This is a genomic window from Cupriavidus sp. 05T41, assembly GCF_056396525.1.
In genome coordinates, this window is sequence record NZ_JBFTLQ010000038.1 from 39,469 (window position 1) to 97,139 (window position 57,671).

A 57,671-nucleotide genomic window follows, 5' to 3' on the forward strand; every position below is an offset into this window, starting at 1 on the left:
GCGCCGCCGCGCTCATACGCTGGCGCGCCGGCGCGGCGGCCAGTATGCTGCCTACGCTACCCACGTCATCCGCACACAATGAGAACAAAAGCCGAAGTCGTCGTGCTGGCAGCCGATCTTGCCGGCACCACCGTGTTTGCGCTGGAAGGCGCCATCAGCGGCATGCGGCACGGGCTGGACCTGCTCGGCGTGGTGGTGGTCTCGCTGGTGACGGCAGTGGGCGGCGGCATCCTCCGCGACCTGCTGATCGGCGCGGCCCCGCCCAACGCGATCCGGGACTGGCGCTATCCCGCGCTCGCCATGCTGACCGGCGCCGCGGCCTTCGTCTTCCACTCGGCCGCGCAGGATTTTGCCGGCCTGCTGCCTGTCCTGCTCGACGCGGCAGGCCTGTCGCTGTTTGCCGTGGCGGGCGCCGAGAAGGCCCGGCTCTATGGCGTGCGCCCCTTCGCCGCGACACTGATTGGCGCGGTCACYGGCGTGGGCGGCGGCGTGGTGCGCGACATGCTGCTGGCACAGGTACCCACCGTGCTGCACGCGGACATCTACGCCACCGCGGCCTGGCTTGGCGCGGCGGTGGCGATCGGCGCGCGCGCGCTGCGGCTGCCGCCCGTRGCGGCCGCCGTGGCCGGCKGCGGGGCCTGCTTCACGCTGCGCCTGCTGGCGGTGTGKAACGACTGGCACCTGCCCACGGTGGCGGCCTGGTAGCGCAGCCCGGGGCGGCCCGGGGCGCTCAGTCGCGGCTCACGCCGCGCGATACCACGCGACGCCGTCCTCGCCCGCCTGCATGACCGCCTCGCCCCGGTGCAGCAGGTAGTTCAGGTGCGCGATGCTCTCCCCGGTCGCCATGCCCAGCAGCCCCGGCTCCGCGCCGATCGGCCGCGAGAATAGCTGGCCGAATACGTCCACCGCCCGCTTGGGCTCTCCCAGCGCCTGGCGCAGCCGGTCCAGCGCCGCGTGCTGGCTGCGCTCCAGATGGTCGATGCGGGCGTGCAGGCCGCGGAACGGCTCGTTGTGGGCCGGCAGCACCAGCACATCGTCCGGCACCTCGCGCCGCAGCTTGGCGAGCGAGGCCAGCCAGTCGCCCATCGGGTCGGCATCCGGCTCGGTGGGAAAGACCGAGACGTTGGACGAGATGCGCGGCAGGATCTGGTCACCGCTGATCAGGACCTTCAAGGCCTCGCTGTAGAAGCAGGCATGCTCGGGCGAATGGCCGTTGCCCACCACCACCCGCCACGCGTGCTMGCCGATCTGCAGCGTCTCGCCATCGCGCAGGCGGCGGTAGCTGTCCGGCAGCGCATGGACGAACTTGCCGAAGCCGCCGAAGCGCGCACGGTAGCCCTCGATGGCGTTGTCGTCCCAGCCGGCGCGGCGGTAGAAGCGCACGCCGTCCTCCGGCGCCTCGCGCCCGGTGTCCGCCKCCAGCACGCGGCAGTTCAGGTATTCCAGGCGCGTCATCCACAGCCGGCAGGCGAACTTGCGGRTGAGCCAGCCGGCCATGCCGATATGGTCGGGGTGCATATGGGTGACGAACAGCCGGGTCAGCCCTTCGGCCAGCGCGCCGTCCTTCGCGAACAGATCGCGCCAGCCGGCGGCGGTCTCGCTGGTCTGCAGCCCGGCGTCGAACGCCGCCCAGCCGCTGCCGTCGCGCGCCGCCCACAGGTTGATATGGCTCAGCGCGAACGGCATCGGCATGCGGATCCACAGCAGGCCGGGCACGATCTCCTTCACGCTGCCGGGCGCCGGGGCGTCGCCACAGGGATATTCAAGGACCGGCTTGCCGTCCGCCGGGGCGGCGGCGGATGCGGAAGGGGAGGAATTCTCGTTGCTCATCTTGTCTCGTTCCTTTAGTGCCGCGGGCGTGCCTGCGGCGCACTGCCGCGCGGGTGGGTTGACCGATTCTACCGAGGTCTGGCGGTTCGCATTACCCCGATGCGGCCCGCGAGGCTGGCGTTGTGTGCGGTAGCCGCCTGGATCGAGGACCATGGCGCCGCGGCGGCAGGTGATGCATCTGCCGCACCGCGCGGCATGCCCATGACAGCAAGCGCGCCATGCCGGCCGGCGCGCCGGTCCCGGGCGCCGGGCAAATGCAGCAAAGGCGCGCGTTTGCGCCGGGATCGATAGCGCCTATATTCAAGGGCACCAGCCCCATTCCCCATTGCCTTGCCCCGATCGCAGCGCCGGTCCGCCAGGCCGGAGACATCATGGAACACGATGCATTCACCAGCGCCCTCGCCCGCGACGGCTTCCAGGAGGTCACGACGGTCACGCGCGAGCCCAACGGCTCCATGCCGGTCCACACGCATCCGTTCGAAGCCAGGGCACTGATCCTGGAGGGCGTGCTCTACCTGGCCATCGGGGGCGAGGAACGGGCCTACCGGGCAGGAGACACCTTCCAACTGCAGGCCAACGAGGCGCACGCCGAGCGCTACGGCCCGGATGGCGTGCGTTTCMTGATCGGCAGGAAGCCTGCACCCGGGCACCAGGCGGGCTGAGGGCGCGGAGGAACATCACTGCAGGGAAAACCGCATTTGCGCCGGCGCGCCGGCTCGTGCGAATATCGCGCGTTTTCCGCCACGCCCCAGACAGGCCCTGCCCATGAAACGCTCCTCCGTCCTCGCGCCCCTTCTCCTGCTATCGCTGGCGGCGGCCCCGCACGCCTTCGCCGACACGCTGAAGAAGCCCGCGCTCGATGCCCTGGTCGCGGCGCAGACCGGCAAGGCGCAGGCCAGCCTCGACGCCTTCCTCGACCAGGCGGTCAAGGCCGACCCGATGCTGGCGCGCAGCGTGGCGGCCTATCGCAAGCACCAGCCGCTGCGCGGCGACGACCTGACCAATATCGGCCGCCTGCTCGGCGTGTACAACCGCCTGCACAACCACGATGCCGTGCTCGGCGCCATCGAACGCATGGTGGCACTGCGTACCGTGCGCGACGACAAGATCCCCCAGCACGAGAACCCCGACATCATCGCCTTCGGCAAGCTGGTCGAAGACATGGCGAAGGACTTCGGCCTGCAGTTCCGCAACGTGGACAACCGCGTGTTCGAGGTGACGCTGCCGGGCCGCGGCAAGGAGACGTTCGGGCTGCTGACGCATGCCGACGTGGTGCCGGCGGTGGCAAGCGAATGKGTGCTCGACGACGGCACCAGGCTCGATCCGTTCAAGGTCACGCGCGTGGGCGACTACCTCTATGGCCGCGGCACCATCGACGACAAGGGCTCGATCGCCACCGTGCTGTACGCCATGAAGACCGTGAAGGACAGCGGCCTGAAGCTCGACCGCACCATCCGCCTGATGATCGAGACCACCGAGGAAACCGGCGGCGACGGCATGAAGTACTACCAGCAGCGCACCACGCTGCCCGCCTACAATATCGTGCTCGACAGCAAATACCCCGCCGTGGTGGCGGAGAAGGGTTCGGGCGCGCTGAAGGTGTTCTTTCCCGTGCAGCCCGCCGACGGCAAGACCACCGCCATCGTCGCCATGAGCGGCGCGGCGGCCGCCAATGCCGTGCCGCAGACCGCCAGCGCGCAGCTCAAGGGCGGCGACCTKACCGCCGCGCGGACCCGCCTCGAAGCGGCGCGCGCCCCCTTTATCGCAAAGTACGCGGCGCAAGGCAGGTTCAGCATCGACATCAGCCAGTCCGGCGACAGCCTCGAAGTCAAGGTCACCGGCAGCTCCGCGCATGGCTCGCGCCCCGAGGAAGGCGTCAACCCGCTGCCGCGCCTGGCGCTGTTCCTGCGCGAATCCGGCGTGCCGCTKGCCGACAACCACTACGCCCGCGCCGCCTGGTACCTGGAAGACCTGTATGGCCTGGACTACCTCGGCGAGAAGATGGGCGTGGCCTACAAGGACGATTTCATGGGCCCGCTGACCATCTCGCCCAACCTGGCGCGCGAAAAGGACGGGCAGCTCGAAGTCACCGCCAACGTACGCATGCCGCGCGGCAGCACGCCCGAGGCGCTGAGCGCGGCCGTGGCCGCGAAGATCAACGCCTGGGCCGCCGCCAGCCACACCACGCTGAGCATCAGCCATGACCAGGGCAACTGGATKGCGCGCGACCCCAAGGGCGCGTGGCTGTCCACGCTGCTCAACATCTTCGGCGACACCACCGGGCTGGAAGCGCGCCCCGTGCCCACGGCCGGCAGCACCACGGCCAAGCTGATGCCCAACGCGATCAACTTCGGCCCCGCCATGCCGGGCAAGAAATACACCGCCCACAACGCCAAGGAGTACAAGGAGGTGACCGACCTCGACCTGGACATGCAGATGTTCACCGAGATGCTGGTGCGCATCGGCGACCTGAAGGCCATGCAGTGAGCAGGGTCGTGAGCATGGCCMGGCGGCGCGCGGCGAGGCAGGTTAAAGTAGCGCCCATCATGAGATATCCGCTACTCGCCGCGMTGCTGGCAGCCGTGCCAGCACTCGGCAGCGCCGCCCCGCTCGACACCATGCTGGCGTGCGGCGACACCCCCCACAAGTTCGTCGCCACGCTGCAGCAGCAGCGCCTGATCGACGCCAGCCCCATGCGCGTGGAKGACAATTCGGTCAATGCCTTCTGGCCGACCAGCGACGCCGGCATGACGGTGCTTGGCCGCAGCGTGTTCGCGGTATTCGGCTACCAGCCGCGCGATTCGCTGTTCAAGGCCGGCAAGGGCACGCCGCTGGACAAGCMGCTCTACGGCGTGGCGGTGGTGKGCAATACGGACGCCATCGCCAAGGCATTGAGCGCGGCGGGCAGCAAGGCGCGCGCCGAGCATGCCGCACCGCTGATCACCGCCATCATCTGCGAAGGCGCCTGAGGGCCGTGCGGCCTCACTGCGCCCCGCGCGCCCTGGCGGCTGCGCCGCGGCGGAATTCGTCGGGCGTCACGCCCATCATCCGGCGGAACATCGAGATAAAGGCCGACGCGCTRCCGTAGCCCAGGTCCAKCGCGATGGCCTCGACCGTGCGGCCCGCCTCCAGCAACGACATTGCCTTGAGCACGCGCATGCGCTGGCGCCACTCGGCGAACGACATGCCCAGGTCGCGCCGGCAGCGCCGCGCCAGCGTGCGCTCCGTGGTATTGGCCGCGTGCGCCAGTTCGGGCAGCGCGCGGTTGTCGCCGGGGTCGGCCTCCAGCGCGCGCAGGCAGCGAACATGGCCGGATGGCGGCATGGATTGACTGGTTTTCACTATATCAAGAAAAACCGCCAGGCCCATAATCCAGCCTCACCTCACCAGAACACGGACGCGCGCATCTTGGACTCACGAAAACCGGTCGACGCACAGGCCATTGGCCTGATGCTGGTGCTGTGCCTGGTATGGGGCCTGCAGCAAGTGGCACTGAAGGCAGTGGCGCGTGATATCTCGCCCCTGCTCCAGATCGCCCTGCGCTCCGGCATTGCCGCGGTGCTGGTGGCGCTGCTGATGGCGCGGCGCGGCGAACGCCTGTTCCCGCGCGACGGCACCTGGGGCCCGGGCGCCGTGGTCGGCGGCCTGTTCGCGCTGGAATACCTGCTGGTCGGCGAAGGGCTGCGCCTGACCACTGCCTCGCACATGGTGGTCTTTCTCTACACGGCGCCCATCTTCGCCGCGCTCGGCCTGCACTGGAAGCTGCCGGCCGAGCGCCTGCGCGTGCCGCAGTGGGCCGGCATCGCGCTGGCCTTTGCCGGCATCGCCCTCGCCTTCATGGGCGGCAACGCGGGCGGTGATGCGAGCGGCGATGCGGCGAACATGCTGCTCGGCGACCTGCTCGGCCTGCTGGCCGGACTGGCCTGGGGCGCCACCACGGTGATGATCCGCTGCTCCAGCCTGGCCCGCGCGCCGGCCACGCAGACCCTGCTCTACCAGCTGGCCGGCGCCTTCCTGCTGTTGCTGCCGGCAGCCGCCGTCCTCGGCCAGGCCAGCTTCAATCCGACTGCGCTGGCCTGGGGCAGCCTGGCCTTCCAGGCGCTGGTGGTGTCCTTCGCCAGCTTCCTGACCTGGTTCTGGCTGCTGCGCAAGTATCTCGCCTCCAGGCTGGGCGTGTTCTCCTTCATGACGCCGCTGTTCGGCGTGGGCTTCGGCGCATGGCTGCTCGGCGAGACGCTCGAGCCGGACTTCCTGGCGGGCGCGCTGCTCGTGCTGGCGGGAATCGTGCTGGTGAGCGGCTACGAGCTGCTCGCGCAGGCGCTGGCCACGCGCGCGCGGCAGCGCGGCCGGGCCTGAAGCCGCCCGCGGCCCGGCGCCAGGCTCAGGCCCGCTCGATCACCACTTCCAGGTACTCGGATGGCAGTACCAGCGTGTGATCGCCCGAGCGGTTGCGATCGCGCATCAGCACGCGCAGGTCTTCGGCGAATGCCGCCTGCTGTGCTGCATCCAGCGCGCCGAATGCCTTGTGCATCGGACCGTAGTAGGTGCGGAACACCTCGATCCAGTGCGCGGGCGAGCGATAGCGGAAGACGAACTCGCGCTGCGTCACGCGGATCGCGCGCGCGCTCGCGCCGAACAGTTCCTGCAGCCGCGCCTCGGTCCCCCACAGCGCCGGCGACTTCACACCCGCCGCGGGCGCAATGTACTTGCCGATGGTCTTGAACACCTGCCCGATAAAGCTGCCGGGCGTCCAGTTGGCCAGGCCGATCTTGCCGCCGGGCTTGCACACGCGCGCCAGCTCGGCGGCGGCGCGCTCCTGATCCGGCGTGAACATCACGCCGAAGGTGGAAAGCACCGCGTCGAAGCTCGCCGCGGCGAAGGGCAKGTTCTCCGCATCGGCCTCCTGGAAGCGGACCTGGTGGCCTTCGGCCTGCGCGCGCGCACGCGCCGCGTCGAGCAGCGATACCACGTAGTCGGTGGAAGTCACCTCGCACCAGCGGCGCGCGGCCGCCAGCGTGGCATTGCCGTTGCCGGCGGCCACGTCGAGCACGGATGCGCCGGCGCGCAGGTCCAGCGCCTCGCACAGGTTCTCGCCGACGATCTGCAGCGTGGTGCCGACGACGGCGTAGTTGCCGGCGGACCAGGCAAGCTGCTGGCGGCCCTTGACGGCGGCGAGGTCGACCGGCKGCGCGGACACGACCGCGGGTGAGGACGATGAGGACGAGGGCGTGATGGGAAGAACGGCTGACATACCTGGTCTCCTGCAGAGTTTTCCGCGGGCAAAGTCAGCCCGGCGGCTGGTGATGACGCCGTTTGCCCGGCGCCGGGGCTGATCTTGCAATTCGGATACGCGGCTCGCGCTGATTCGAGCGACTCGCGCTACTCGCGCAACTCGATCGGCTCGCGCAGCTTGGGCAGGCCGTCCGCCGTGGGCAGCCGGCTCAACTGCCCCGCTGCGCAAAAACAGCGGCCCTGGTACGCGTTACCGTTACGCATGCTGCACCTCCTGGAAAGGTTTGCGCCGCGCGCCGCCGCGATGGTGTCATTTGCCGGGGCGCGGGGTGTAGTATCTTCACGATGCCGGACCGGATGAATGATCGAGCGTCCAGCTTTCTTGCGCGGGACGCCGGAACTTGCCGGCTCCCGGCCACTGACGGGAACGCAGCCTATGGATGCGGTATCCGACGTCCTCCGTGTGGTACGCCTCGGAGGCGCCGTCTTTCTCAACGCAGAGTTCACCGCGCCGTGGAGCGTGATCGGCCAGACCGATGCCTCCATCTGCGCAGAGTTCCTGCCCCAGTGCGAACGCGTGGTGTCGTACCACCTGGTCACCGAAGGCAACTGCTGGGCGCGGCTGGTCGACGACCCCTGCTCCGCGATGCACGTGCAGGCCGGCGAGTTGCTGGTGGTGCCGCAGGGCGAGGCCCACACCATGGGCAGCGCGCTGGACCTGCCGCCCGTGGCGTCCGCGTCATTGCTGTCCGGCCAGCTCGAAACCGTGCCCGGCGAAGTCCTGAAGCTCAGCCACGGCGGCGGCGGCGCCCGCACCCGCGTGGTGTGCGGCTTCCTTGCCTGCGACGACGCGCTGAGCAATCCCGTGCTGGCGGCGTTGCCGCGCATCTTCAAGATCGACATGCGCAACGACCCGCGCAGCGCGTGGCTCGAGTCCTCGGTGCAGTTCGCCGTCGCCGAAGCCGCGCAGTGGCGCGCGGGCAGCAGCATCGTGCTGGCGCGCCTGTCCGAGCTGCTGTTCGTGGAAGCGGTGCGCCGCTGCATCGACACCCTGCCCGCCGACCGCAAAGGCTGGCTGTCCGGCGTGCGCGACCGCTTCGTCGGCCGCGCGCTCGCGCTGTTGCATGCGCAGCCCGGCTATCCCTGGACCGTGGACGAACTCGCGCGTAAGGTTGGCCTGTCGCGCTCGGCGCTGGCGCAGCGCTTCACCGACCTGCTCGACCAGCCGCCCATGCAATACCTCGCGCACTGGCGCCTGCAGATCGCCGCCAAGGAACTGCTCGGCGGCGGCAGGCCGCTGGCCGCGGTGGCCGAGCAGGTTGGCTACGATTCGGAAGCGGCGTTCAACCGCGCGTTCAAGCGGGAGTTCGGCATGCCGCCGGCCAGCTGGAAGCGCAGCCGGGGCGGTGGCCTGCCGGATGGCGCCGTCATCAAGCGCCAGGCGGCGGCGCTGCCCGCCGGCGCCGGGAACCGGCCATAGGCAGCCGCAGGAAGCACCCAGGCTTTCGCCCAGGCCCGTCGCCAGCCAGTTGCCCATGCCCCGTCGCCCGCAGAGGTACGGGGCGGGCACGCACGTTGCGCTTGCTTCCCATGCGGCGGCGTGACCTTGCTCGCCGTGTATCCCACAGCCCACTCCACGCGCCCGCGATCGCCGGCTTTGTATGCCTGTGTATCTCCAGTCCAGCGCGATACGCACGCTCACCGTCGCGCCCCCAAGTCGCTACGGGCCGGATACATCGGTCGCCTTAAATGCTTCCTGTAGCGCGGCGGCGGCAGCAGCACCAGCAGCAGACCAGATGAACCTGCCACCGTTGMATCGCCGGCCGCGCCCGACCTCGGAACAGCAGCCCTGCCAACAGCCCTGGAGATTCATCATGAACGCCATCAACTTCGCCACCTTCGCAAAGCGCCTCGTCTCTATCGTCGCCCTTGCCGCCGCCGCCGGCGGTGTGCAGGCGGCGTCCGCCGCCGGTCTTTCCACGGACCACGGCTATGGCGTGCGGGTATCCGCCGCACGCACCGCAGAGCGCGACCCGTTTATCGACGGCGCCCGCAACGACGCGCGCGACCCCTTCACCGACGGCGCGCGCAACGGGGAACGCAACGCCTTCTACGACGGCGCGCGCAGCGATGACGCGCCGCAGGTGGTGGCCAGCATCTCGGTCTCCCGCGCTCGTGACCCGTACACCGACGGTGCCCGCATCAGCAACCGCGATGGCTATACCGAGGGCGAGCATGCCGCGGACGGCACCCTGATGGCCGCCTGAATCGTTAGCCGTTGTTCCTGGCACGAGGGGATACCTTCGATCGCCCCGAACATCTGAGCGAAAGCGTCGGCGGTCATCAGGTCGGAAGGGGTCGTTGCCGGATACGATGGTCGGCGGCATTGTGCAGCCAGAAGGCGCAACTCTTCTGCCAGGGTACGGCAGGTTCGATAAGCAGGACCAAAGGCGTCACACGACCCCGACAAGATTAGGCAGATGCCAAAAAAAACGCCCCGTGCAAGGCGATGCACGGGGCGTTTCTCAACTGCTTCGATCTGCCAAGCCTCAGACCGGGACGTCCTTGCCAGGGTCGGGCTTGCGGTTGTCGAACCACCGGTACAGCGTAGGCACCATCACCAGCGTCAGCAAGGTCGAGGTGATCAGCCCGCCGATCACCACCACCGCCAGCGGGCGCTGCACTTCCGACCCCGGCCCCGTGGAGAACAGGAACGGCACCAGCCCGAGCATGGCGATGGTGGCCGTCATCATGACCGGGCKGAAGCGCTGGGTCGCGCCCTGCACCACCGCCTCGGTCAGCGACAGGCCAGAATCGCGCAGCGTGCGGATGTACGACACCAGCACCACGCCGTTGAGCACCGCCATGCCCCATAGCGCGATAAAGCCCACCGAGGCCGGCACCGACAGGTACTCGCCGGTGACGAACAGGCCGATGATGCCGCCGATGGAGGCGAACGGCAGCACGGTGATGATCAGCGTGGCGAAGCGCAGTGAGTTGAACAACAGGAACAGCAGGAAGAAGATCGCGGCGATGGTGACCGGCACGATGATCTTCAGGTGGCCCATGGCGCGTTCCATGTTCTGGAACTGGCCGCCCCACTCGAGATAGTAGCCTTCCGGCAGCTTGACCTTGCTGTCCGCCGCCTGCTGCAACTCGGCGACAAAGCCGCCCAGGTCACGGTCCTTCACGTTGATCATCACCACCACGCGGCGCTTGGCCATCTCGCGGCTGATCTGCGCGGGGCCGTCGGTGACTTCGATCTTCGCCACGCTCTGCAGCGGCACCTGCACGCCGTYSGGCGYSGSCACCAGCAACTGTCGGATGGCCTGCACGTTGTCGCGGAAGTCCTCGGGCAGGCGCACCGCCGCGGCAAAGCGACGCTCGCCTTCGAAGATATCCGTGGCGCGCTTGCCGCCGATGGCGATCTCGATGATGTCGTGAATGTCGGATACGTTCAGGCCATAGCGCGCAATGGCCTGGCGGTCGATCTCGATCGACAGGTACTGCTGCCCCGAAATGCGCTCGATGCGGACGTCCTGCGAGCCCGGGATGCCGCCGGCCACGCGCGCGATCTCGCCTGCCAGGTCGCGCAGCTTGTCGAGGTCATCGCCGAACACCTTCACCGCCACGTCCGAGCGCACGCCGCTGACCATTTCGTCGACGCGGTCGGAGATCGGCTGCGCCATCACGATCTGCACGCCGGGAATGGCCTTGAGCTTCTCGCGGATGCCGTTGGCGATATCGTCCTGGGTCCAGCCGTCGGGCCACTCGTCGCGATCCTTCAGGCTGGCGATKGGCGTGGATTCGTTCTGGCCCTGCGGGTCGGCCGGGCTTTCGCCGCGGCCCACGCCGKACACCACCGACTTCACGCCCGGCACCGACAGCACCAGCTTGTTGGCCGCCATTTCCAGCTTGATCGACTCTTCCAGCGAGATGTTCGGCACGCGGTCCAGCGCCGGCACGATCGAGCCTTCCTTCATCTCCGGGATGAAGGAGGTGCCCAGCAGCGGCACGATGCCGATGGTCGCCACGAATGCCAGCACCGCGCCGATCACCGTCTTGCGGCTATTGGCCAGCGTCCAGTGCAGCATGCGCAGGTAGTGGCGCTTCATGAACGCGATCAGGCGCGTGTCATGCTCGGCGCCGCCCTTGAGCAGGTAGGACGACAGCACCGGCGACAGCGTCAACGACAGGAACAGCGAGATCGCCAGCGCAATCGAGATGGTGAACGCCAGCGGCGCGAACATCTTGCCTTCCATGCCGGTGAGCGTCATCAGCGGCAGGAACACCAGGATGATGATGCCCACGCCCACGATCACCGGCGTGGCCACTTCCTGCACCGCCTTGACCAGGATCTCGGTCTTGGTCAGGCCGGACTCCTTGTGGCCGAGCCGCTCGAAGGCGTTCTCCACCACCACCACCGAGCCGTCCACCATCAGGCCGATGGCGATGGCCAGCCCCCCGAGCGACATCAGGTTGGCCGACAGACCCACCTGGTTCATCACGATGAAGGTCAGCAGCGGCGTGAGCACCAGCGTGGCCAGCACGATCACCGACGAGCGCACATCCCCMAGGAACAGGAACAGCACGATCACCACCAGCACCACGCCTTCGAGCAGCACCTTGGTCACGGTCCACAGCGCGGAGTCCACCAGTTCGCTGCGGTCGTAGTACGGCACGATCTGCAGCTTGCCGGGCAGCATGCCGCGCTCGTTGATCTCGGCCACGCGCGCCTTGACGCGGCTCACCACTTCCTTGGCGTTGCCGCCGCGCATCATCATCACGATGCCGCCCACGGATTCGGTCTCGCCGTTCTTGACCAGCGCGCCCTGCCGCACTTCGTGGCCGATGGTCACGTCGGCCACGTCGCGCACGTAGACCGGCGTGCCCGCCACCTCCTTGAGCACGATGCTGCCGATATCGTCCACGCCGCGGGCCAGCCCCACGCCGCGGATCAGGTATTGCTCGGCATAGTGCGGCAGCACGCCGCCGCCGGAGTTGGCGTTGTTGCGTGCGAGAGACTGGTAGACCTGCTGCAGCGTGATCTGTTGATGCCGCATGCGGTCCGGGTTGACCAGCACCTGGTACTGCTTGACGAAGCCGCCCTGCGAGTTGATCTCGGCCACGCCGGGGATGGAGCGCAGCAGCGGACGCACCACCCAGTCCTGGGCGATGCGGCGCTCGGAGAGTTCCTCCGTGGTGAGCGCGCGGGCGCCGTCGTCGGCGCGGTCCAGCGTGTACTGGTAGACCTCGCCCAGGCCGGTGGAGACCGGCCCCAGCACCGGCGTCACCCCTTCGGGCATACGGCCGGCCACTTCGATCAGGCGTTCCATCACCAGCTGGCGCGCGAAGTACACATCCGTCGCATCCGTGAAGACCAGCGTGATCAGGGACAGGCCCGCCTTGTTGAGCGAGCGCATTTCCTCCAGTCCGGGCAGGCCGGTCATGGCCATTTCGATCGGCACGGTGACGAAGCGCTCCACTTCCTCCGGCGAACGGCCGGTGGCCTCGGTGGCGATCTGCACCTGCACGTTGGTCACGTCGGGGAAGGCATCAACCGACAATTTGGTCGCCGCGCGCAGGCCGAAGAAGAACAGCACCACCGCCAGCACGCACACCACCAGCCGCTGCTTGATGGCGGCTTCCACAAGGGATTTCATCATGGCTGCTTACCCCTGTTCCAGGCGCTTGCGCTCGTTGTCGAGATGGAAGGCGCCGTCGACCACGATGCGCTCGCCCGCCTTCACGCCGCTGAGCACCACACGCATGCCGTCGCTCTCCGCGCCCAGCTTGACCTTGGCCACGCGATACAGGCCGGCGGCCTGTTCMACGTAGACCTGCTCGTCGTTGCCATCGCGCACGATGGCCGATTCGGGGATTACCAGTTGCTCGCTGGGCGCGCTGTTGATCAGCATGCTGGCCAGCATGGCGGGCTTGAGGCGCCCTTCGCGGTTCTCCAGCTCGGTGCGCACCAGCACCGTGCGCGTCTGCGGGTTCACCGTGCGGCCCACGTAGATCAGCTTGCCGGTGATCTGCTTCTGGCCGGCGCCGTTGCCAAGCGACGGCACCTCGATGTTCACGCTCTGGCCTTCGGCCACCAGCGCGGCCTGCTGCTCGGGCACCTCCGCCACCACCCACACGCGCGACAGGTCTGCCACGGTATAGAGCGCATCGGCCGGCTGCACCACCTGGCCCTGCGCCACGTTGCGCTCCACCACCGTGCCGCTGATGCTGGAGAACACCGGCGAATAGGAGTCGATGCTGCCGCTCCTGGCCAGTTGCGCCACGGCCGCGGCCGACATGCCGAGCACGCGCAGCTGGTCGCGGTAGGCGCGCATCTCGGCCGAGGAAATCGCCAGCTCGCTCTCGCGCCGCTGCAGCTCGCCGCGCCCGATCACGTCGGCGGCGAACAGCTGGCGCGCGCGTTCGGCATTGCGGGCCTGCAGTTCGGTCTGCGCCTCGGCCTTGAGGAAGGCCATCTGCGCCGCACCCAGCTCGCTGCTGTGCAGGCGCGCCAGCACCTGGCCCGCCTTGACCTCCTGGCCAAGGATGCCGTAGAGGTCGGTCACGCGCCCGGTCACGCTGGCGCCGATGCGCGCCACGCGCTGTTCGTCGAAATCGATGCGGCCAGCCACGCGCAGCACCTCGCTGAAGGCACTGGTGGCAACCGGCGCCACCTTCAGGGTCTGTTGCAGGCTGGCTTCGGGCTTGACCACGCCCGGCGGCTGCCTGGGCGCCTCGGCGGCGGGTGCGGGATCGTCGGAGCAGCCGGCCAGGGAAAACAGCAGGGCTGCGGTTGCCGTCAGGGAAAGAAGGAAATGGGGACGCATGCTTAGTTGTTTTCCGTAGGTGCCGTGGGAGCAGGAGAAACCGCAGGAGCCGCGGGAGCCGCGGGAGCCATCGGCGCCGCGGGCTCGCCGGGCACGCTCGACAGCAGCTTCTCGATCTGGATGGTGGCGGTCTGCAGTTCGTACTGGGCCGCGATCAGGTCGCTGCGCGCGCCGCGCAGCACGCGCTGGGCATCGAGGTAATCGAGGATGCCGCGCTCGCCGAAGCGGTAGGCCGACTCGGCCACCGCCAGGGCGGACTCCGCCTGGCGCACGATGCCGCCTTCCAGCGCGCCGACCTGCGACTGCGTGATCTCGTACTGGCGGTAGGCGGTTTCCAGCTCTTGCATCAGCTCGAACTCGCGCAGCTCCAGCGCGGTGCGCGCCTGGATGGCGTGCGCCGTGGCCTCGCCCACGGGGCCCTTGCGGCGGTCCCACAGCGGGATGGTCAGGGTCAGGCCGACCTGGGTGACGGTGTTGTCGGGCTGCCGCTCGGCGCTGGCGCGCAGCGCCAGCTCGGGCAGGCGCAGCGACCGCTGGTAGTCCACCGCCAGGTTGGCGCGGTCCGCCTCGATACGGCGCTGGCCGAGCTCGGCGTTGGTGCCGTTGAGCGTGTCGCGCAACACCGGCAGGGCCGGCAGCGGCGCTTGCTGGCCCAGACTGCCGGCGAGCGAATAGTCCGCCGGCATGGCGCCGCCGACCTGCTGGCGCAGCGTTGCCTTGGCCTGGTTGACGCGCAGCTGGGCGCTCTGCAGCGTCTTCTGCGTGCTCAGCAGCTCGGTCTCGGCCTTGATCAGTTCGTAGCGCGGGGCCTCGCCCACCTCCACGCGCACGCGTGCGCGGTCATGGATCTGCCGCATCAGCGTMAGGTCGTCCCGTGCCGCGGCCTGCTCGGTCTCCCGGCGCAGCACCTCGAAATAGGCGGTCTTGACCCGTGCCGCCAGCTCGGCCTTGAACGCCTGGCGGCCTGCTTCGGTGGCCTCGAGGCTGCGCCCGGCAATGTCCGCGCGCAGTTTGCGCTGCTGCGGGTAGTCCAGCTTCTGGGTGACGGACACCGTCGGCGCGGCGCCGCCGGCGACGCCGGACGTGCGCGGCGACAGGCGTCCGTACAGCACTTCCACCTGTGGATTGGGGTAGGCGCGCGCGCTGGTCACCGCGGCGCTGGCGGCATCGACGCCGGCCTGGGCCGCCTCGACGCCCTTGTTGGTGGACTGCGACAAGGACAGCAGTTGCGGCAAGGTGAACGTCTGCGCCGCCAGGGCCGGCAAGGCTCCGAGCGACAGCAGCGCCACCATGGAATACATAGTGATCTGTTTGATCTGCATGACAAAKGGGGGCAGGCAAAACGGCTGCGCGCCCGCCACCCGCGCGCAGGCAGCACGCGCCGGTGGTCAGCCCGCGATCGCGAACGCGAGCGGGCCCGGGCGCCCAGGCAATGGGAATGCATACCGGGCGCGCCAGCAGCGCGCCAGGATTGCCAGGGCTGTCAGATCAGGGAAATCGGAGGCTTGAAGAACGCCGCCGGCAGCGGGGCCGTGGGCGCGGGGAACCGATGCGCGATCTCGCTGGGTGGCAGCGAAACGCGTACGTTGGGCAGCGCGAACAGCGCGCTGGATTCCTCGATCTCGTCGAGCAGGTCGAGCGGATCGAGCAGGTCGGCGGACCAGATCTCGCAGTAGCCCGGAGGATCCTCCTGCGCCACCGCATCAGGCTCCGACTCGGCTGTGAGGCCATCGTCGCCCGGCGCGATCACGCGGCCCAGGTCGGCGCTGTCTTCCAGTTCGTCGAGCGTCCGGGAAAGCGCTGCATCCTGAAGTTCCATCCGTACCGCCTCGGGCTGCGCGCCAACCGCGCGCACGTTCGCMGTTGCCCCGAAGGACAACAGAGACAGGCACAGGACGGTGAGCAGGAGCAGCAGGGATCGCATGGATTGGGGGCGGTACGAAAGCGGTCCGGGTGGCGCGGCAGCTCGCCTTGGGCGAGCCGCGCACCAATGGTGCAAGGCAACATTGTAACGCGGATGCTCAACATAGACAGGGAAAGGCGYCCGGCGTTCCCTCTGGATGCGGACAGGGGCCGGGTTGCCGGGGACGTTCCCCGAATAAAGCGAGCGGGCCAGGTTTCCACTTTGTCCCCGCAACGCCGGCACGCGTCGGCACGCGGAGGACGTGCAGCGCGGCGCGCCAGGCAGCCGGGGCATCGCGCCCCGTGCCGAATGCCGGAATCGCGGTCAGCCGGCCTGGATCACTTGCTGCGGCTGCGGTCGCCGCCAAGCGGGTCGACGATGATCATGGTGCGGTCCAGCACGCCGCTGTCGTCAAAATAAGCGCTGAAATGGGCCGGCAGGTAGCCACTGGCGTAGAGCCGGTAGGACCATGCCTCGCGCTTCATGAGGGGGTAGTACTGGACGGGCTCACGTGGCAGGCCGAAGCGCTCGGCCACGTCACGCTTGGTCCAGACGCCTGGCCGCGCCTCGTAGATCTCTTTTTCGGTCAGCATCTGGCGGAAACTGGCGAGATTGCCGCCGGCATCGAAATCCGCCGCATAGACCTCATGCCCGAGAGGCTGTTTCGAATAGATCCAGCGGCTGGTGCCGCCGGCGAGCTGATAAGTCTCKGTGGGCGCGCCAAAGGTCTCGCGCACGGAAGTCTGCGGGTTGCCGATCATTTTCTGCGCAGTCTGGACGGGGTCCAGAAACGCGCAGGCACTTAGCGCGATCGCGACCGCTGACGCGGCCATCCATCTTGGCAGGCGGTATTGCATGGCGATTCTCCAGCGTCGGCGCGGACCCTGTTTCCACGGGCAGAAACCTATTCAGCATAGTCCACCCGAATGCGGCCGGCACGCGCCCGGCACGCACCCTGCCCCTACGGTAAACGGGCGGGACGGGGAAAATATTCCATCGATGGCGAAGGGTCCCTGACATCGCGGTTGCCGCCTGCGGACGCGCCTTCACCAGCAACCCCATATCCGGCGCTGCGCCCGGTACCAACAGCTTGCGAACCATGCACGCTCCGATGGTGGCGCACGCAAGGCAAAGCCCGGCATCCGCCGCTAAGAATAATCCGGCAACATGTTAATTATCGTCCACACCAGAGTCAATGGCGGCGAGGTGGGGGGTGCCTGACCGGCAAAGCCATCTGGAGGCCAGCGGCTCGCTACCGGCTCACCGTCGCGGAGCCGTGATCGCCCATGCGTAGCAGCGGGTAATGGATCACGGCACGAAATAGCCGGCGTCGAAGCGCAAGCCCTCCCCGGATGCATCTGCAACGCCAAATATTCATATCGAATTACTCGGATTTTCTCGGATTATTCTCATCAATATTTTCCACCATTTTCTCCACCAACAATTCCGCCGCCAATCCATGCGATCCGTAAAACAAAGGGAATGGCGTCAATTCCGCCCGGAGTCTCATAACACGGGGCTCCAGCCACMAATCCAAGCCATTTAGGAATTTGACTAAAAAACAGAAATAGTTGTCATCACAGCGCAATCCAATCGTAATGACTTCCTGAATAGACTCCAGCTCTTGTTCTTTCTATTTCTAATAATTACCAGCTGGAGAATAACAATGAGGAAGACGAGATATTCCGCAACCAAACTGGCCGCCCTTCTTGCCGTGACGGCAGGTACCGCAGCTACGGCCTCGGCGCAATCGAGCGTCACGCTCTACGGCGTGGCGGACGTGGGCGTCGAGTACCTCTCCAACGCGCCCGCCGCGAGCGGCAGCGGCAACGTGTACCGGCTGTCGTCCGGCAATATGTCCACTTCGCGCTGGGGCATGCGCGGGACGGAAGACCTGGGCCGCGGCCTGAAGGCGGTCTTCGACCTGGAAAGCGGCTTCAACCTCGACGAGGGCGCCCAGAGCGGCAACCGGCTGTTCGATCGCGGCGCATTCGTCGGCCTTGCCGGCGACTTCGGGCAAATCACCCTCGGGCGGCAAACCACGCCCTTGTACGACACCACCATCCGGCTCGACCCGATGGGCTTCGCGCCGCGCTATTCACTGTTCCGCAGCGACGCCGTGCTGGCGGGACGGGCGGACAACGCCATCAAGTACCGCCACAGCTTCGCCGGCCTCACGGTAGCCGCGCTGTATAGCTTCGGCCGGACCGGCACCGGCGAGATCCCCGGCGACAGCAAGGTGGACCGCAGCTTCGGCGCCAGTCTTTACTACGAAAACGAAGCATTTGCCGGCGGCCTGGTCTACGACGAATACCAGGGCACCTCCGTCGCCGCCCGCAACCGCAAGGACCGCCGCGTGGCGGCCGGCGCCAGCTATGCATTCGGCCCGGTGACGCCTTACATCGGCTATCGCTGGCTGAACKGGGACGTCAGTGGCGACGTCCGCTCCAACCTCTACTGGGTCGGCTTGCGCTACAAGGCAACGCCCGCGCTCTCGCTCTCGGGCGCGGCCTATTACACGGACTTCAGGAACAGCAACGCAGACCCCATGATGTTTGCCGCCTCCGCCGACTATGCCTTCTCCAGGCGCACCGACGTGTACATCAACGCGGGCTACGCACGCAACAGGAATGGCTCGGGACTCGGCCTGAACGGCCTCAACCCGGCGACCGGCGCGCMCACCAGCGTGATCCCCGGCAAGAACCAGACCGGCGTCGTCGCCGGCATCCGCCACCGCTTCTGAGCCGCACGCGCATATCGACGCTCCACCTGAAACGGGAGCTTTCAGCCATCGCAGTGCCTTGCGGTGGCTTTTTTTCGTGCTTTGCCGCTTTGAATCTTCCGCTCACACATTGCCAACAAATATCGATTTGTTGGCAAAAATCAAAACACGACCCCCGCTAAAACGGATCTTTAATTCCCACACCCCCATCTTTATCCGCATCAACACAAAGCAATGATGCGGATACCGATGCGAAGGCGCCGAACCCTGCGCCAACGGCGCGCATCACGGAGGGAGCGACTCACCGCAATAGCGGATCTGCGTCGCTCGTTGCCGGCGCTTTCGGGATGCAGACTTGCGCGGGCATCGCCGGGACTACGCCGCGATGTCCACGCTTCCCGCCAGCCGTCGCACGGTTTCTTCGGTATCCCAGAGCGCGTTCGCGAGATAGCGGAAATTGACCAGGGCCGCGTGATAGCCGTCGCCCTCCGGCACCTTCGGACCGGCCACCGCATCGCGCACCACCGCAACTTCGAAGCCCTGCTCCAGCAGATCCCGCAAATGGGATTCGACGCAGAGATTGGCGGCCATGCCAGCGAGGATCACCTGGTCGACCCGCTGCTTGCGCAACTGCAGAACGAGGTCGTTTGTCTGCGGGCCGTAGAGCTTGTGCGTTGAGCAGATAATCGTCTTGCCGTCCTCGATGTAGGGCTTGAGCTCCGGCATGAAATCCGCACCCGAGTCGCGGAATCCGTCCACCGTCAGCGCGCCAGGGCGGTCAAACATRCCGACGGCATGCTGGAACCGCTCCGCGGGACCCTGCACTTTCCACGTGTGATCGTGCGGATAGTAATAGTGGGGAGAAATGGCAACGGTGATGCCGGCCTGCTTCGCGCCCTGGAACAGACGGATAAGGTTGGGGACCAGGTTTTGCTCCGTCACGCTTTCTCCGACAACGCCCCAGCTACGGCCTTCCGGACTCATGAAGTMGATCTGCGGGTCGATGACCACGAGCGCAGTGCGCGATAGATCGAGGGTGAGGCCGGCCTTCGGCAGAGCCGGGTCAACGGGATCCGCATACCGGGTGTGGTGATTGCACATGGGAAAGTACCTCTCATGGTAAGCCGGTTCGAATCCGGCAAAATTAATACACGACCAGTCGTCTATTTAAAAAGGTAAAAAAATCAGCCCAGCAGCCGCTTGAGGGTGACCTGCTGAAAACGTCGGCAGGCCTCGCCATTGCGCTCGACCTTGCTGCGCAGCACCGCGCCCTCCCAGGCCTCGACGATGATGGCCGCGAGCTGCGCGGAATCATGATCCGCAGCAAGCTCCCGGCGCGTCTTCGCCTCATCGAGGCAGGCAACAACCATACCTTCCCAGCGCGCCAGGATCCGCTCCAGGGCACCCCGGACTTCGACACTGGAATTGGAAAGCTCAAGGGAAAGATTACCTACCATGCACCCAAGCCTGAATTCTTGCGCGGCATGATCGTCCACCAGCAATGCGAACAGCGTCTCGATGCGCTCCAGCGGCTTGATGCGAGCGTCGTACATCACTTTGCCATGGCGTTGTTCGATTGACTCCCAATAGGCCTCGAGCACTTCGGCGGCAAAGGTTTCCTTGCTGTCGAAGTAGCTGTAGAAGGACCCCTTGGGGACATCCGCGGCAGCCACGATGTCCTGCACCCCGGCCCCGTTGAAGCCCAGCTCGTGGACAACACGGCCGCCGTCGGTCAGCAGGCGGTTGCGGATCTCGGGGTTGGCGGGCCTGGGCATGTCGAATTCGGTGATAAAGGTGGATGGGCGAAAGATAGACGACTGGTTGACTATTGTCAAACGCCCCGTACGCGCGCCGGGTTACCCAGGCCGTGGCTGGTCGCCGTCACCCTGACGTCCCTGTCGTTGACTTTCTTGTTGGCGCGTGCTAACCCACTTGAGCATCCGATTTTTTCCTCGCCTCCATTCGAACCCAGTTATGGGAGAGTGAACCATGAAGATCATCGTCATCGGCGGTACCGGCCTGATCGGCTCGAAGACCGTCGCCATCCTGCGCCAGGGCGGCCACGAGGTCGTCGCCGCATCTCCCAAAAGCGGTGTCAACACCATCACCGGCGAGGGGCTCAAGGAGGCCCTCGCCGGAATGCAGGTCGTGATCGACCTCGCCAATTCGCCCTCTTTTGAAGACAAGGCGGTGCTGGAATTMTTCGAGACCTCCGGCCGCAACCTTGCCGCGGCGGAGGCCGCGGCGGGCGTCGGGCACCATGTCGCGCTATCCATCGTCGGGATCGAACGGACGCCCGACAATGGCTATTTCCGCGCCAAGGTCGCCCAGGAGAAACTGGTGGAAGCCTCCGGCATCCCCTACACCGTCATCCGCTCGACCCAGTTCCTGGAATTCCTCGGCGGCATCGCCGCTTCGGGCGCGGATGGAAACGTCGTCAGGATTTCGCCCGGCCTGTTCCAGCCCATCGCGGCGGACGACGTTGCCGCCATCGTTGCCGATGTGGCGCTCGCGGCGCCGAAGGGCGGCACCGTCGAGATCGCGGGTCCGGAACGCGCGCCGTTCAACGAAATCGTCGCTCGTTACCTGAAGGCCGTCGGCGACCCGCGTGAGGTGGCGCGTGACCCCGAGGCCCGATATTTCGGCGGCCTGGTCGAGGAGTTTTCGCTCGTGCCGCTAGGCGAGGCGCGCCTCGGCCATATCGGTCTCGACGAATGGCTGCGCCGCTCGCAGGCAGGAGCCTGATCCCGCATCCACCAAGCGAATGGCAGGGGCGCCATGAAGCGTATCTTCATGGTGGACACGAACGGGACGGAACTGACGATCCCGTTCGGGAACTGAGGTTCAAGACCTTTCGCGCCTGACCGCGAAAGCCGCACCAGACCGCCCGCGGCTCTCCGCGTGGCGATCTGCGTCATGCCGTTGCACGCGTGCGCCCCCGGCGCGCGGCCTGCGCCGCCATCGCCTCGCCCACCGCCTCGCGCGCGCAGCCGGCCAGCAGCTCCGAAGCCGGGCTGCGCGATGCGCGCGCCGAGCGCGCGATCACCAGCGGCTGGCGCACGGTTTCCTCGCGGATGGGCCGCTCCACCACGCCGACGGTCTGCGCCGCGGCCGGCGCCTGCGTGATCAGCAACGCCACGCCCAGCCCGTTGGCCACCATGCTGCGCGCCAGCTCCAGCGACGTCGCGCGGTAGCGGACCTCGGGCTGCAGCCCGAATTGCCAGAACGGCGCCATCAGGAATTCGCGGCTGTGCGGCAGGTCGATCAGGATCAGCGCCTCCTGCGCCAGCGCGTGCAGCGATACGCCGCCGCGCCCCCGGGCGAGCCTGGATCCGGCCGGCACCAGCCCGTACGGCCGCAGTTCGGCCAGGCATTCACGCTCGATCTCGATGGGCAGCCCCACATCGTAGGTCAGCGCGAACTCGATATGGCCGCTGTGCAGCCAGTCTTCGAGCTGCGCCAGGTCGCCCTCGACAAAGCGCACCRTCAGGTTCGGATAACGCTCCCGTGCGATGCGCAGCAGCAAGGGCAGGTACACCGGCGCCAGCGTGCTGAACACGCCGATCTGCACCTCGCCCGCGGMGCCGTCGCCGCTCTTGCCGGCCTCGAACGCGGAAGCCGCGCGCAGGATCTCCCTGGCTTCGGCCAGCTTCTGCACCCCGAAGCGGGTCAGCGTCATCTTCGATCCCGCATCGCGCGCGAACAGCGCTGCCTCGAACAGCGTTTCCAGCTCCCGGATGGCGACCGAGATCGAAGGCTGCGACACATTGAGCTGCCGCGCCGCGGCYGTCGTGCTGCCGGTATCGGCGGCCGCGGCGAAGTAGCGCAACAGGCGCAGGGAGATACGCATCAGGAAATCGTATAGGTACTAGTTGATTTCCATATTTTACTTGATAGCCATCGATGCACAGAATCCAGGTCACAGGAACGCGGTCCGCGCGGCGACGCCGGCGCACAAGCGTCGCGACAAGCGTTCGAGACAGCGTTCGAGACAAGACCTGGAGGCGCAAGCAATGACCCATCCCGACCCGAATCCCGCCGGCATGCTGGCCGGCATCCGCGTGATCGACTTCTCCCGTGTGCTGGCCGGGCCTTACTGCACGGCGCTGCTCGCCGATCTCGGCGCCGAAGTGATCAAGATCGAACCACCCGGCGGCGACGACTATCGCGCCGTCGGCCCCTTCGCTGGCGGCGAGAGCGGCCTGTTCTCCGCCATGAACCGCAACAAGCAGAGCATCGTCATCGACCTCAAGGCCGAGGCCGGACTCGCGCTGGCACGCTCGCTGTGCGCGCAGGCCGACGTGGTGGTGGAGAATTTCCGCCCGGGCGTGGCGGACAAGCTGGGCATCGGCTACGCGGCGCTGCAGGCGCTCAATCCGGCGCTGGTGTATGCCAGCGTCTCGGGCTTCGGCCAGACCGGCCCCGAATCGCACCGCCCCGCCTACGACATCATCCTGCAGGCCCTGTGCGGCCTGATGGACGCCACCGGGTCGCCGGACGGCCCGCCCACCGTGCTGGGCGAGGCGGTCTCCGACGTGGTGAGCGGGCTGTTCGCCTCCTGGGGCATCCTGGCCGCCCTGCTGGCGCGCCACAAGACCGGCCAGGGCACGCACGTGGATGTCTCGATGTTCGACGCCACGCTCAGCCTGAGCGCCACGCTGGTCGCCCGCTATGCCGCCACCGGCCTGGCGCCGCGCCGCGTGGGCAACCGCCATCCGTCGTCCGCGCCGTTCGGCGCCTACCGTGCCGCGGACGGCTTCTACGTGGTGGCGGTGCTGAACAACAAGCTGTTCCACGCGCTGGCCGGCGCCATCGGCCAGCCCGCGCTGGCGAGCGACCCGCGCTTCGCCGACGACCACACGCGCTGCAGCCATGAAGCCGATCTGCGCGCGTGCATCGAGCACTGGTCCGCCACCCGCACGGTGGCGCAGGTCAATGACACCCTTGGCGCCGCGGGCATCCCCGTCGCGCCGATCCGCAACGTCAAGCAGGCGCTCGAAAGCGAGCATGCCGGACATCGCGGCCTGCTCAGCGAGGTGCGGGACGCGCAAGGCGGCGCGGCCCGCGTGCCTACCCAGCCGGTGAAGTTCTCTGGCCAGGCCGCCAACCGCGCATGCCGCGCGCCCGCGCTCGGCCAGCACACCGACGCCATCCTGCGCACGCTCGGCATCACCGCCGGGGATGCCCGCGCCCTGCGTGCCAGCGGCGCATTCGGACCGGATGCAGTCACCCCCGCGCACGCCTGAACCAAACTGGAGAATCAACATGCATGAACGACTGGGCGTACAGCCGGCCGACATCGAAATGGCCGACGCCATCGGGCGTTTCGCCCGCATTGAACTCGCACCCAGGGCCGCGGAGGTGGACCGCGACGAAATCCCGTCCACGCGCTACGTGCCCCAGCTCGCCGAACTCGGCGTGATGGGCATGAACCTGCCGCAGCGCTGGGGCGGCATCGATGCCTCGCCCGTGGCGCTGATCCTCTCGCTGGTGGAAATCGCCAAGGCCTGCGCCTCCACCTCGTCGATGATCGGCGCGCACTACCTGTCCACCGACTCGATCCTGATCGGCGGCGACGACGACCTGCGCGCGCGCTACCTGCCGGACGCCGCCGCCGGCACCAGGCTCGGCGCCTTCGCGCTGACCGAGCCGCGCGCCGGCTCCAACCCTGCCGACATGGCCACGCGCGCCACGCCCGAAGGCAACGGCTACCGGCTGCGCGGCGTGAAGCACTTCATCTCCAACGCCAACKCGGCGGACTTTATCGTGGTCTACGCCAAGACCGATCCCGATGCCGGCACGCGCGGCATCAGTGCCTTCGTGGTCGACCGGCACACAGAGGGCGTGGACGTGGCCCCGGCGGAAAAGCTGATGGGCATCCGCGGCGCCCCCGCGCACGAGGTGGCGCTCGACTGCTTCGTGCCCGCCGCCAACCGCCTCGGCGCCGAAGGCAGCGGCTTTCGCACCGCCATGAAGGTGCTCGACAACAGTCGCCTGGACGTGGCCGCCACCAGCCTCGGCATCGCCGAAGCCGCGCTCGAGGCCGCCACCGGCTGGGCCAGGCAGCGCCACGTGGGCGGCGAGCCGCTCTCGCGCAAGCAAGGCCTGCAATGGATGTTCGCCGACATGCGCACGCGCCTCGAGGCCGCCTGGCTGCTGACACTGCAGGCGGCCGTGCGGCGCGGCGCGGGCCAGCCCTTCACGGACCATGCCTCCATGGCCAAGCTCTATGCGTCCGAGACGGTGGGCTTCGTCACCGACACCGCGCTGCAGATCCACGGCGGCTACGGCTTCACGCGCGAGATGCCGCTGGAGCGCCTGGTGCGCGACGCACGCATCCTGCGCATCTATGAAGGCTCTTCCGAAATCCAGCGCACCGTGATCGCGCGCGCGGCCTTTGCCTGAGCAACGCCGCCAGGCTGCCAATCCATGATTCGACCGCCGGCGGCACTGCCGCACGGCGGCGCACCCCGATGCAGGAGACAGACATGACAACCGATGACAAGGCGCATCGCCCCGGCGCCGCACCCGCGCCCACGCTGGTCGAACGCCGCTCGATCGACTTCATCCCCGACGCCGAGCGGCACGGCAGCCTGTCGAGCCAGTTCACGCTGTGGCTCGGCGCCAACCTGCAGGTCACGGCGGTGGTCACCGGCGCGCTGGCGGTAGTGCTMGGGGGCGACGTGTTCTGGTCGCTGATCGGGCTGTTCGCCGGCCAGCTCCTCGGTGGTGCGGTGATGGCGCTGCATGGCGCGCAGGGCCCGCAGCTCGGCCTGCCGCAGATGATCTCCAGCCGCGTGCAGTTCGGCGTGTACGGCGCCGTCATCCCGCTGGTGCTGGTGTGCGTGATGTACATAGGCTTCTCCGCCAGCGGCATGGTGCTGGCCGGCCAGGCCCTGGGCCAGTTGCTGCATATCGGCAACGGCAGCGCCATCCTGGTGTTCGCGGCCATGGTCGTGCTGCTGGCCACGCTGGGCTATCGCACCATCCATGCCATGGGCCGCATCGCCAGCGTGGTCGGCGTACTGGCCTTCCTGTACCTGTTCGCCAGCTTGCTGCACGGACACGACATCGGCGCGCTGCTGCAGCGGCGGCACTTCACGGTAGCGTCGTTCCTGCTGGCCGTGTCCCTGTCGGCCTCGTKGCAGATCGCCTACGGCCCCTACGTGGCGGACTATTCACGCTACCTGCCGCGCTCCACMTCCGCGCTCAAGACGTTCCTGGCGGTGGGCATCGGCTCCGTGGCAGGCGCGCAGATCGCCATGGTGTTCGGGGTCTTCGCCGCCGCGCTGGCCGGCGACCGCTTCGCCGGCCATGAAGTGGCCTTTATCGTCGGCCTCGGCGCCACCGGCGCGGTGGCCGCCCTGCTCTATCTCACCATTGCGCTGGGCAAACTCACCATCACCACCCTCAATGCCTACGGCAGCGTCATGTCCGTCGCCGCCATCCTCACCGGCTTCACCGGAAGGCGCACCATCGCGGGCCGCACGCGGCTGTTCTTCATCTTGCTGATGGCCGGCCTGTCCGCGGTGCTGGCGCTGGCCGGCGAGCGCGCCTTTCTCAAGGAGTTCTCGGCCTTCCTGCTGTTCCTGCTGGCTTTCTTCACGCCGTGGAGCGCCATCAACCTGGTCGACTACTATTTCGTCACCCGCGAGCGCTACGACATACCCGCCCTGTTCGATCCCGACGGGCGCTACGGCCGCTGGAACCTGACCGGCATCGCGGTCTACGCGCTMGGCGTGCTGGTGCAACTGCCGTTCATCGCCACGGGCTTCTATACCGGCGCGCTGGTGGACACGCTCGGCGGCGTCGATATCTCATGGATCATCGGCCTCATCGTGCCCGCGGCGCTCTACTATTTCGCGTGCCGCGCCACCGTGCGCGAACTGCCGCAATCGCTGGCCCTGCCTGACCAAGCCGGGCGCACCGAACCCTCGGGCGGCTAAAGGACCACGCGAGCCGCCTGCGAATTTCGGTGCGGCGGACCGTATCGGGCCGACTACAATGCAATGCGCGACAGTCCTCCGACGAGGCCTGCAACCGCCCGGAGATGCGCATGAGCCACGATCTGAAGGACTTCAGGCCCCTGGACCCGGGCCGCGTGAACACCATGGACGGCGTCGAAGTGCAGTACTGGTGCATGGCGCTCAACTGCACGTCGGCCGAACTGCAGGAAGCCGTGGCCAATGCGGGCGACCACATCTCCGCGGTGCGCGCGCGGCTCGAAGCGTTGTATCCGGAGAGGCGGCACGGATAGGCTGCCGGCGGCCTCCCTGCCGCGTGGCTGACAGGAGGGCCGGTACAGGCCGCTGCCGCCTCAGCGCAGCGGCTGCGGCGTGACGATATTGAAGCGCGGATCGAAGCTGTCCAGCATGCCGAACAGCGACGTGACGGCGCGCGGGTCCCCGCTGATGCGGATCGCGCCGCCCTGCACCGCATCGGCCACGCTCAGTTGCTTGAGGCTGATCTTGTCGAGCGTGGATTTTTCCAGTGTGATGGTCGCGGTGGGCTGCGCCGCCTGCGTGTCGGCAAGGTAAGTCAGGGCGCTGTTGCGCAAGGTCATTGCATAGCGCTGCTGCAGATCGGTGAAATTCCAGTTCAGCGTCATCTGCCTGCCGGCGGCCTTGTCGGCATTCAGGCGCGCGGCGAGAAAGTCGAAGAAATTCGGCACCGTCAGCGCACGGATCAGGTCGGGCGACCCCAGCCCGCCGGAGAATTTCTTGTCGACGCCATCGCGCAGTTCCTGCGCGCCCGTCAGATAGACGTTGCGCCAGGTGGCGTTCTCGCTCTGATAACCGAGTTGCTCGAGCGCATCGGCCTGCAGCGCGCGGGCGGCGGCGTTGTCGGGATCGGCGAACACCAGCTCGTTGCCGATCTGCGCCACCCAGCGGTATTCGCCGCGGGCATAGGCCTCGCGGGCCCTGGCGAGCACCGCTTCGGCGCCCCCCATCCATTCGATGGTCTTCCTGGCGGCCTGCACCGGCGGCAGGGGGTTCAGGTGCGCCGGGTTGCCGTCGTAGAAGCCGAGATAACGTTGGTAGACGGCGCGCACGTTGTGACTGACCGAGCCATAGTAATCGCGCGCGTACCATTTGCTGCCCAGCGGCTCGGGGAGCTTCTTCAGGGTCTCGGCAATGTCCAGCGGCGTCAGGCCCTGGTTCATCAGGCGCAGCGTCTGGTCATTCAGGTAGGCGTACATGTCGCGCTGGTCCGACAGCATCTCGACGATCTGCCCGCGCCCCCAGGTCGGCCAGTGATGCTGGCCGATCAGGATGTCGGTGCGCTCGCCGTAGCGCTGCAGGGACTGCCCGATGTAATACGACCAGGCCTTGGCATCGCGCACCTGGGCACCGCGCAGCGTCAGCAGGTTGTGCTGTGTGCGCACGGCATTCTCGGCGATGCACAGCGTGCGCAGCTGCGGGAAGTACAGGTTCATCTCCGCCGGCGCTTCGGTGCCGGGCGTGAGCTGGAATTCGATGTCGATGCCGTCGATACGCCGCGTATCGATGCTCTTGCCGATGAGGTCGGTGGGCGCGAGCAGCGTAATGGTGCCGCGCGCGGTCGCCTTGCCCAGGCCGACATCGACCAGGCCGGTGGCGCTCTGCGGCAACTGGGTACCGTACATGTACTGTGCGCGCCGGCCCATGGCATTGCCCGCCAGCACGTTTTCGCTGACGGCCTCTTCCATGAAACCGGCCGGCGCCAGGACAGCGACCTTGCCGCGTTTCACGTCGTCTTCGCTGACAATGCCCTTGGCCCCGCCGAAGTGATCGGCGTGGCTGTGCGTGTAGATGACCGCGACTACCGGCTTGCGCGGCCGGTTGGCGTAGTACAGGTCCAGGGCGGCCCGCGCCGTCTCGGCGCTCAGCAAGGGATCGATCACGATCAGGCCGGTGTCGCCCTCGACGATGTCCATATTGGAGATATCGGCGCCGCGCACCTGGTACAGGCGGTCGGTGACCTTGAACAGGCCGGCTTCGTTGTTGACCTGCGCCAGCCGCCACAGGCTCGGGTTCACCGTGGGCGGCGCCGCGCCCTGCTCGAAGGCGTAGGGATCGAAGTCCCATACCACGCGGCCATCCGCGGCGCGGATGACGCGTTCGGGAAAGCGCGCCACCAGGCCGCGGCGGGCATCTTCGAAATCCTGGCGGTCATTGAACGGCAGCGCCTGCTGCCACGCCGCATTGGCGCTGGCCGTCAGGGGGGTGGCAGGTCCGGCGGCACGCGCGGCGCCCGGGTGGGTGGCAAACCACGCGGCAGACGCGGCGGCAAGGGCGAGCGCAAGGGGGCGGGCAACGAGCATCATGGATGGAAAGCCTCGGAGGGTACAGCGAGACGCTTATTTGAGCCTTCCCACACATATAATTCAATTGCAAAATACGTATCCCATCGATGCATTGAGCGCATACCTTGAACCTCAAGCGGCTTGAACACCTGATCGCAGTGGCCGAGGAAGGATCGCTGGCCGGCGCCGCCCGCCGCGTCCACCTGAGCCAGCCGGCGCTCACGCGCAGCATCCAGGCCCTGGAAGACGAGGCAGGCGTGGCCCTGTTCGACCGGGGCGCGCGCGGCGCGACACTGACCACGACCGGCAGGATGGTGACGGAAAGAGCGCGGCGCATCCTGTTCGAGACGCACTGCCTGGAGCGCGACCTGGCCCTGGTGCAACAGCATKAGATGGGCAGCGTGCGGCTCGGACTGGGCCCGTTCCCGGCGGCGATCCTGCTGCCCGACATGCTGTGCGCCCTGCATCGCGACTGGCCGAAGCTGCGCATCGCGACCGAGGTCAATCATGCCGCGGCGCTGCTGGCGGGCCTGAATGCGGAAAAGCTGGATTTCCTGGTGGTGGAGCAAAGTACCATCCCCGTGGTGGCGGAGCTGGAGATGAAGCCCCTGCGGCCGGAGCCGGCGGGCTATTTCGTGCGTGCCGGCCACCCGCTCTGCGGCACGCCGGTCACGCCCGCGCAATTGCGCCAGGTGGCCCTGGTATCCGTGCTGTTCCCGGCGGAAACGCATGAGCGCCTGCGCCGGCTGCTGCGCTGCAAACCCGGCGAGGACCTGCCACTGCAGGTCGAAAGCAACGATTTCCGTGCGCTGACACACCTGACCAGCCATTCCGACGTGGTGCTGCTGGCGCCGACGCGCGCCCTGCGCGCCGAACTGGAAGCCGGCACGCTGGCCCAGCTCGATACGCAGGAGATTCCGGCGAACGGCCTGCGCTTCGCCATCGTGCGGCTGGCGCAGCGTACGCTGTCGCCGGCGGCCGAGCGGGCGGTGGCGGCCATCGAAGCGGTGGCCTGACGGCCGTAGCCGCCTGAGGCGGTGGCTGAGGCTGTGGCGGCCGGATCCGGTGCGCTCACTGCTGCGCCTGCGCCCGTCTGCGTGCCAGCGAGATGGCATAGGCAGCCTGGCGGGCCGCGAAGATTTCATCGGGCGGGCGCCCGATGCCGTCGGCAAGATTGCTCGGGTTGAAGATGGTTTCGTCGCACGGTGCGTTGTTCTCGATCGCATTGATCGTGATCGTGCCCAGCCGTACCGATTCGCGGCTATCCTCGTCCGGCCATCGCATKGTCGCATCCATGGTCGGATCCCCGGGACGGCCCAGCAAGGCCAGCACGTCGAACCTGAAGCCACCCGCGGCGATCCGCGCCTCGAGATCCCGGTAGAGGAAATCCGCCGGCTTGTCCTTGGCCTGCTCGTCCGACAGCGTCACGTCCCCGCCGGGCGGAACGACCTTGAACTTGATGAAGCGCACTTCCGCCCTGGCATTGGTGGCGGGAAACGCATGGACGCCCCAGTAGGTCGTTCCCGCGAAGCTGGCGGGAAGCGGTCTGGCGGCGACGAAGCTGGCCTGGTTCAGCGTTTCCGGATTGGCGGCGGAGAATGCCTTGACCTTCTCCGGATCCGGCTTGCCGTCCGGCCCCGGAACGCGCGCCCTGAGGAAGGCGAGCATCTGGTCGAGCGTTTTCGCGAAGTGCACCGGCGCGTTCTCCACCAGGATGTCCGATGTATGGCCGGCCTCACCCAGCTTGAACGCGAAGCCACGCAGCACCAGCTTGTTGGTGTCCGCCACGTTCGGGTTGCCGCCGCCAAGCGAGAACCGGCCAATGACGGGCGACGCCCGCGTGAAGCTCAGTGACCGGGTGACCTGGGCGGCCTGCGGCGACGGGGCATAGGTGCCGCGCACGCACTGGCCTTTKGCAAAGCTGGCGCGTGCCTTTGGGGGATCGCCTGCAACGGCTTTCAGTGTTTCCACGATCACCGCCGGATCGGCATGCACGACCGGCCCGGCGGGTTGCGCTTGTTGCGCGTTCGATGCCGGCATGCACAGGCCGCCCCCGCAGATGGCCAAAACTATCTGGCCCAAGGCTTTCGCCCGTCTGGTTTGCGCGTTCATCCCCTGGCCTCCTTCCGGTCCCGCACGAGCATCCGTATCGKGGCGCGACAAACTGAGATGAGCTAAAGCATAGACGGCAATGGCGCAATGGCCGGCCCCGAAGCACCGCTTTCTCGTATCGGCATGCAAGCGCGGTTCACGACAATCCGTGGGGGAAGATTCGCTTTGCGGCCCGTTCGAGTCCGATCCCGCCGCCTCCACGTGCCGGGCGCCCCCGTGCGGACCGGCCGTGCCGCCACCCGACACCCCTCCTTAGGGGGAATCGGATGCGCAACCTGCCAAGTCGCCTTCTGTGCCCTTGCCGCGATGAATCCGATAGAATCCAGCCTTTCCGATTCGTGCAACGCGAACCGGCGAATCCAAGCGCKGCATTCACGGGAATGGAGGGACATGAAAACAGCGGCTTTCAGCCTGCCACGCTGGCGTTCTACAACGTGGTTGTGCGACCCCGGCCCGAACGTTCMCGAAGACATTCGCGTAAAGCTGATCGGAAGCCTGTTCGGCACCCTGCCCATCTTCGCCGGCGGCGTGCTCAACACCATCGCCGTCGCCATGGCGATCGCCTGGCGGGACCCCAGCACGGCCTTCCTTGCGTGGGTCGTCATCGAGATCCTGCTCTGCGGCACGCGCCTGTGCCTCCTGGTCGCGGCGCACCGCGCTTCGGCGGCGGGCCGCCATACCTTCACCGATGTCTACGTGATCCTCGCCGTGCTGTGGGGCGCGAGCGTGGGCTACGGTGCGTTCATCAGCATCCTCAGCTCGGACTGGGTGGCGGCAACGCTTTCCTGCCTGTCCGCGGCCGCCATGGTGGGCGGCATCTGCTTCCGCAATTTTGGCGCGCCGCGGCTGGTCGCGATCATGATCCTGCTGTCCCTCGGGCCCTGCTGCATCGCCGCCCTGCTTTCGGACGAGACCGTGCTGCGCCTGACGCTCGTGCAGATCCCGTTCTATCTCGTTGCCATGAGCATCGCAGCCTTCCACCTGAACCGGCTGCTGGTATCGACGATGAAGGCGGAGCGGGAAAACGACCATCGCGCGCGCCATGACGCCCTGACCGGCCTGCCGAACCGAGCGGGACTGGTTCACGCGTCCGCGCATTTGTACAAGGCGGACCAGATCGACGAAGGAAAGACGGCGGTCCTGTACATGGACCTGGACGGCTTCAAGCCCGTCAACGACCGGCACGGACATGAGGCCGGCGACCAGCTGCTGGTGACGCTAGGCAAGTGGCTCGATGCGCTGAAAGGTCCGGACGACATGGTCTTTCGCATCGGCGGGGACGAATTCGTCGTCATCGTGCGCGCCCGCGACGAAGCCGGCGTCGCCTTGTTCGCCGACCGGCTGATCAGCGAAGTGCCCGCCCCCTTCACGCTGGCGCCCAATGTTTCGGTGAGGATCGGCGTCAGCGTCGGGGTCGCACTCATTCCGGAGCATGGCACCGACGTCATGGGCGCGCTCACGGCCGCCGACAAGGCCCTCAACCTGGCCAAGCTCAACGGCAAGGCCAAGTGGACGCTCGCATCCTAGCAGCGACACCCTTGCGCCGGCGCGCTGCCGTGCGGATGCGACCGGAAGCGACCGGAGGCGACTGACTAGCCAGCCTGCGCGGCCTCGCGCGGGCCAGCGAAATGCCCGGGCCTGGCCACGCCGAAGCCCTGTGCATAGTCCACGCCAAGGGCGCGCAGCTTTGCGAGCTTCGCATCGCTGTCCACCCATTCGGCGATGGTCTTCTTGCCCATGGCATTGGCGATGCGCTGAATTGCCTCGATCACCACCAGATTGACCGGATCGCCGAACATCTCGTTGACAAAGCCGCCATCGATCTTGATGTACTCCGTCGGCAGGTGCTTGAGATAGGCGAAGGACGACATGCCGGCGCCGAAATCGTCGAGGGCAAAGCTGCACCCCTTGTCCTGCAGTTGCTCGATGAAGGTGGCGGCCTGCGCCAGGTTGCCGATGGCCGCCGTCTCCGTGATCTCGAAACAGACGTGCCGCAGGGGAATGCCGTGGCGCGCCGCGCGCTCGGCGATATAGGCAGGCAGGAGCTGGTCGCCCAGGGACGCTCCGGACAGGTTGATCCCGCATACCGCGATATCGCCCGGCCGGTCACCAAGGCAGCCCGCCAGCGCGGCAAACCCGGCTTCGATCACCCAGCGATCCAGCGCGGGCATGAGGTTGTAGCGTTCGCAGGCAGGAATGAATGCCATGGGCGGAACCAGTTGCCCGGCGTCATCGAGCATGCGCAAGAGCAGTTCGACATGCCGGCCCTGTGCGCCGCCGGCCTGCAAGGGCGCGATCTCCTGAGCGTGCAGGCAGAAGCGGCCGGCTTCCAGGCCGGTGTGGATCMGGCTCACCCATTCCATCTCGCCGTGCAGCGCGCGCACGGCCTCGTCACGCTKGCGATATACCTGGACGCGGTTGCGCCCCCGCTCCTTGGCCAGGTAACAGGCGGCATCGGCGGCGCTGAGCGCCTCGGCCACCTGGGACATGTCGCGATCCAGGCTGATCATGCCGATGCTCGCGCTCACGGCGAAAGTGCGCTGGCGATGCACGAAGCGAAAACGTGCAATCGCCTCGCGCATGGCTTCGGCCACGCGCTCGCCATTGTCGACATGGCAGCCATCGAGCAGCACGCCGAACTCGTCGCCGCCCAGCCGCGCCAGGGTATCCGATTCCCGCAACGTGGCGCGCATGACGACCGCGAGCTGCCGGATCAGTTCGTCTCCGGCGGCATGGCCGCAAGTGTCGTTGACTACCTTGAACTGGTCCAGGTCGAGGTACATCAGGGTATGCGTGCAGTCTTCGCTGCGAACGCGCCGCATTGCTTCGGCCAGGCGGCGTTCGAACTCGATGCGGTTGACCAGCCCGGTCAATGCATCGTGACTGGCCTCGTGGGACAGGCGCGCGGCGTCGGCCCGCTCGCTGCTGACATCGTGCAGCACCAGCACGGCGCCAGTGCAGGTCCGGTCGGCATGATGGATCAGCGCCACCGACAGCTTGACCGCGATCGKGGCGCGCTCGGGCCGCTCCAGCAGCAACGTGGAGAACCGCGGCCACGTCTTCTGCAGCACGGCGGCCCCCAATCCTGTCAACGGACTCCGGCTGGCCTCATCGCTCAGCGGACAGACCACATGCAGCGGCCTGCCTTTCGCGTCCGCGCTGTGCCACCCGGTCAGCAGTTCCGCCGCCGGATTCAATGCRTCGACATGGCCGTGCACGTCGACCGTGATGACGGCATCMCCGATCGCCTGGAGGGTAACCTGTGCCCGTTCCTTCTCGGCGAGCAGTTGTGCTTCGGCTCGTTTCTGATCGCTGATATCGGTAAGCGAGCCCGCCATCCGCCGGGCGTGACCGGCGGCGTCGCGCACCATGCGCCCGCGCGAGCGCACCCACAGGTAGCCACCGGCCCTGTTGCGCAGCCTGAACGAGCAGTCATAGGGAATGCCTTCGCGCAGATGCCGGCGCATCTGCGACTCGACGCAGGCAAGATCGTCGGGATKGCAATGCGCGCGTACCGTGCCGAGCAATCTTGGCAGCTCATGCTCCTCATAGCCGAGCATCTGCGCGCAGCGCGCCGAGAAATAAAGCGCATCGCTGCGCAGGTCCCAGTCCCACAGCCCGTCGTTGCTGCCGCTGATCGCCAGTGCCAGGCGCTCTTCGCTACGCGCCAGTGCTTCGCGCAGCAGCAGTTCCTTGCGCACGGAGCGGTTCGCCATCAGGATGCCGGGAAGCATGAGGAGGATCGCCGCGATGCCGATGCCCGGCATCAGCAGATTGCGCACCTGCCGCGAGATCTCGCCAAGCGAATAGGAGAAGGCCGCCTCCAGCGGCGTGAGCCGGTCGTCCGTTTCCCCTATGCGTTGCAGGAGCAGCCTGATCTCACCCTTATCTGCCGCCTCGGCCGCCTCGGCCCGCACGCTGGCATGCAACTGATCCGCGAGATCGCGCAGGGCCAGCACTTCATTGTCGGCGCGGCCCCAGATCGCAAGCGCGCGATCGATCGCCGGCAATCGCCCGAAATGGCGCATGAGCCGGATCATGCCGGAAATATCGTCGACGTGATTGCCCCCGGCAAGCAGCCCGGCCGCGGCCTTGTCGTAGTCAAGCCGATCGCTGGCAAATTCGAGCCTGGCCTGCCGGTMGCCAAGCGGTACCGCGATCGCGCGTTCGTAGGCGCGGAATTCCGCCTCGTCATGGCTGTCGGCGTACCGCATCAGGTGCATCACGGCTGCTTTCTGCCCCTTGCTCCACAAGCTCTCTCCGCCGACATAGGCGCGCGCGGCGGACAGCATGTCCACGCTGAAACCGGAGAGCAGCACCAGGATCAGCATGATCGGCAGGAACGGCCATATCACACGCAGGTCATGTCTTCCGCCCAAGGGGTATCGGCGCACTTGCCGCGCCGCGGCCCGGAGCGCCGATACCCTCGTGCGCAGGCAGGCTTGCGCCGCGCCCAAGGAAGCGCCAAGCGACCGGCCCAGTTCGTGACGTATCGAACTGGTGTTGAGTGCGCTTCCAAGTCCGAGTACCGGAACCATTCTCATGCCTCTCAAATATCGGAAAGGATCAATCGCTCTGACCCTTGCCCGCCTGAACCAGACTGGTCGGAAACGGTCCGCGGGAGCGCCCGTCTCCGGTTCGGGATACTTCGGCGGCCGGCCGCCGTTGCCCGCGGCCGCCGGCCTTTTGCAACGCGTGTTGCGGGTCAATACGGGCCCAGGCACAGCTCCGATAATCGCCTTGTGGAGGCTGCGATTACCCATCATGCCCAGGCTTGTCTCAACTTGTCGGCATGGACCTTGAATTCTTTAGCTTCTTTAGCATTTGAATTTCAGACAATGGAAAAAACAGTACGACGACCGACCCACTCACATTGGATTGGATTGATAAATACCGAATTTGAGTTATTCCCGCGCGCGGCTGCCGGCCACGGAGATTGGCTGTCGCACCGGCCTGCCATGCGGGAGTCGTCCGGGCGTACCGCCGGAAATGCCGGAAATGGCGGGTCCGGGCGAGGAATGGCATCCGCATTGCCCTGCGGGCGCGATGCGGGCAATTGAACCAGGAATGCAGCCGGAAAATGATTGGCCGCTGTTCGGAAAGGATATTAGCCAGAGCTGCAGGATGAACGTGGATTCCGCATGAATTTCCCGGATCGCGTTTTACCTGGCATCACTCTTTATTATCCTGACGTCACATGCATGATGGAAACGCCTGGCTGGTCGCCTCCCCCGGCCGCCGCGGCATTTCCCGGTCTGTGCAGCGAATTCGCCCGACAGCGGAAAGGCTCTCGGCTGCAAGACCGGCGACCGGCTGGTGATCCGGCGGCGAAAGCAAGAGAGCTCCGGTCATGCGGAGCTCTCTTGCTTGCCMGATTCCGGAACGCACAGCCTCGTCAGGGCAGGACTGGCGTGGCAACGGCACTATTTGTCCATGCTGGCGCCGGGTGATTTCTTCTCGACGGGTGCCTTTGCAGGTGCCTTCTTGGCCGGCGCCCCCGAGTCCGTGAGCGCGGAGGCCGTGTTCTGCTTGGCACCCTGGGTGTACGGGTCGAACTTGTCATTGGCCCGCGCGGTGTCCGGCACGTAGCCGTCCTTGTTGGTGGTGCGCTGGGCATCAGGAACGTAGCCGTCCTTGTTGGTAGCCCGCTGGGGGTCTGGAACGTAGCCGTCCTTATTGGTACTGCGCATATTGTAGTCATACCGGTCGGCAGGATTCGCAGGGCCGGCGGCGTGGACGACACCAGGGACGAGAACAGCAATTGCCAATGCGATAGCGATCTTCATAGATAACTCCTTCCATTCAACGTCCATGGCCCCTGGCGCCAGCCTGGCGCGACGGTCCCCGATAGCGTAGCCGCCGGCCCTGCCAAGTTCCAGTGAGCGTTTCTGACCTTCAACCGTGGCTGGGCACCTGTGAAAATCCGGCTTGCGATGGAGTCGGTGCGATTCGCCGCGCAGACTATCAGTATAGGCCGGCCAGGCAGCACCACGCCGGGAAGACCTCCGGCAGCCGGAGCGAAAGCCCGGCACGTTCCCCTTGCATCACACCGCAACCTTTGCCATCCAAGGTATGGCATACGCCATATTGAAAAGCGCGCGGCGCGCAGAGCCAATCGTCAGCACCGCGCCACGGCCGGGCGCTAGCCCGCAACGGCAACGAACCCCGCKATCTCCGCCAGCACCGCCGAATGCAATGCCTCGCGGCTCGCCGGCATCGCCAGGAACACGCTGTTATTGTTGTCCGACGACACGCATAGCCGGATGCGGCTGACGCGATCGCCGGGGCCGTACTGGGCGCGCAGGATCCGCGTGACCGAGGCCGGATGCCAGATCACCTCCCGCAGGAAATACGAGCGCCCGTCGCCGCGCTCGGCCGGGTCCGTGACGAGATCGAATTCCGTGGTCAGGATCGCGTGCAGTTCGTCTTTGTTCATCGTCGTGGTGCTGGCACGAAAGGCCAGACGGCGCAGCTTTCCTGCGCCGCCGGCAGTCCTCCGGGGAAACAATGCGCCGCGGCAGCGCTACGCGCGCAGGGACACCGCCAGTTCCCGCAACAGGCCGGCGCAATCGCCGCGCCACGCGCTGCCGTGCATGCAGGCGAGCGTGCGCGGTGCCAGCGATGCCAGCCGCTCGAGCATGGCGCCGGTGTCCGGCGCATGGGCATAGTAATCCATGGCGTGCCGGAAGGCTTCGCTCGGGCCCAGGATGTCGCCCTCGGTGAGGGCGGGATGCCGGGCACCGGGCTGGGTGAAGAGGTMGCTGCACAGCAGTGTCCCGGTCTGCTCTTCCATCAGCACGCCGCAGTCCCAGCCATGCGGGAGATGCGGCGTGGCCAGCCAGCGCACGGTATGCTTGCCGATGCAGCGTGCCTGCCCGTCCTCCAGCGCGGCCGCCTTGCGGTCTGCGAGATCATCGATGGAGACCATGGCGGCAACGGTGCCGCACAAGGGATGCGCCTGCGGCGCGATCGCCAGCCATTGGTTCAGCGATCCGCACTCGTCCGCCTCGAAGTGCGAGAACGAGACATGGCGCAGGCGTTCGGGCGGCATGACGCTGGCAACGGCCTCGCGCACCAGTTCGAACAGCTTGCGCGGACCAGTGTGGAACAGCAGCGGCTCGTCATCCAGCACCAGGTACTGGTTGAAGGAGAAGCCGCCCGGACCGCCTTCGATGATGACCGGCGTATTGATGCGGTAGATCCCGTCCGACACTTCGTGGACATTGGTGCCCGACAAGGCATTGGTGATCATTGGCAGTCTCCTTGATATCGGCGGCCGGTCGGCGCGGGCCGGTTTCTGCGGCGCCCCTCCCCGAGGGCCACTGCTCAGTCTAGGCGAGCGCGGTGGCCGGCGCCACGCCGGCGCCCGGCATCCGCCGTTGCCCCCGCCAACCCGATTTCCCATCTTGCAGTAGGATTGCGCCAGCGCGGAAACCGGCCACTGCCCGAGCCGCCCGCGACCTGCAAAACCTACCGGATCCAGGAGATACCGCATGCCTACCGATACCCCACGCACCGCCCTTCAACTGCGCTCGCTGATCAAAGGCAGCGGCGAGCTGGAATTGTCCCTGGCCAGCGTCGACGTGCCCGCGCCGGGCCCCGACGAGGTACTGGTCCGCATCGAAGCATCGCCCCTCAATCCGTCTGACCTGGGGCTGCTGTTCGGCGCGGCCGACATGAGCGCGGCAAAGGCCGGCGGAACAAAAAGCCAGCCGGTCGTGACCGCACGGGTGCCCGAGGGCGCGATGAAGGGCATGGCCGGCCGGCTCGACGAATCGATGCCGGTGGGCAACGAGGGTGCGGGCGTGGTGGTTGGCGCCGGCTCGTCCGCCKCGGCGCAGACGCTGCTCGGCAAGACCGTGGCGGTGCTTGGCGGCGCGATGTATTCGCAATACCGCTGCGTGCCGGTGGCGCAGTGCCTGGTGCTGCCGGAAGGGGCCACGCCCGCGCAAGGCGCTTCGTCGTTCGTCAATCCGCTGACGGCGCTGGGCATGGTCGAGAGCATGCGGCGCGAGGGGCACAAGGCGCTGGTGCATACTGCCGCGGCGTCCAACCTCGGCCAGATGCTCAACAAGATCTGCCAGAAGGACGGCATCGGCCTGGTGAATATCGTGCGCAAGCAGKAGCAGGCGGATCTGCTCAAGTCGCTCGGCGCGACCTATGTCTGCAACATGGCTTCGCCCACCTTCACGCAGGATCTGACGGACGCGATTGCCGCCACCGGCGCGACGATCGCCTTCGACGCCACCGGCGGCGGCAAGCTGGCCGGGCAGATCCTGGGCGCCATGGAAGCGGCCTTGAGCAAGACCGCCGGCGTCTACAGCCGCTATGGCTCCACGACGCACAAGCAGGTCTACCTCTACGGCGGCCTGGACACCAGCCCGACCGAGTTCGTGCGCAATTTCGGCATGGCGTGGAGCATGGGCGGCTGGCTGGTCTTCCCGTTCCTGCAAAAGATCGGGACCGAAGCGGCCAACGCACTCAAGGCGCGCGTGGTGGCGGAGCTGCATACGACCTTTGCCAGCCACTACGCCGGCGAGATCTCGCTGGCCGAGGCGCTGGACCTGGACCAGATCGCGGTCTATAACAAGCGCGCTACCGGCGAGAAGTTCCTGCTCAATCCGAACAAGGGCCTGGCGGACTGAGTCCCGGCAATCAGGAGCGGGGCCGTGCGGCCTCGCGGCCTTGTCGCCTTGAGGCTTTGCCCCCCTCTCCCATGAAATGGGCGAGGGGAGACAACACGCAGCATTGCCTGGCCCCGCTTCGGCCTGCCGTCACTCCGTGAAATCGGTACTCACGGTGACGTGCTCCCACTTGTCGATTTCCGCCGTCAACGCCTTGAGCTTCTCGCGCACGAAGCCGAGCGCGTCGGTGCCGAGCAGCAGGTGCACGGGCGGATCCTGCGCGGCCACCACGGCCAGGATCGCCTGCGCCGCCTTGCGCGGATCGCCGGGCTGCTTGCCCGAGCGGGCGGCGCGCGCGGCCCGCAGCGGCGCCAGCATGGTGGCGTAGTCCTCGATCTCCGAGGCCGTGCGCTGCATGGAGCGGCCGGCCCAGTCGGTGCGGAATGCGCCCGGCTCGATGGCCGTCACCTTGATGCCGAACTCGCGCACTTCCTTGGACAGCGCCTCGTTGATCCCCTCCAGCGCGAACTTGCTGGCGTTGTAGATGCCCACGCCGGGGAAGGTCATCAGCCCGCCCATGGAAGTCACGTTCAGGATATGGCCGCGGCGGCGCTGGCGCATATGGGGCAGGACCGCCTGCGCCACGCTGATGGCGCCKAACACATTGACGTCGAACTGCGCGCGGATATCCGCCGGCGTGGCTTCCTCGATGCTGCCTTCGTAGCCGTAGCCGGCATTGTTGACCAGCACGTCGATCTCGCCCACCTCGCGCTCGATCTGCGCCACCACGCCGGGGATGGCCGCGTCGTCGCGCACGTCGAGTATGTAGCCGAAGGACTGGCCCCTGGCCAGCGCGGCAAACTCGGCGCGCTGCGCTTCGTTGCGCAGCGTGCCCGCGACCTTGTCGCCCTGCGCGATGACGGCTTGCGCCAGCGCGCGCCCGAAACCGGTGCTCACGCCGGTAATGAACCAGGTTTTCATCACTTCTCTCCAGATGGTTTGCTTCAAAGGCCTTGCCCGATGGGTGCCACCGTGCCCGGCGGCACCCGCACAACGCAGTATGGATGTTGCGGACCGTATCAAGAAGACAGATAATCCAAAAGGACTTTGCAAGTAATTTGCATAATGAACCAAGCAGATTTCCAGGCCTTGTCGGTCTTTGCCCGGGTGGCGCAGGAACAGAGCTTCAGCGCGGCCGCCCGCGCGCTCGGCATCCCGGTGACATCGGTGAGCTATACCGTGCGCAAGATCGAGGAGCGGCTCGGCGCCCGCCTGCTCAACCGCACCACCCGCAGCGTCAGCCTGACCGAGGCGGGCGCCAGGTTCCTCACGCGGATCGCCCCGCTGCTGCAGGAACTGGAACTGGCGATGCACGACGTGTCCGGCGCCTCCAGCCGGTCGATGGGCACGCTGCGCCTGAACGTGCCCCATTCCGCCATCCCGCTGGTGATCCAGCCTGTGCTCAAGGACTTCCTGGACGCCTACCCGGACATCAATGTCGACGTGATCGCGGATAACAGCCTGGTGGATATCGTCGGCCGGGGCTTTGACGCGGGCATCCGCTACGACAATGTGCTGGATGAAGACATGGTGGTGGTGCCGCTGGTCACGCAGATGCGCTTCTGCGTGGCCGCCTCCGCCCGGTACCTGCAATCCAGGCCGAAGCCGCGCCATCCGCGCGACCTGCTCGCGCACGAATGCGTGAACTACCGCAGCGCGGACAGCGGCGCGCTGTACCGCTGGGAGTTCGAGAAGGCCGGCGAAAAGCTGCGCATGGCCGTGACCGGGCGCATCGCCACCAACGACAACGGACTGCTGCTGCAATCCGCGCTCGACGGCTTCGGCTTCACCTATATCCAGCACCGCATTGCCGAGCCGCATCTCCAGGCCGGCCGGCTGGTGAGCGTGCTGGACGGCTGGATCCCGCGCACCGGGCTCTATCTTTATTACTACAATCGGACGGGAATGCCGAAGAAGCTGCGCGTGTTCATCGACTTCGCCAAAGCGGCACTGGGCGACAGCAGCAGCTAGCCGGGCGCCGCCCCCGCCGACCACGGCGAGATGCAGCGCCGCTCGCTGGTGAACCGGCGCGCGTCCGGCTGGCCCGACCGCGCCTGCGGCGAAGCCCAAAGCCGGAGCCCGGGGCATGACGCGCGCGACCCGAGGCCGCAAAGGAGAAGGCATGAGCATCCATCTCGACCATCTCATGGTCCCGTCGCGCGACAAGGAAGCCGCGGCGGAGCTGCTGGCCGGCCTGCTCGGCGTGCCCTGGGCCAGAACCGGCATCGGGCCGTTCGCGCCGGTGTTCGTCAGCGACAGCCTGACCCTGGACTTCGACCAGTGGAGCGGCGAAATCCCCACGATCCACTACTGTTTCCGCGTRAGCCAGGACGAATTCGATATCATCCTCGCTCGCATCGCGGCCGCCGGCATCCCGTACCGCAGCAGCGTCCACGGCCCGGTCGACCACCAGGCCGACACGCGGCACGGCGGCAGCATCGTCTACTGGAACGAGCCCGACGGCCATCAATGGGAGCTGCTGACGGTGAGCTACGCGCGCCGCCCCTAGCGCGCGGGCGCGGCGGCATGCCCCGGCTTGCCATGGCTGCCAGGCCCCATCGGCCTATCGAACAAAACGACAACAGGAATMAACGTGCTTCTGAACGAACAATGGGTACTGGTCACCGGCGGCGCGCGCGGGCTCGGCGTGGCCATCACGCGGGCGCTGGCGCGCGAAGGCGCGGGCGTGGTGATCAACTACCACCGCAGCGAGACGCAGGCACGCCAGTTGGCCGAAGCGCTCGGCCCGCGCGCGATCGCGCTGCAGGGCGACGTCACCGATCCGGCGGCGGTCGCGCGCCTCTTCAGCCAGGCAAGKGAACGGACCGGCCAGCCCATCGTTGCCGTGGTCAACAACKCGCTGGCCGATTTCCGCTTCGACKGCGACGCGCGCCCCAGGATCGGCGAGATCGGCTGGGCGCGTTTCCAGCAGCAGATCGACGGCGCCCTGCGGGGCGCGCTCAACACCGTGCAGGCCGCGCTGCCCGGCATGCGCGAAGCCGGCTTTGGCCGCATCGTCAATGTCGGCACCAACCTGTTCCAGAATCCGGTGGTGCCCTATCACGACTACACCGCCGCCAAGGCCGCGCTGCTGTCGTTCACCCGTACCGCGGCCAATGACCTCGGCCCCGACGGCATCACGGTGAACATGGTGTCGGGCGGCCTGCTGCGCACCACCGACGCCAGCGCCGCCACGCCGGAAGCCGTGTTCGATCTCATCGCCGGCCTGACGCCGCTGCGCCGCGTGACCACGCCGGAGGAGTTCGCCGATGCAGTGGTCTACTTCCTGTCGCCGTGGGCGCGCGCGGTCACGGGGCAGAACCTGATCGTGGACGGCGGGCTGGTCAAGGGCTGAAGACCAAACCGGCCTTGCCCGGCCCGGTCTTGCCCGCGCGGCGCCCCTTTCATGGCGCGTCCGCGGCCGCAGTTCAGGTGAAGCTGCCGAAGATATCGTTCAGTTGCCGGGACGGCGTCGCGCCGCCCAGCCCTTCGAACGAACCGGCCTTGAGCTGTTCGGCGGCAGCCAGCATGCCGGCCCATGCCGCGCGTGCCAGCCCGCCGCCGACGCTGATGCGCCGCACGCCCAGGTCGGCCAGTTCGGCCACGCTCATCCCGGGACGCATCATCAGCACGTTGAGCGGCCTGGGCGCGACGGCGCGGACCATGGCCACGATATCGGCCTTCGCCACCACGCCGGGCGCGTACAGGCAATCGGCGCCGGCCTCGGCGAAGGCGACCAGCTTGTCGATGGCGGGCGCGAGCGCGGTGGGGTCGGCGAGCATGCCTTCGGTGCGGGCGACCAGGAGCACGTCTTCGCCCGAATCGTCGATGGCGGCACGCGCGGCGCGGATGCGCTCGACGGCGAGCGCCTTGTCATACAGCCCGCCGCCGCGCGCATCGAGATCCTCGATGGACAGGCCGGCCACGCCTGCCTGGACGGCGAGGCGCACATTGCCGGCCACGCCTTGCGGATCGTCGGCGAAGCCGGATTCGAAATCCGCATTGACGGGCAGGTCGACGGCGGCGCACAGGGCGGTCAGGTGCTGCAGCACGTCGTCGCGCCCGACCGCGTTGTCGGCGCGCCCCAGCGACCACGCCAGGCCCGAGCTGGTCGAAGCCAGCGCGCAGAAGCCAAGGTGCTGCAGCATGCGCGCGCTACCCACGTCCCAGGGATTGGGCAGCACGAAACAGCCCTGCTCGTGCAGGGCGCGGAAGGCGGCTCGCTTGCCGGCGGTGGTGCGGGTCATCGATGTCTCCTGTCCTGCTTTGTGTGCGATTGGCGCGGCGAGGCAAAAGGCAAAAGGCAAAACGCAAAAGGCGCCGGGCCGGGAAACTCTACTGCGAACGGCGGCGCAAGGCCAGCGCGCCGGTCAGCMGTCCTCGCGGCTTTCGAACGCATGCACGATCTCGTCGATCATGGCCCGCACGCGCGCGGTGTGGCGCAGGTCCTGGTGGGTGACGAGCCAGACCTCGTATTGCATGGCGTGCGTGCGCTCAGGCCAGATCCGCACCAGCCCTTCGCGCTCGGCCAGGTAGACCGGCACTTCGCCGATGGCGATGCCGGCCTTGATGGCCGTGCGCAGCATCAGGCTGGAATAGACGCCAGCAACGATACGGCCCGCGTGCATGGGCTCGCCGACCATCGTCGGCGCGCGGTTGCCGGTCATCAGCGGCTGGAAGACGACCAGGTCGTGACCGGCGAACGCGGTGCCGGCCACCGGCTCGCMGTGCCGCTCCAGGTAGGCGGGCGAGGCATACAGCCCGACCGGCCAGCGGGCCAGCCGGCGCGCCACCAGATCGGGGTTCTCCGGCTTCCTGGTCCTGACCGCGATATCCGCCTCGCGCCGTGCCAGGTTGAGCATGTTGGTGGACGTATTGAGCAGGATCTTCACATCGGGATGGGCGCCGTGCAGGCGGCCGATCGCGGGGATCAGKAACTCCAGCGCCAGCGAGTCCGTGGTAGTCACGCGCACCTCGCCTTCGAGCCGCGTATCCACGCCCTGCGCGTGCCTGACGAGGTCGTGCGCCGATTGCTCCATCTTCTCCGCCGAGCGCAGCACGGCCTCGCCCGCCGGCGTCAGCGCATAGCCGTCGGAAGTGCGCAGGAACAAGGTGGCGCCCAGCGCGCGCTCCAGCGCCCCGATGCGCCGGCCGACCGTGGCCTGGTCGAGCTCGAGCGTCCTGGCGGCGCGCCGCAGCGTCCGCTCCCGCTGCACGGCAAGAAAGATCCGGGTGTCGTCCCAGTTCATGAAGAGCTGCTCCTGTGCGATGCAAATTTGCATCTCTGAGATGGAATAATGCAGCATAAATTCGTCGCATTGCAAACCTATACTTGCCACATGCGACGCACAGGGCGTCTCCGGGAAAAACTCACATGAAACGCGCATGAAAGCCATCACCTTCAAGGAATTCGGCGAAGCCGACGTATTGCAGCTCGAAGAGGTGCCCGCTCCGGCGCTGCGCCCGCACGACCTGCTCGTGCGCAACCATGCCGCCGGCGTGAACCGCGCCGACCTGATCCAGCGGCGCGGCGGCTACGGCCGCCAGTCCTTCGGCGACTCGGACATCATGGGGCTGGAGATTGCCGGCGAAGTGATCGCGGCAGGCGCGGATGTCACCGGCTTCGCGCCCGGCGACCGCGTGATGGGCATCGTCGGCGGCGGCGCCTATGCGCAGGCCGCGCGCATCGACCACCGCATGGCCATGCGCATTCCGGACAGCATCGACTACGTGCGCGCMGCGGCGATCCCGGAGGTGTACGTCACCGCGCACGAGGCGCTGATCCACCTTGGCCGCGTGCAGGCAGGCGATGCCGTGCTGATCCACGCCGCGGCGGGCGGGGTGGGCTCGGCGGCGGTGCAGCTCGCGCATGCCGCGGGCGCCAGGGTGTTCGCCACCGCCGGCGCGGGCAAGCTCGGCCGCGTGCGCGAGCTGGGCGCCGACGTGGCCATTGACTACAAGGCGCAGGACTTCGCCGAGGCGGTGGCCCATGCGACGGACGGGCGCGGCGTGGATGTCGTCATCGACTTCATCGGCGCGCCTTACCTTGAGCGCAATGTGCGCTCGCTGGCGAACGGCGGCAGGCTGGTCCAGGTCGGGCTCATGGGCGGCATCGAGGGGGCTACGCTGCCGCTGGACCGGCTGCTCTACGGCCACCTGCAGATCATCGGCACGGTGATGAAGTCGCGCACGCCGCAGGCGAAGCACGCGATGACGCAACGCTTTGCCGAGCGCTGGCTGCATCGCTTCGCGGCGGGCGAGCTGTCGCCCGTGGTGGACAGCGTGTTCCCGCTCGCCGATGCCGCCGGCGCGCACCGCCGCATGGAGTCGAACCTGAGCGTGGGCAATATCGTGCTCGCGATCGACTGAAGGTCCCCGCGGGGCGGGGTACGGCTTGCCCTGTCCACCAGCGCTATACTCGCCACAAAGCGCCGCCATGCGCACAGGGCAAACGGGGAKAGACGGTGGACCGACTGCAAGCCATGAAGACCTTCGTCACCGTGGTGGAAACCGGCGGTTTCACCTCCGCCGCGCGCAAGCTCGATGTGTCGCCATCGGTCGTCAGCCGGATCGTCAATGAGCTGGAAGAGCATCTCGCCGTGCGCCTGCTGACCCGCACCACGCGGCTGGTGCGGCTGACCGATACCGGCTCGGCCTACTTCGAGAACTGCCGGCGCATCCTGGGCGAGATAGACGATGCCGAGCTGCTGGCCACCGGCTCCCATGCGGAGCCGCGCGGGCAACTCACCATCACGGCGTCGGTGTTGTTCGGCGCGGCGTACGTGATGCMGATCGTCACCGAGTATCTGCAGCGCTATCCGGATGTCGACGCCACCTGCCTGCTGCTCGATCGCGTGGTCAACCTCGTCGAAGAAGGCATCGACGTAGGCATCCGCATCGGCGAGCTGCCCGACTCCTCGCTGCAGGCCGTGCCGGTGGGCAGCGTGCGGCGCGTGCTGTGCGCGGCGCCCGCCTATCTCGAGCGCCACGGCGCGCCGCGGTCTCCGGACGATCTCGGCCGGCACACCCTCATCATGGCCAGCGGGGTCTCGGCTTCGCCGGAGTGGCGCTTCAACCGCGCCGACAGCCTGGTCCCGACGCGCCTTGAACCGCGCCTTGTCACCACCACCAACGATTCGGCCATCGTCGCCGCGATGGCCGGCTTCGGCATCGTGCGCCTGCTGTCGTACCAGGTTGCCGCACAGCTTGGCGCCGGCACGCTGCAGGTCGTGCTGGGCGATTTCGAGCCGCCCGCGCTGCCCGTCAACGTCATCCACCGCGAAGGCCGGCATGCCACGCGCAAGGTGCGCGCCTTCCTCGACCTCGCCATCGACGCGCTGCGGGCCGACCCCTCCCTGCACTGAGGCGCGCCGGGCGCCGGCCCGCCTTCCCTTCCTCCGGCAGACCGCAGCCCCATCCACGCCGGCGCCTKGCGCCCGGCGCGMCTCATTGTTGGGCCAGCGAGAAGAATCCTTTCTMGCCGGGGCCGTTTTTCCCGGACGGCAGCGGACCTAAGATGACTTCACGCACTCAGGCAAGACGCAAACGGCCACCCCKGCACGGCGYAGACAGCTTGCGGCGGTTCCCTCTCAAACGCTCCCAAGGAATCCAGTCATGAAGGTCTACCACCACCCGCTCTCCGGCCATTCGCACCGCGTCCGCCTGTTTGTCTCGCTGATCGGCGCCGATGCCGAGCTCGTCCTGGTCGATCTCGCCAAAGGCGAGCACAAGGCGCCCGCCTTCCTCAAGCTCAATCCGTTCGGCCAGGTGCCCGTGCTGGTCGACGGCGACACCGTGATCACCGATTCGAACGCGATCCTGGTGTACCTGGCCACCAAGCTGGGCAAGACCGACTGGCTGCCGGCGTCGCCCGCCGGTGCCGCCGCGGTGCAGAAATGGCTGTCGGTCGCCGCCGGCGAGATCGCCTACGGCCCCGCCGCCGCGCGCCTGATCACGGTCTTCGGCGCGGGCTTCAATGCCGAGGAAGTCATCGCGCGCGCCCACGCCATCCTCAAGGGCGTCGACGCGGCGCTGGCCGCCTCGCCGTGGCTTGCGGCGGACCACCCCACCCTGGCCGACGTGGCGCTGTACGGCTACATCGCCCGCGCCCCCGAAGGATTCGTCGACCTGGCCGCGTACGCCAACGTCAATGCCTGGCTGGCACGCGTCGAGGCCCTGCGCGGCTTTGTCGAATTCCAGACCACGCCCGCCGGCCTGGCCGCCTGACAGCAAGAACACGCCGCGGCCCGCGTGCCGCGGCAAGGAGATCGCCATCATGTCGCAGTCCCCGCTATCCGCACCCGCGCAGCTCCCTCCCCTTCCCTGGCATGCGGGCGAGCGCGTGCTGCAGGAGCGCGCCGGCGTCGCCCGCAAGATGGACGAGCTCGGCCGGCGCTTCGTGCGCGACCATATGCCGGAGCAGCATMGCGAGTTCTTCGCGCAACTGCCGGTCGTGGTGCTGGGCGCGGTCGATCCCGACGGCAACGCCTGGGCCACGCTGCGCGCCGGCGCGCCGGGCTTCCTGCACTCCCCGCACGACAAGGCGCTCGATCTCGGCCTGGCGCGCGACGCGGCCGATCCGGCCGAGCGCGGCATGGAGCACGGCGACGCCATCGGCCTGCTGGGCATCGACCTGCTGACCCGGCGCCGCAACCGGCTCAACGGCACCATCCGCCGCGAGGCATCCGGGCCCGGCGCCACGGTATTCGCGATCGCCGTGGGGCAAAGCTTCGGCAACTGCCCGCAATACATCCAGCAGCGCAACTTCGCCTTCACGCGCGATCCCGGCACGCCCGGCATCATCGCGCCGCAGCGCGCGGGCGGGCTGGATGCGCGTGCCCGTGCGCTGATCGCCGGCGCCGATACCTTCTTCGTGGCTTCCTACGCGGACCTGCCGGACGGCAGCCGGCAGGTGGACGTGTCGCATCGCGGCGGCAAGCCTGGCTTCGTGCGGCTGGACGACGACGGCGGCATGACCATTCCGGATTTCTCCGGCAACCTGTTCTTCAACACGCTGGGCAATTTCCTCCTCAACGCGCGCGCCGGGCTGGTGTTCGCGGACTTCGCCACCGGCGAGTTGCTGCAGATGACCGGCACGGCGGAAGTCATCCTCGATTCGCCTGAGATCGCCGCCTTCCAGGGCGCGGAGCGCCTCTGGCGCTTCAGGCCCGCCAGCGTCGTGCGGCGCGCGGATGCCCTGCCGCTGCGCTGGGTGCCGCAAGCCKACGGCACGTCGCCCGCGGTCGAACTCACCGGCAACTGGGACGAGGCGGCCGAGCGCCTGCGCGCCCGCTCGCTCAGCACCGMCTGGCGGCCGTTMCGCGTGACGCGGCTGGTCGAGGAAAGCATGGGCATCCGCTCCTTTCACCTCGAACCTGCCGACGGCGCCGGACTGATCCCCCACCTTGCCGGGCAGTACCTGCCGATCCGCGTGACGACGGGTTCGCCGCCGGCGCCGGCGATCCGGACCTATACGCTCTCGTCGGCGCCGTCGGACAGCGTCTACCGCATCAGCGTCAAGCGCGAAGGCGCCGTATCGCAGCACCTGCACGACAATTTCAGGGTCGGCGACATCGTCGAGGTGCGCCCGCCGGCCGGTGCCTTCACCATCGATGCCGCCGAACACCGCCCCGCCGTGCTGCTGGCCGCGGGCATCGGCGTCACGCCCATGCTGGCCATGCTGCGGCACCTGGTCTACGAAGGGCTGCGCACCCGTCATGTCCGCCCGGCCTATTTCTTCCATGCCGCTCGCACGCTGGCCGAGCGCGCCTTCGCACGCGAACTGACGGCGCTGGCCGATGGCGCGCAAGGCGCGGTGCARTACATCCGCGTGCTGAGCGACCCGCGCGACGCCGAGCCGCAGAAGGACTTCGACGAGGCCGGCCGCATCGACACCGACCTGTTGCGCCGGCACCTGCCGTTCGGCGACTACKACTTCTACCTGTGTGGCCCGGGGCCCTTCATGCAGTCCCTCTACGACGGCCTGCGCGCGCTCAACGTGGCCGATGACCGCATCCATGCGGAAGCCTTCGGGCCGGCCGCGCTGCACCGCCGCCGCGACACGCATGCGCAAGCCGTGGTCGCGCCCGAGCCCGGCCCCAGGCCCGCCACGGCGCCGGTGCCGGTGGTCTTCACGCGCTCCGGCAAGGAAGCCCGCTGGTCGCCGGACGCCGGCTCGCTGCTGGAGCTGGCCGAACAGCGCGGACTGGCGCCCGACTTCGGCTGCCGCAACGGCAGTTGCGGCACCTGCCGCACGCGCGTCGTGCAGGGCGCGGTGGCCTATCTCGAAGCGCCGGAATTCGACGTGCCTCCCGGCGAAGCGCTGATCTGCTGCGCGGTGCCGGCCGCGCCGGCGGACGATGCGGCGGCAACCGCGCCGTTGCAGCTCGCGCTCTGATCGCAGGCCGCCGCGAGGCGGCCTGGCATGAATGGCGCCGGTCCCGGCCGACGCCGCCGCGCCCTTGCGCCTCGCGCGCCCCATGCGTCACCAGGCTCCCCGCAAACCCTTTCCCAGCCTGGACCGAGACCTGCCTCACTGCCATCGGCGGGAGCTTGCATAGTCGCCAAAACAATCTACAAACATTGTTTTTGTATATTTTTTAGACTAGCATTCCTGCCAACGGCCGCCATCCGGCGGTCGCCCGATCCCACTTCAGAGACAGGAACCCCGATGCGTTACGTCCGCTTTATCCTCGATGGCAAGAAATTCCTGGGCGCCCGCGAGGGCGACAAGATCCGCATCCTCGGCGAGKATTCGCTCGAGTCGCTGCTGGCGGCCGGCGTGGACCTGGAAACCTACGCGGCCGGGCGCACCGGCGGCCGGCTCGTCGCGGAAGCGGACATCACCTTCCTGCCCGTGGTCGAGCATCCGTCCAAGATCTTCTGCATCGGCCTGAACTACGCGGACCACACCAAGGAAAGCAAGTACGAGCAGCCGGCCTACCCCACCATCTTCCCCCGCTACGACACCAGCCTGGTCGGCCACGGCCAGCCCATCATCCGTCCGCGCGTGTCGGACACGCTGGATTACGAAGGCGAGCTGGCCGTGGTGCTGAAGAAAGGCGGCCGCCATATCTCCAGGGAAGACGCGCTGGACTGCATTGCCGGCTATGCGCTGTTCAACGACGGCTCCGTGCGCGAATACCAGTTCCTGTCGCCGCAGTGGACGGTGGGCAAGAACTTCGATGCCACCGGCGCCTTCGGCCCGGAACTGGTCACGGCCAGCGAAGTGCCGGCCGGCGGCAAGGGCCTGCTGCTCGAAACCCGCCTGAACGGCAACGTGGTGCAGTCCGCCAGCACCGACACCATGATCTTCGACATCGCCACGCTGATCTCGGTGATCAGCGAAGCCATCACGCTGGAGGCGAGCGACGTCATCGTGACCGGCACCCCGAGCGGCATCGGCTGGGCGCGCGAGCCCAGGCTGATGATGAAGCCGGGCGACGTGTGCGAAATCTCGGTAACCGGCTTCGCCCCGCTGCGCAATACCATTGCCGACGAGGCCGCAGCCGCCGGCACCGTCAGGGCAGCCATCGCCGCCTGAGCCGGCTCGCGGAGGAGACACATGGATAAATACAATGACAATGGCCGGCCCAAGGCCGCCGTGCACTCGCTCGACCACTATGCCCTGACCGTGCCGGACCTGGCGCAGGCCGGGCATTTCCTGTGCGCGTTCGGCCTGGCGGTGACGCCGCGGCAGGACCGCCTCGACGTCATGGCGCAGGACGAGCACGTGTGGGCGAAGTTCTTCGCCGGGGAGCGCAAGGCGCTCGCCTACCTGAGCTTCAACTGCTTMGCGGGCGACTTCGATGCCATCCGCCGGCAAGTGCTCGACGCCGGTGCGACCTTCGCCGACGGCGGCGCGCATGTCACGCCGGAGGGACTGTGGTTCTTCGATGCCGACGGCAACCTCATCCAGGTCAAGGTTGGCCCCAAGACTTCACCCAGCGCCAAGAGTCCGCTCGACAGCGTGCATGGCCCGGCCGACGCGCGCGGCGCGCGCTTTCGCAGCGGCGTGAAGACGGTGCGCCCGCGGCGACTGTCGCATGTGCTGCTGTTCACGCCGGGCGTATCGCGCGCACTGGCCTTCTACGAGAACGCGCTGGGCCTGCGCCTGTCGGACCGCTCGGGCGAAGGCATCGCCTTCACGCATGCGCCGCACGGCAGCGACCATCACCTGCTGGCCTTTGCCGGCAGCCCGGCGCGCGGCTGGCACCATGCCGCGTGGGATGTCGCCAGCATCGACGAAGTGGGCCAGGGCGCCGCGCAGATGGCGGCGGCCGGCTACAAGGAGGGCTGGGGCACCGGCCGGCATGTGCTGGGCTCCAACTTCTTCCACTACGTGCGCGATCCGTGGGGTTCGTTCTGCGAGTATTCGGCGGATATCGACTACATCTCTGCCGGGCAGGACTGGCCGGCCGGGGATTTCCCGCCGGAAGACTCGATGTACCAGTGGGGTCCCGACGTGCCGCCCTGCTTTATCCACAACACCGAGGCCTGACGGCGGCACGGCGCCTTTCGGCACGGCAAGCGGCACTCTGCGGGGCGCCGTTTTCCTGCCTTATGCCGCAGCCGCCTTCCTGGTGCGCGCCTTGCCCGCGGCGGCGGCGTCCTTCTGCGCCGCCAGGTATGCCATGACGAGATCGGTGGTTTCCTGGAAATGCCGGGCCAGCAGCCGGCATGCCAGCTCGGCGTCGCCCTCGATCGCGGCCTTGACGATCGCCTCGTGCTCGGCGGCGACATCGCGCTTGCGTCCGGTCTTGCGCAACGCCATCGACAACAGGCGGTACCTGGCCGTCTGGTCGCGCAGCAGGGCGGAAAAACGCAGCAGCCACGGCGAGCCGCATCCGGCCACCAGCGCCGCGTGGAAATCGGAATGCGCTTCTTCCCACTCCGGGTTCATGTGTCGGCCCTCTCCGGGCAGCAGGATGGCGATGCGCTTGAGGCGGTGGTGCGCGGCGATGAGTTGCCCTTCCCACTCCACATTGCGCGACGCGATGGCATCGCGCAGCGCCTGCGTCTCGATCTGCTGGCGCACGCGCGTGATGTCCAGCAACTCGCTCTCGGACAGCTCCGCAACGCGGAAGCCCTTCTGGTCGATGGCCACGACGAAGCCGGTGGCGCACAGGCGCGACAATGCCTCGCGCAGCGGAATCACGCCGGCCTGGTAGCGCTCGGCCAGTTCCTTGAGCCGCAGCTTGCTGCCGGCAGCCAGCTTGCCCTGGATGATTTCCTCACGGACGGTCAGCTCCAGGATGGACGCCCAGGTCCGGCCGCCGGTGTCGAATGCGCCTTCCTCTGCGGATGCCGGCGATGCGGCGGAATGTGGCGTTGGCAAGGTAGCCAAGTCAGCCCCTGTTTCATAGATATTCTGCATTTTATCTATATTTCCGCGGTGGCCGACCGGCATTTGGAGGATGTGCGTGCCGGGGCGCCGCGCCTGCGACGTACCGGCCAGGCGCCTGCTTCGCCTACACCACCCCTTGCGCCAGCATGGCATCCGCCACCTTCACAAACCCGGCCACATTGGCGCCCTCCACGTAGTTGATGAAGCCGTCCGCCTTCTGCCCGTAGTGAATGCAGTTGCCGTGGATGTCTTTCATGATTGCGTGCAGCTTCTCGTCGACCTCGGCGTGGTGCCACGACAGGCGCATGGCGTTCTGCGACATCTCCAGGCCCGAGGTGGCCACGCCGCCGGCGTTGCTGGCCTTGCCCGGCGCATAGAGGATGCGCGCGGCCAGGAAGTGGTCGACGGCGTCCAGCGTGGACGGCATGTTGGCGCCTTCGGCCACGCAGAACACGCCGTTGGCGAGCAGGCGCTGCGCATCGCTGCCGTCGAGCTCGTTCTGCGTCGCGCAGGGCAGCGCCACGTCGGCAGKCACATGCCACGGCGTGCGGCCGGTCTCGAAATGCAGGTCCTGCGCGGCGGCGAAATCGGCMAGGCGGCCGCGGGTTTCGTTCTTGAAGGCCATCAGCGCGGCCAGCTGCTCGCGGTTCATGCCCTTGGGGAAGTGCAGCACGCCGCCGGAGTCGGACACGGTCAGCACCTTGGCGCCGAGTTCGATGGCTTTCTCGGCGGCGAACTGGGCCACGTTGCCGGAACCCGAGATCAGCACGCGCAGGCCGTCGAAGCCGCGCCCGCGCCGGTGCAGCATCTCCTGCGCGAAGTACACCGTGCCGTAGCCCGTGGCCTCGGGCCGCATCAGGCTGCCGCCGAAGGCCAGGCCCTTGCCGGTAAAGATGCAGGCGGACTGGTTGGAGAGCTTCTTCATCATGCCGGTCATGAAGCCGACCTCGCGCGCGCCCACGCCGATATCGCCGGCGGGCACGTCGGTGTCGGGGCCGAGGTGGCGGTACAGCTCGGTCATCAGCGCCTGGCAGAAGCGCATGACTTCGCCATCGGACTTGCCCTTGGGATCGAAGTCGGAGCCGCCCTTGCCGCCGCCCATGGGCAGCGTGGTCAGCGCGTTCTTGAAGGTCTGCTCGAAGCCGAGGAATTTCAGCACGGAGAGATTGACCGTGGGATGCAGGCGCATGCCGCCCTTGTAGGGGCCGATGGCGGAGCTGTGCTGGACGCGGAATGCGCGGTTGACCTGTACCTGGCCGCGGTCGTCGGTCCATGCCACGCGGAACTGGATCACGCGCTCGGGTTCCACCAGCCGCTCGAGCAGGGCCTGCTCGCCGTAGCGCGGATGCTGCTCGACGAACGGCCACAGCGTCATCATGACTTCCTTCACGGCCTGGAGGAACTCAGGCTGGTCAGGGTCGCGCCGGGCAACCCCGGCCAGGAAGGATTCGAGGGAGGCAGATCTCACGGGTGTCTCTTCGTAACGGTTGTGCTGCTTGGCAAGGAGACGGCCGCCGCGGATACATGTCCGCCGGCATGCCGAGGGATGCCGCGGCGCCGCCGGCAGGACTTCCCGGGCGACGCTGTTGCGGCCATGTCAATACATTCATGATTGGGTATGCATGTATCGACAAGGGCGAACTTTAGCATCCGCCGTGCCTTGGCAGGCATGTGAGGAAAGCGCTGCGACGGCAAAGCGCCGCCTGCGAGGTGCAGAGTCCGTTTTTTCCGTGCGATCAACGGCCAGGCGCGGCCCGCGGCAGCTCACACCGGCGCCAGCCCGATCAGGCGGCTGATATTGGCCGCCGCCCTTTGCAGCGCGGGCACGATCTCCGCCGGAATCCGCTCCGGCGTCGCCTCGCCCGCCGAGGTGGAGATGCCCAGCGACAACTGCCGCGACCCCGCGGCGGGCACCGGCACCGAAACCGATACCTGGTTGCTCTCCGGGTAGGCCAGCACGCTCCATTCGCCCGGCGGCAGCGGCAAGGCCATCGCCAGCGCGCTGCCGGGCGGCAGCACGCTGCCGACGCGCAGGTTCATCACCACCAGCCGGCGCCGCTCGGCGGGCGCCATGGCCCGCCCGATGATGATCACGCCCTCCGGATTGGCTTCGCCCAGGTTGGCCGTGCCGGAGTAGGCGTCGGCGAGCTGCTGCAGTCCTTCTTGCACGGCTTCGGTCACGCCGAGGCTTTCCAGCGCCGCGAAACCGATCTCGAAGATGCGGGTGGTCAGGCGCCAGCGATTGCCTTCGCGCGCCACATAGGCGTCCTCTTCCAGCGTCAGCAGAAAGCGCAGCACCGTGGGATGCGGCAGGTCCACCGCGCGCGAAAGCTCCGCCAGCGTGKGACGCCCGTTGTGGCGGAACGCCTGCAGGATGGCTAGACACCGCTGGATCGATCTATTATTCTTCATTCGCCAACCGTTCACCTAGAGGACTATACGTTCATCTAGTGAACATACTAAAGCAATGAGAAGGCCGCGGCAAGTACCGCGCCTCGTTCCTTACGGAGACAAACATGACACCCTTGGCCCCCGCGCGCGCCCGCGCCCTCCTTATCCTTGCCTCCCTGGCCGCACTGGCTGCGGCCACCGCCCCGCTTGCCGCGCGTGCCKCCGACGCCTGGCCCTCCCGGCCGATCAAGTGGGTGGTGCCCTACCCGCCGGGCGGCTCGACCGACATGCTGGCGCGCATCGTCGGCCAGAAGCTCAGCGAGCGGCTGCGCCAGCCCGTGGTGGTGGAAAACAAGGCCGGCGCCGGCGGCAACGTGGGCACCGACTACGTCGCCAAGCAGCCGGGCGACGGCTACACCATCGTGATGGGCAATATCGGCCCCATCGCCATCAACCCTTCGCTCTATCCCGACCTGCCCTATAGCCCGCTCAAGGACCTGGCGCCGGTGACCATGCTGATGGCGGTGCCGAACCTGCTGGTGGTCAACCCGGCGCTGCCGGTGCATTCGGTGCAGGAACTGGTCGACTACGGCAAGCGGCAGCCGGCGCCGCTCAGCTTTGCCACGCCGGGCGCCGGCACCTCGCTGCACCTGGCGGGCGAACTGTTCGCCACCACCGCCGGCCTGCGCCTGACCCACGTGCCGTACAAGGGCAGCGCGCCGGGCCTGAACGACACCATGGCCGGCCACGTGCCGCTGATGTTCGACAACATGCCGTCCGCGCTGCCGCTGGTGAAGGCCGGCAAGCTGCGCGCGCTGGMCATCACCAGCGCGCAGCGCTCGCCGCAGTTGCCGGACGTGCCCACCATGGCCGAGGCCGGCCTGCGCGGCTACGAGATCGCGGGATGGTTCGGCGTGCTGGTGCCGGCGGCCACCCCCAAACCCATCGTGGCCCGGCTCGACGCAGAGCTGCAGGCGGTGCTGAACCTGCCCGACGTGCGCCGCAAGCTCGAAGAGATGGGCGGCATMGTCTCGGGCGCCGGCCCCCAGCCGTTCGGCCGCTATATCGAGGCGGAGGCGCGCAAGTGGGGCACGCTGGTGCACAGCGCCAGCATCACCATCCAATGAACCGCGGCGCCACCGGCCATCGGCCATTGACCGCAGCCTGCCGCATCCACCACGGAGACCAACCATGACGCAATACCGTTTTATCGAAGTCCAGCCCATCGCCGGCGCGCTCGGTGCGGAGATCGGCGGAGTCGACCTGGCAAAGCCGCTGCCGGCGGAAACCTTCGCCGAGATCCGCGCCGCGCTGCATGCGCACCTGGTGATCTTCTTCCGCGGCCAGGAACTCACGCCCGGGCAGCACAAGGCCTTCAGCGCGCATTTCGGCGAACTGCTCGAAGTGCCGTTCATCCGCGCGCTGCAGGGCCACCCGGAAATCCTGCCGGTGATGAAAGGCAAGACGGAACAGACCCGGCGCAATTTCGGCGGCCTGTGGCATTCCGACATGAGCTACGCCGAGCAGCCGCCGATGGGCTCCGCGCTCTATGCGCGCGTGATCCCGCCCTATGGCGGCGACACGCTGTGGACCAATATGTACCGCGCCTACGATGCGCTGTCGGATGGCCTGAAGGCGGTGCTGGACAACCTGCGCGCCGTGCACAGCCCGGTGCGCTCGTACGGCGCCATGGGCGCGGTGGTCAACAACGGCGATCCGGCGCACAAGATGGACGTGCGCACCGATGCGCGCGCCAGCAGCGAGGTCACGCACCCGGTGGTGCGCGTGCATCCGGCCACCGGCAAGAAGGCGCTCTACGTCAACAGCACCTACACGCTGCGCTTCGAAGGCATGACCGAGGAAGAAAGCGCGCCCCTGCTGCAGTACCTCTACAGCCACGCGGTGCGGCCGGAGTTCACCTGCCGCTTCCGCTGGACKCGCGGCGCGCTGGCGGTCTGGGACAACCGCTGCACGCAGCATCTCGCCATGAACGACTACGACGGCTTCGACCGCGAACTGCACCGCACCACCATCGCCGGCGACCGGCCGCTTGCGGTCGCCGCCTGAGGCAGCCGGCGCGCGCCTTCGATCCGGCCAGCCCTGCGCGAAAGGCTGGCCGGAGCGCGCGCTCACCCCCACGGCAGGGCGACCTGGGTAGCAGCCCCTGGCGTTCCGGAAGTACAATCAATCTGTCTCGTTTTCCGGAACGGAGGTTGGATTGAAATCGGCATCAGCAACTGCGGCGGCGCGCAAGGCGCCTCCTGAAGCACCTAAGGCAAAAGCACCACGGAATGCCCGCCAGGCGGTCACCGCCGTGGACCTGGACGAAGAGGA

Annotated in this window: 50 protein-coding genes; 27 read left to right on the top strand and 23 right to left on the bottom strand. The window is 67.7% G+C overall.

Going from position 1 to position 57,671, the window contains the following annotated elements; translation table 11 throughout:
- The first annotated feature begins 78 nt into the window (after positions 1–78).
- A complete protein-coding gene (locus AC1DKV_RS21975) occupies positions 79–705 on the top strand; it encodes a trimeric intracellular cation channel family protein (RefSeq protein ID WP_477138006.1) in 627 nt (208 codons plus the stop codon).
- A 36-nt stretch (positions 706–741) separates the two neighbouring features.
- Here AC1DKV_RS21975 and AC1DKV_RS21980 read toward each other — a convergent pair whose 3' ends face one another.
- Entirely contained in the window at positions 742–1,830 is a 1,089-nt protein-coding gene (locus tag AC1DKV_RS21980) for an MBL fold metallo-hydrolase (protein WP_477138007.1), read from the bottom strand.
- A 371-nt stretch (positions 1,831–2,201) separates the two neighbouring features.
- On the opposite strand from AC1DKV_RS21980, the gene AC1DKV_RS21985 reads away from it, so the two are divergent.
- From AC1DKV_RS21985 to AC1DKV_RS21995, 3 genes are all read left to right on the top strand, one after another.
- A complete protein-coding gene (locus AC1DKV_RS21985) occupies positions 2,202–2,492 on the top strand; it encodes a cupin domain-containing protein (RefSeq protein ID WP_477138008.1) in 291 nt (96 codons plus the stop codon).
- A 103-nt stretch (positions 2,493–2,595) separates the two neighbouring features.
- Entirely contained in the window at positions 2,596–4,317 is a 1,722-nt protein-coding gene (locus AC1DKV_RS21990; RefSeq protein WP_477138009.1) for a dipeptidase, read from the top strand.
- A gap of 59 nt (positions 4,318–4,376) precedes the next feature.
- Entirely contained in the window at positions 4,377–4,799 is a 423-nt protein-coding gene (locus AC1DKV_RS21995; protein ID WP_477138010.1) for a hypothetical protein, read from the top strand.
- Positions 4,800–4,812: 13 nt separating this feature from the next.
- Here the strand turns inward: AC1DKV_RS21995 and AC1DKV_RS22000 are convergent, their stop codons facing one another.
- The gene (locus tag AC1DKV_RS22000) at positions 4,813–5,154 is read right to left on the bottom strand and encodes a helix-turn-helix domain-containing protein (RefSeq protein WP_477138011.1); all 342 of its coding nucleotides are present in this window, start codon (positions 5,152–5,154) and stop codon (positions 4,813–4,815) included.
- A gap of 84 nt (positions 5,155–5,238) precedes the next feature.
- On the opposite strand from AC1DKV_RS22000, the gene AC1DKV_RS22005 reads away from it, so the two are divergent.
- On the top strand, positions 5,239–6,186 hold the full coding sequence (locus AC1DKV_RS22005; RefSeq protein WP_441621106.1) for a DMT family transporter: 948 nt from the start codon (positions 5,239–5,241) through the stop codon (positions 6,184–6,186).
- A gap of 25 nt (positions 6,187–6,211) precedes the next feature.
- On the opposite strand, the gene AC1DKV_RS22010 is transcribed toward AC1DKV_RS22005, so the two are convergent.
- Complete coding sequence (locus tag AC1DKV_RS22010) at positions 6,212–7,081, bottom strand: class I SAM-dependent methyltransferase (RefSeq protein WP_477138012.1); 870 nt, start codon at positions 7,079–7,081, stop codon at positions 6,212–6,214.
- A 417-nt stretch (positions 7,082–7,498) separates the two neighbouring features.
- Here AC1DKV_RS22010 and AC1DKV_RS22015 point away from each other — a divergent pair, with 417 nt between their 5' ends.
- The gene (locus tag AC1DKV_RS22015) at positions 7,499–8,542 is read left to right on the top strand and encodes an AraC family transcriptional regulator (protein ID WP_441621110.1); all 1,044 of its coding nucleotides are present in this window, start codon (positions 7,499–7,501) and stop codon (positions 8,540–8,542) included.
- A 394-nt stretch (positions 8,543–8,936) separates the two neighbouring features.
- Positions 8,937–9,329, top strand: a complete 393-nt coding sequence (locus tag AC1DKV_RS22020; protein WP_441621112.1) for a hypothetical protein — start codon at positions 8,937–8,939, stop codon at positions 9,327–9,329.
- Between the two features lie 282 nt (positions 9,330–9,611).
- Here AC1DKV_RS22020 and AC1DKV_RS22025 read toward each other — a convergent pair whose 3' ends face one another.
- The 5 genes from AC1DKV_RS22025 to AC1DKV_RS22045 form a co-directional block, all read right to left on the bottom strand.
- Positions 9,612–12,728 (bottom strand): efflux RND transporter permease subunit, encoded by a 3,117-nt coding sequence (locus AC1DKV_RS22025; RefSeq protein WP_477138013.1) that lies wholly within the window; start codon positions 12,726–12,728, stop codon positions 9,612–9,614.
- Positions 12,729–12,734: 6 nt separating this feature from the next.
- Entirely contained in the window at positions 12,735–13,895 is a 1,161-nt protein-coding gene (locus AC1DKV_RS22030) for an efflux RND transporter periplasmic adaptor subunit (protein WP_441621115.1), read from the bottom strand.
- Between the two features lie 2 nt (positions 13,896–13,897).
- Positions 13,898–15,187, bottom strand: a complete 1,290-nt coding sequence (locus AC1DKV_RS22035; RefSeq protein WP_441621195.1) for a TolC family protein — start codon at positions 15,185–15,187, stop codon at positions 13,898–13,900.
- Between the two features lie 191 nt (positions 15,188–15,378).
- Entirely contained in the window at positions 15,379–15,714 is a 336-nt protein-coding gene (locus AC1DKV_RS22040; RefSeq protein ID WP_477138014.1) for a cobalt-zinc-cadmium resistance protein, read from the bottom strand.
- A 422-nt stretch (positions 15,715–16,136) separates the two neighbouring features.
- Positions 16,137–16,655 (bottom strand): hypothetical protein, encoded by a 519-nt coding sequence (locus AC1DKV_RS22045; protein WP_441621119.1) that lies wholly within the window; start codon positions 16,653–16,655, stop codon positions 16,137–16,139.
- An 809-nt stretch (positions 16,656–17,464) separates the two neighbouring features.
- On the opposite strand from AC1DKV_RS22045, the gene AC1DKV_RS22050 reads away from it, so the two are divergent.
- Positions 17,465–18,541 carry a porin gene (locus AC1DKV_RS22050; protein WP_477138015.1) on the top strand — a complete coding sequence of 359 codons (1,077 nt, stop codon included), beginning with the start codon at positions 17,465–17,467 and terminating at the stop codon, positions 18,539–18,541.
- A gap of 354 nt (positions 18,542–18,895) precedes the next feature.
- On the opposite strand, the gene AC1DKV_RS22055 is transcribed toward AC1DKV_RS22050, so the two are convergent.
- Both AC1DKV_RS22055 and AC1DKV_RS22060 read right to left on the bottom strand, forming a co-directional pair.
- The gene (locus AC1DKV_RS22055) at positions 18,896–19,621 is read right to left on the bottom strand and encodes a cysteine hydrolase family protein (protein ID WP_477138016.1); all 726 of its coding nucleotides are present in this window, start codon (positions 19,619–19,621) and stop codon (positions 18,896–18,898) included.
- Between the two features lie 83 nt (positions 19,622–19,704).
- Entirely contained in the window at positions 19,705–20,295 is a 591-nt protein-coding gene (locus AC1DKV_RS22060; RefSeq protein ID WP_441621125.1) for a TetR/AcrR family transcriptional regulator, read from the bottom strand.
- A gap of 214 nt (positions 20,296–20,509) precedes the next feature.
- On the opposite strand from AC1DKV_RS22060, the gene AC1DKV_RS22065 reads away from it, so the two are divergent.
- Positions 20,510–21,265 carry an SDR family oxidoreductase gene (locus tag AC1DKV_RS22065; protein WP_477138017.1) on the top strand — a complete coding sequence of 252 codons (756 nt, stop codon included), beginning with the start codon at positions 20,510–20,512 and terminating at the stop codon, positions 21,263–21,265.
- Positions 21,266–21,434: 169 nt separating this feature from the next.
- On the opposite strand, the gene AC1DKV_RS22070 is transcribed toward AC1DKV_RS22065, so the two are convergent.
- On the bottom strand, positions 21,435–22,370 hold the full coding sequence (locus AC1DKV_RS22070; protein ID WP_477138018.1) for a LysR family transcriptional regulator: 936 nt from the start codon (positions 22,368–22,370) through the stop codon (positions 21,435–21,437).
- Between the two features lie 163 nt (positions 22,371–22,533).
- On the opposite strand from AC1DKV_RS22070, the gene AC1DKV_RS22075 reads away from it, so the two are divergent.
- The 4 genes from AC1DKV_RS22075 to AC1DKV_RS22090 all read left to right on the top strand — a co-directional run bounded on the left by AC1DKV_RS22075 (position 22,534) and on the right by AC1DKV_RS22090 (position 26,777).
- Positions 22,534–23,766 (top strand): CaiB/BaiF CoA transferase family protein, encoded by a 1,233-nt coding sequence (locus tag AC1DKV_RS22075; RefSeq protein WP_441621131.1) that lies wholly within the window; start codon positions 22,534–22,536, stop codon positions 23,764–23,766.
- 19 nt (positions 23,767–23,785) lie between these two features.
- On the top strand, positions 23,786–24,925 hold the full coding sequence (locus AC1DKV_RS22080) for an acyl-CoA dehydrogenase family protein (protein ID WP_477138019.1): 1,140 nt from the start codon (positions 23,786–23,788) through the stop codon (positions 24,923–24,925).
- A gap of 83 nt (positions 24,926–25,008) precedes the next feature.
- Positions 25,009–26,466 (top strand): purine-cytosine permease family protein, encoded by a 1,458-nt coding sequence (locus tag AC1DKV_RS22085; protein ID WP_477138020.1) that lies wholly within the window; start codon positions 25,009–25,011, stop codon positions 26,464–26,466.
- Positions 26,467–26,576: 110 nt separating this feature from the next.
- Complete coding sequence (locus AC1DKV_RS22090; RefSeq protein ID WP_441621136.1) at positions 26,577–26,777, top strand: DUF3606 domain-containing protein; 201 nt, start codon at positions 26,577–26,579, stop codon at positions 26,775–26,777.
- A gap of 60 nt (positions 26,778–26,837) precedes the next feature.
- On the opposite strand, the gene AC1DKV_RS22095 is transcribed toward AC1DKV_RS22090, so the two are convergent.
- Entirely contained in the window at positions 26,838–28,823 is a 1,986-nt protein-coding gene (locus AC1DKV_RS22095) for an alkyl/aryl-sulfatase (protein WP_477138042.1), read from the bottom strand.
- Positions 28,824–28,930: 107 nt separating this feature from the next.
- Here AC1DKV_RS22095 and AC1DKV_RS22100 point away from each other — a divergent pair, with 107 nt between their 5' ends.
- Entirely contained in the window at positions 28,931–29,821 is an 891-nt protein-coding gene (locus AC1DKV_RS22100) for a LysR family transcriptional regulator (RefSeq protein ID WP_477138021.1), read from the top strand.
- Between the two features lie 55 nt (positions 29,822–29,876).
- Here the strand turns inward: AC1DKV_RS22100 and AC1DKV_RS22105 are convergent, their stop codons facing one another.
- Positions 29,877–31,046 carry a catalase family peroxidase gene (locus AC1DKV_RS22105; RefSeq protein ID WP_477138022.1) on the bottom strand — a complete coding sequence of 390 codons (1,170 nt, stop codon included), beginning with the start codon at positions 31,044–31,046 and terminating at the stop codon, positions 29,877–29,879.
- Positions 31,047–31,307: 261 nt separating this feature from the next.
- Here AC1DKV_RS22105 and AC1DKV_RS22110 point away from each other — a divergent pair, with 261 nt between their 5' ends.
- Positions 31,308–32,444, top strand: a complete 1,137-nt coding sequence (locus AC1DKV_RS22110) for a GGDEF domain-containing protein (RefSeq protein ID WP_477138023.1) — start codon at positions 31,308–31,310, stop codon at positions 32,442–32,444.
- A 65-nt stretch (positions 32,445–32,509) separates the two neighbouring features.
- On the opposite strand, the gene AC1DKV_RS22115 is transcribed toward AC1DKV_RS22110, so the two are convergent.
- The 4 genes from AC1DKV_RS22115 to AC1DKV_RS22130 all read right to left on the bottom strand — a co-directional run bounded on the left by AC1DKV_RS22115 (position 32,510) and on the right by AC1DKV_RS22130 (position 38,169).
- The gene (locus AC1DKV_RS22115) at positions 32,510–35,272 is read right to left on the bottom strand and encodes an EAL domain-containing protein (RefSeq protein ID WP_477138024.1); all 2,763 of its coding nucleotides are present in this window, start codon (positions 35,270–35,272) and stop codon (positions 32,510–32,512) included.
- A 1,068-nt stretch (positions 35,273–36,340) separates the two neighbouring features.
- Complete coding sequence (locus AC1DKV_RS22120; protein ID WP_441621146.1) at positions 36,341–36,703, bottom strand: hypothetical protein; 363 nt, start codon at positions 36,701–36,703, stop codon at positions 36,341–36,343.
- A gap of 356 nt (positions 36,704–37,059) precedes the next feature.
- Positions 37,060–37,353, bottom strand: coding sequence for a hypothetical protein (locus AC1DKV_RS22125; protein ID WP_441621148.1), 294 nt, complete (start codon positions 37,351–37,353; stop codon positions 37,060–37,062).
- A gap of 87 nt (positions 37,354–37,440) precedes the next feature.
- Positions 37,441–38,169, bottom strand: coding sequence for an oxygen-binding di-iron domain-containing protein (locus tag AC1DKV_RS22130; RefSeq protein ID WP_477138025.1), 729 nt, complete (start codon positions 38,167–38,169; stop codon positions 37,441–37,443).
- A gap of 241 nt (positions 38,170–38,410) precedes the next feature.
- On the opposite strand from AC1DKV_RS22130, the gene AC1DKV_RS22135 reads away from it, so the two are divergent.
- Positions 38,411–39,562 carry a zinc-binding dehydrogenase gene (locus AC1DKV_RS22135; RefSeq protein ID WP_477138026.1) on the top strand — a complete coding sequence of 384 codons (1,152 nt, stop codon included), beginning with the start codon at positions 38,411–38,413 and terminating at the stop codon, positions 39,560–39,562.
- 129 nt (positions 39,563–39,691) lie between these two features.
- On the opposite strand, the gene AC1DKV_RS22140 is transcribed toward AC1DKV_RS22135, so the two are convergent.
- Positions 39,692–40,522, bottom strand: coding sequence for an oxidoreductase (locus tag AC1DKV_RS22140; RefSeq protein ID WP_477138027.1), 831 nt, complete (start codon positions 40,520–40,522; stop codon positions 39,692–39,694).
- A gap of 144 nt (positions 40,523–40,666) precedes the next feature.
- On the opposite strand from AC1DKV_RS22140, the gene AC1DKV_RS22145 reads away from it, so the two are divergent.
- From AC1DKV_RS22145 to AC1DKV_RS22155, 3 genes are all read left to right on the top strand, one after another.
- On the top strand, positions 40,667–41,572 hold the full coding sequence (locus AC1DKV_RS22145) for a LysR family transcriptional regulator (protein ID WP_441621155.1): 906 nt from the start codon (positions 40,667–40,669) through the stop codon (positions 41,570–41,572).
- 151 nt (positions 41,573–41,723) lie between these two features.
- Positions 41,724–42,110: a VOC family protein gene (locus tag AC1DKV_RS22150; RefSeq protein ID WP_441621157.1), complete on the top strand. Its 387-nt coding sequence runs from the start codon at positions 41,724–41,726 to the stop codon at positions 42,108–42,110.
- Between the two features lie 84 nt (positions 42,111–42,194).
- Entirely contained in the window at positions 42,195–42,956 is a 762-nt protein-coding gene (locus AC1DKV_RS22155) for a 3-oxoacyl-ACP reductase (protein ID WP_477138028.1), read from the top strand.
- Between the two features lie 73 nt (positions 42,957–43,029).
- On the opposite strand, the gene AC1DKV_RS22160 is transcribed toward AC1DKV_RS22155, so the two are convergent.
- Both AC1DKV_RS22160 and AC1DKV_RS22165 read right to left on the bottom strand, forming a co-directional pair.
- A complete protein-coding gene (locus AC1DKV_RS22160; RefSeq protein WP_441621160.1) occupies positions 43,030–43,848 on the bottom strand; it encodes an isocitrate lyase/PEP mutase family protein in 819 nt (272 codons plus the stop codon).
- A 123-nt stretch (positions 43,849–43,971) separates the two neighbouring features.
- Entirely contained in the window at positions 43,972–44,850 is an 879-nt protein-coding gene (locus tag AC1DKV_RS22165; RefSeq protein ID WP_477138029.1) for a LysR family transcriptional regulator, read from the bottom strand.
- Between the two features lie 136 nt (positions 44,851–44,986).
- Between AC1DKV_RS22165 and AC1DKV_RS22170 the strand changes: the two genes are divergently transcribed.
- From AC1DKV_RS22170 to AC1DKV_RS22195, 6 genes are all read left to right on the top strand, one after another.
- Positions 44,987–45,970: an NAD(P)H-quinone oxidoreductase gene (locus AC1DKV_RS22170; RefSeq protein ID WP_441621164.1), complete on the top strand. Its 984-nt coding sequence runs from the start codon at positions 44,987–44,989 to the stop codon at positions 45,968–45,970.
- Positions 45,971–46,065: 95 nt separating this feature from the next.
- Positions 46,066–46,965, top strand: a complete 900-nt coding sequence (locus AC1DKV_RS22175; protein ID WP_477138030.1) for a LysR family transcriptional regulator — start codon at positions 46,066–46,068, stop codon at positions 46,963–46,965.
- A 250-nt stretch (positions 46,966–47,215) separates the two neighbouring features.
- Positions 47,216–47,827 carry a glutathione S-transferase family protein gene (locus AC1DKV_RS22180; protein WP_441621168.1) on the top strand — a complete coding sequence of 204 codons (612 nt, stop codon included), beginning with the start codon at positions 47,216–47,218 and terminating at the stop codon, positions 47,825–47,827.
- Positions 47,828–47,876: 49 nt separating this feature from the next.
- The gene (locus AC1DKV_RS22185) at positions 47,877–49,997 is read left to right on the top strand and encodes a 2Fe-2S iron-sulfur cluster-binding protein (RefSeq protein ID WP_477138031.1); all 2,121 of its coding nucleotides are present in this window, start codon (positions 47,877–47,879) and stop codon (positions 49,995–49,997) included.
- A 273-nt stretch (positions 49,998–50,270) separates the two neighbouring features.
- Complete coding sequence (locus AC1DKV_RS22190) at positions 50,271–51,143, top strand: fumarylacetoacetate hydrolase family protein (protein ID WP_477138032.1); 873 nt, start codon at positions 50,271–50,273, stop codon at positions 51,141–51,143.
- A 21-nt stretch (positions 51,144–51,164) separates the two neighbouring features.
- On the top strand, positions 51,165–52,100 hold the full coding sequence (locus AC1DKV_RS22195; protein WP_477138033.1) for a VOC family protein: 936 nt from the start codon (positions 51,165–51,167) through the stop codon (positions 52,098–52,100).
- A gap of 60 nt (positions 52,101–52,160) precedes the next feature.
- Here the strand turns inward: AC1DKV_RS22195 and AC1DKV_RS22200 are convergent, their stop codons facing one another.
- The 3 genes from AC1DKV_RS22200 to AC1DKV_RS22210 form a co-directional block, all read right to left on the bottom strand.
- Entirely contained in the window at positions 52,161–52,937 is a 777-nt protein-coding gene (locus AC1DKV_RS22200; RefSeq protein ID WP_441621199.1) for a GntR family transcriptional regulator, read from the bottom strand.
- A 133-nt stretch (positions 52,938–53,070) separates the two neighbouring features.
- On the bottom strand, positions 53,071–54,414 hold the full coding sequence (gene gdhA / locus AC1DKV_RS22205; RefSeq protein ID WP_477138034.1) for an NADP-specific glutamate dehydrogenase: 1,344 nt from the start codon (positions 54,412–54,414) through the stop codon (positions 53,071–53,073).
- A 296-nt stretch (positions 54,415–54,710) separates the two neighbouring features.
- On the bottom strand, positions 54,711–55,358 hold the full coding sequence (locus tag AC1DKV_RS22210; protein ID WP_477138035.1) for an IclR family transcriptional regulator: 648 nt from the start codon (positions 55,356–55,358) through the stop codon (positions 54,711–54,713).
- 104 nt (positions 55,359–55,462) lie between these two features.
- On the opposite strand from AC1DKV_RS22210, the gene AC1DKV_RS22215 reads away from it, so the two are divergent.
- Both AC1DKV_RS22215 and AC1DKV_RS22220 read left to right on the top strand, forming a co-directional pair.
- On the top strand, positions 55,463–56,464 hold the full coding sequence (locus AC1DKV_RS22215) for a Bug family tripartite tricarboxylate transporter substrate binding protein (protein ID WP_477138036.1): 1,002 nt from the start codon (positions 55,463–55,465) through the stop codon (positions 56,462–56,464).
- Between the two features lie 64 nt (positions 56,465–56,528).
- Positions 56,529–57,404, top strand: a complete 876-nt coding sequence (locus AC1DKV_RS22220) for a TauD/TfdA dioxygenase family protein (protein ID WP_441621181.1) — start codon at positions 56,529–56,531, stop codon at positions 57,402–57,404.
- The last annotated feature ends 267 nt before the right edge of the window (positions 57,405–57,671 follow it).

Excerpts from the sequence above, each read along its gene's own strand:
- AC1DKV_RS22015 (WP_441621110.1), top strand. The coding sequence starts at position 7,499 with ATGGATGCGGTATCCGACGTCCTCCGTGTGGTACGCCTCGGAGGCGCC.
- AC1DKV_RS22020 (WP_441621112.1), top strand. The coding sequence starts at position 8,937 with ATGAACGCCATCAACTTCGCCACCTTCGCAAAGCGCCTCGTCTCTATC.
- AC1DKV_RS22040 (WP_477138014.1), bottom strand. The coding sequence starts at position 15,714 with ATGGAACTTCAGGATGCAGCGCTTTCCCGGACGCTCGACGAACTGGAA.
- AC1DKV_RS22060 (WP_441621125.1), bottom strand. The coding sequence starts at position 20,295 with ATGCCCAGGCCCGCCAACCCCGAGATCCGCAACCGCCTGCTGACCGAC.
- AC1DKV_RS22075 (WP_441621131.1), top strand. The coding sequence starts at position 22,534 with ATGACCCATCCCGACCCGAATCCCGCCGGCATGCTGGCCGGCATCCGC.
- AC1DKV_RS22090 (WP_441621136.1), top strand. The coding sequence starts at position 26,577 with ATGAGCCACGATCTGAAGGACTTCAGGCCCCTGGACCCGGGCCGCGTG.
- AC1DKV_RS22095 (WP_477138042.1), bottom strand. The coding sequence starts at position 28,823 with ATGCTCGTTGCCCGCCCCCTTGCGCTCGCCCTTGCCGCCGCGTCTGCC.
- AC1DKV_RS22120 (WP_441621146.1), bottom strand. The coding sequence starts at position 36,703 with ATGAAGATCGCTATCGCATTGGCAATTGCTGTTCTCGTCCCTGGTGTC.
- AC1DKV_RS22145 (WP_441621155.1), top strand. The coding sequence starts at position 40,667 with ATGAACCAAGCAGATTTCCAGGCCTTGTCGGTCTTTGCCCGGGTGGCG.
- AC1DKV_RS22160 (WP_441621160.1), bottom strand. The coding sequence starts at position 43,848 with ATGACCCGCACCACCGCCGGCAAGCGAGCCGCCTTCCGCGCCCTGCAC.
- AC1DKV_RS22180 (WP_441621168.1), top strand. The coding sequence starts at position 47,216 with ATGAAGGTCTACCACCACCCGCTCTCCGGCCATTCGCACCGCGTCCGC.